The organism is Streptomyces sp. NPDC096176, from assembly GCF_044763255.1.
Taxonomy (GTDB): Bacteria; Actinomycetota; Actinomycetes; order Streptomycetales; family Streptomycetaceae; genus Streptomyces.
In genome coordinates this window covers 1-43,827 of record NZ_JBIWFV010000023.1, presented here as the reverse complement: position 1 = coordinate 43,827, position 43,827 = coordinate 1, and the positions used below count along the sequence as shown (strand labels likewise).

The window sequence follows — 43,827 nt, the reverse complement described above, 5'->3', positions numbered from 1 at the left end:
TAGGACGCCGCCGAACAATCATTGTGGGAAAGCCCCGCACCGTCATGGTGCGGGGCTTTTCTGCGTTTACCCGCCACCCCCTGTACGAGCCGGCGGCAGCTGCAGGTAGGGTCAGGGGGCATCGTTGGCACGTTCCACACAGGAGGCCCCCGGGTGGAGGTCCAGGAGACCCGCGTTCAGACGAACCGGGTACTCACCATCCCCAACATCCTCAGCATGGCGCGTCTCGTCGGCGTGCCGCTCTTCCTGTGGCTGATTCTCCGTCCCGAGTTCGGGGGTCCCAAGAGCGACGGCTGGGCTTTGCTGGTTCTGATGCTCAGCGGCGTCAGTGACTATCTCGACGGCAAGCTGGCCCGCCGGTGGAACCAGATCAGCAGTCTCGGCCGAATCCTCGACCCGGCGGCCGACCGTCTCTACATCCTCTCGACCCTGGTCGGACTCACCTGGCGCGAGATTCTGCCGCTCTGGTTGACGGCCGCGCTTTTGGCGCGTGAACTGATGCTGTTGGTGATGGTGGGGATCCTCCGTCGCCACGGCTATCCACCACCACAGGTGAACTTCCTGGGCAAGGCTGCCACGTTCAATCTCATGTACGCGTTCCCCTTGCTGCTCCTGAGTGACGGGACCGGATGGCTCGCGTCACTCGCGGCGATTTTCGGATGGGCGTTCGCGGGATGGGGTACAACTCTGTATTGGTGGGCAGGGATCCTGTATGTGGTCCAGGTCCGCCGTCTCGTCAAGGCGGACGCAATGGCCGATTGACCTCGTCGGTGTGGTACCGCGCAGTGTCGCCGGCCGCGCGCGTGTCACCAGTGGTCTCTTTCGACGAGTGAAGTCGGCAAGACCGTCGTCTCTTCAAGGAGGACGCTTCCGACATGAAGGCCGTCGTGATGGCTGGTGGCGAAGGAACTCGACTTCGCCCCATGACCTCGAGCATGCCCAAGCCACTTCTGCCGGTGGCCAACCGGCCGATCATGGAGCATGTCCTCAGGCTGCTCAAGCGGCACGGTCTCACCGAGACCGTCGTAACCGTGCAATTTCTCGCCTCACTGGTCAAGAACTACTTCGGTGACGGTGAAGAGCTCGGAATGGAGCTCACCTACGCCAACGAGGAGAAGCCGCTCGGCACTGCTGGCAGCGTCAAGAACGCAGAGGAAGCGCTCAAGGACGACACGTTCCTCGTGATTTCCGGTGACGCTCTCACCGACTTCGACCTCACCGACCTCATCTCCTTCCACAAGGAGAAGGGCGCAATGGTCACCGTTTGTCTGACACGGGTCCCGAATCCTCTGGAATTCGGCATCACGATCGTCGACGAAGAAGGAAAGGTCGAGCGGTTCCTCGAGAAGCCGACATGGGGGCAGGTGTTCTCCGACACCGTGAACACCGGCATCTATGTCATGGAACCCGAGGTATTCGACTACGTCGAGGCCGACGTTCCGGTGGACTGGTCCGGAGATGTCTTCCCCCAGCTCATGAAGGAAGGCAAGCCGATCTTCGGCTATGTCGCCGAGGGTTACTGGGAGGATGTCGGCACTCACGAGAGCTATGTGAAGGCCCAGGCCGACGTCCTGGAACGCAAGGTGGACGTCGAGCTCGACGGCTTCGAGATCTCGCCCGGTGTGTGGGTCGCTGAAGGCGCGGACGTGCATCCCGACGCCGTCCTGCGGGCCCCGGTGTACATCGGTGACTACGCGAAGATCGAAGCGGGTGCGGAGATCCGGGAGCATACCGTCGTCGGATCCAACGTCGTCGTCAAGAGCGGTGCCTTCCTGCACAAGGCCGTCGTTCACGACAACGTCTACATCGGACCGCAGAGCAATCTCCGCGGGTGTGTCATCGGCAAGAACACGGACATCATGAGGGCCGCCCGAATCGAGGACGGCGCCGTGATCGGCGACGAATGCCTGGTCGGTGAAGAATCGATCGTTCAGGGCAACGTCCGCGTCTACCCGTTCAAGACCGTCGAGGCCGGCGCGTTCGTCAACACCTCGGTGATCTGGGAGTCGCGGGGCCAGGCTCATCTCTTCGGCGCGCGGGGCGTGTCCGGGATCCTCAACGTGGAGATCACTCCGGAGGTCGCGGTGCGGCTGGCCGGTGCGTACGCCACCACGCTCAAGAAGGGCGCCACGGTCACCACGGCTCGTGACCACTCCCGAGGTGCACGAGCGCTGAAGCGGGCGGTGATCTCGGCGCTCCAGGCCAGTGCCATCGACGTACGGGACCTGGAGAACGTGCCCCTGCCCGTCGCCCGTCAGCAGACGGCGCGCGGAAGTGCCGGCGGCATCATGATCCGGACCTCGCCGGGTGTGCCCGACTCCGTCGACATCATGTTCTTCGACGAACGGGGAGCGGACCTGTCACAGGGCGGGCAGCGGAAGCTGGACCGGGTATTTGCGCGCCAGGAGTACCGGCGTGCCTTCCCGGGCGAGATCGGCGACCTGCACTTCCCCTCCAGCGTCTTCGATTCCTACACGGGCTCACTGCTGCGCAACGTGGACACCTCGGGGATCGCCGAATCGGGGCTGAAAGTCGTCATCGACGCGTCCAACGGCAGCGCCGGTCTGGTTCTGCCCAGCCTCCTCGGACGCCTCGGGGTCGACGCCCTGACGATCAACCCCGGTCTGGACGAGGCGCGGCCCACGGAGTCCGCCGACACCAGGCGGTCGGGTCTGGTCAGGCTCGGCGAGATCGTGGCGTCCGCACGGGCGGCCTTCGGCGTCCGGTTCGATCCTGTCGGTGAGCGGCTCTCCCTCGTGGACGAGCGCGGACGGATCGTCGAGGACGACCGGGCGCTACTGGTGCTGCTCGACCTCGTCGCTGCCGAGCGGCGCAGCGGCGGAGTGGCGCTGCCGGTGACGACGACGAGGATCGCCGAGCAGGTCGCGGCGTATCACGGCACCCAGGTGGAGTGGACGACCACGTCCCCCGACGACCTGACGCGGGTGGGCAGGGAGGAGACCACGATCTTCGGCGGTGACGGCCGTGGCGGCTTCATCGTGCCCGAGTTCAGCAGCGTCTTCGACGGTGCCGCCGCGTTCGTCCGGCTCGTCGGCCTCGTCGCGCGCACGCAGCTCACGCTGAGCCAGATCGACGCCCGGATTCCGCGTGCCCATGTGCTGAAGCGGGATCTCGCGACGCCGTGGGCGGTGAAGGGGCTCGTCATGAGGCGGGTCGTCGAGGCCGCGGGAGACCGGCACGTCGACACTACCGACGGTGTGCGGGTGGTGGAGGCCGACGGCCGGTGGGTGATGGTGCTGCCGGATCCCTCGGAGGCGGTCACCCACCTGTGGGCGGAAGGGCCGGACGACGCATCCGCCCAGGCGCTGCTCGACGAGTGGTCGGCGGTCGTGGACAGCGCAGGTCACTGAGGCCGGACCGGTGTGCCGGCTGTTGCCCGAGGGCGGCTGCCGGCACACCGGTGGGGCCATTCGGCGGTAGTGGCTGCGACATGCGACGATGTGCGGCATGCCGCAGCAGCCCCCCGTTCGGAGCACAGGTTCTCCGCCCGCGCGCCCCGATGCGTCCATGTCGCTGCTGACGAACGTCATGGAGCACAGCCTCGACGACGGGTACGCCGAGGCGACGGCCCGCAGGGCTGAGGCCGGCGGCATGCCGCGTACCCTGCGGGCCAAGCTCGGGCTGGCCGCGGGCCTGGTGCTGGCGGCCGTGGTCGTCACCCTCGGAGCCGCAGAGGCGCAGATTTCGGCGCCTGTGCTCGCGAAGGAACGCGAGGAGCTGATCGACCGCGTCGAGGCGCAGACCGGGACGGCCGACAAGCTGGAGCGAGAGGTCGAGGCCCTCCGTTCCGACGTGGAGGAGCGGCAGCGCAAGGCCCTCAAGACGCAGGGCGGGGAGCAGGGCGAGCTGGTCTCGCTGCTCGCCGGGGCCACCGAGGTGCAGGGGCGGGGCGTGAAACTCGTCGTGGACGACGCCAAGGACACCGACCAGGGCGGCGGAGGCCCGCGGGAGAGCAGCGGGTTCTCCGACACGGGCCGGGTACGCGACCGGGACATGCAGCGGGTCGTCAACGGGTTGTGGGAGTCCGGCGCGGAGGCGATCGCGATCAACGGGCAGCGGCTGACGGCCCTGTCCGCGATCCGGGCGGCGGGCGACGCCATACTGGTCGACAACAGGCCGCTGGTACCGCCGTACACGGTGCAGGCGGTGGGGGACGGGAACAAACTGCGCACCGCTTTCCAGGACAGTGCCGACGGCCAGTATCTGCAGATCCTGAAAGAGGACTTCGGTATCCGGTCCAGCATTTCCGACGAGGAGACGGTTCGTCTGCCCGCCGCCCCGAGCTTGATCGTACGTACAGCAGAGCCGAAGACCGCCGACACCGGGAACGGTGGCGGGCCGGAGGCGGCCGACACAGAGAAGGGCACATCGTGATCGCCGTACTGGGCCTCGTCGTGGGAGTCGTGGTCGGCCTGTTGGTCCGGCCCGAGGTGCCGGCGGTGGTCGAGCCCTACCTGCCGATCGCGGTCGTCGCCGCGCTCGACGCCGTCTTCGGCGGTCTGCGTGCCATGCTCGACGGGATCTTCGTCGACAAGGTCTTCGTCGTCTCCTTCCTGTCCAACGTCGTGGTGGCCGCGCTGATCGTCTTCCTGGGCGACAAGTTGGGCGTCGGCGCCCAGCTGTCCACCGGTGTGGTCGTCGTGTTCGGCATCCGGATCTTCTCCAACGCCGCGGCGATCCGCCGACATGTCTTCCGGGCGTGACGCATGAACAACGAAGAGAACCCGCAGGACGAGGTTCCGCAGCAGCAGCAGCCGCAGCCGCAGCCGCAGCCGCAGCCGCAGCCGCAGCAGCCGCAGCAGCCCCAGCGGTCGCAGCCGATGCCTCAGCCGCAGTCACAGCCTTCCGAGCCGCCCACCTCGCCGGAGCCCGCCGCGCCGGAGGCGGTGCCGCAGACCGGCCGTGAACGGCTGCGCGCGGCGGTGTGGCCTCCCAGGGTGACCCGGGCCCAACTGATCGTCGCCCTCCTGCTGTTCGTCCTCGGACTGGGCCTGGCCATCCAGGTCCGCTCCAACAGTGACGAAAGCGCGCTGCGCGGCGCACGCCAGGAGGACCTGGTCCGCATCCTCGACGAACTCGACAACCGCACCCAGCGGCTCGAGGACGAGAAGCAGCGTCTCGAGGACCAGCGCACCGAGTTGGAGAACAGCTCGGACCAGGCGGAAGAGGCGCGCAAGCAGACATTGCAGAAGGAACAGCAGCTCGGCGTCCTCGCCGGCACGGTCGCGGCTGAGGGGCCCGGTATCACGCTCACGATCCAGGACCCGTCCGGGACCGTGGAGTCGGACATGCTCCTCGACACGATCCAGGAGCTTCGAGCGGCCGGCGCGGAGGCGATTCAGGTCAACGGCACAAGAGTCGTGGCGGATACCTACTTCTCGGGGGGCGCCGGTGACATCGCGGTGGACGGGAAACGGATCACGGCGCCGTACACCTTCAAGGTCATCGGCAAGCCCCAGGACCTGGAGCCCGCCCTGAACATCCCGGGCGGTGTCGTGCGGACCCTGGAGAAGGAGCAGGCCACGGCCACCGTGGCGCGTTCGGAGAAGCTCACTGTGGATGCCTTGCGACTGGCGGAGCGGCCTGACTACGCTCGGTCGTCCTCGCCGTGAAACGGGGGCGACATGGGGTCTGCCGGACGCGGACAAAAGATTGCAGGGGTCGACGCATCACATATGTGCTGCGTGGTGGAAACTGTCTGGTGCATACGGACGTTGTGAGGGTGTCCGGGTCCGCAGGTGTGTTGGTTGAGGGTTCGTCCTGCCCCACGGGCGGGTCTATTTCGGTCAAGGGGAAACGCCCGTGAAGTTGTTTGCGAAGTTGTTCGGCAAGAGTGCACGCGAGGACGGCAACGCCCGGCATCGCGCGCCGCGTCATGGCCAGAGTGAGGATCAGGGGGCCGAGCGGCCGCTGTTCCGGGACGAGGTGTCTGGTGGTGACAATTCGGGCAGACAGGGCGCGTCGTCTGTTGACCCTGCCGGTGCCGGAGGCATAGGTTTCGGGGAACCATCAACCTCAAGTACGGGTGGAGGGTTTGCCTCCGACCCGTATGCGACCAATCCCCACGCGGGACAGCCGCGGCAGGAGGATCCGTCCATGGCGGGTTTGCCGGTTTGTACGAGGTGCGGCCACCGGAACACCGAGGCCGGTCGGTTCTGCTCCAACTGTGGCGCGCCGCTGCGGGGCGGCGCTCCCGCCGAGCGGGCGTCGGAGACGACGTCGACGATCTCCATCTCCGGTATCGAGGCCTACGACTCCGAGGTCACGGGCCAGACGGCCATCCCCTCGCTTTCTCCGGAGGCACAGGCCGCCGTGGAGGCGCTGCCGCTCGGTTCGGCGCTGCTGGTGGTCCGCCGCGGGCCCAACTCGGGCAGCCGCTTCCTGCTGGACGGTGAGCTGACCACGGCCGGCCGCCACCCGCAGAGCGACATCTTCCTCGACGACGTGACCGTGTCGAGGCGGCATGTCGAGTTCCGCCGGGGTGCGGACGGCGGCTTCACCGTCTCCGACGTCGGCAGCCTGAACGGCACCTATGTGAACCGTGAGCGGATCGACTCCGTGGTCCTGGCCAATGGTGACGAGGTGCAGATCGGCAAGTACCGGCTGGTCTTCTACGCGAGCCAGCGGGGCGTGTGACCCTCCCCCGGACTGTGTCCGGGGGGACTTCCAGGGAAGGTACATGCTGCGAACACCGACGGGCGGTGCCGGCAACGGCACCGCCGCCGCGCGCGAGCGGTCGATGAGCATCGGAGCGGTGCTCGGCCGGCTGCGCGACGAGTTCCCGGAAGTGACGATTTCCAAGATCCGTTTCCTGGAGGCGGAGGGGCTCGTCGAGCCGAGCCGTACGCCCTCGGGGTATCGCAAGTTCAGCGCCCAGGACGTGGAGCGGCTGGCCCTGGTGCTGCGGATGCAGCGTGACCACTACCTTCCGCTGAAGGTGATCCGTGAGCAGCTGGACGCGCTCGAGCGAGGGGAGCAGATCCAGCTGCCGGCGCAGGGGGCGCACCGGGAGATCGTCGACGGCACCTGGGAGCCGCAGTGCGAGCGGCCCACCGCGGCCCGTATCGGGCGAGCGGCTCTGCTGGCGGCCGCGGACGTGTCCGAGGAGGAGCTGGCGGAGTGGGAGTCCTTCGGCCTGCTCGCTCCGGACGAGGACGGGGCCTACGACTCCGAGGCGGCCACCGTCGCCCGGCTGGTCGCGGACCTGGGCAGATTCGGTCTCGAGCCACGGCACCTTCGCGCCATGAAAGCGTCCGCGGAACGGGACGCCGGGCTGGTGGAGCAGATCGTCGCGCCGTTGCGCCGGCACCGTAATCCCCAGACCAGGGCACATGCCGAGGCGACCGCCAGAGAGCTCGTGACCCTGTCCGTGAGGCTTCACGCGGCACTGGTGCAGACCGCCCTCGGAGTGCGGCTCCACTGATCTTGGACCAGCCCGACTACCCAAACCGGTCGCGCACGTCCTAGGGTTACTGTGTGAACGAGCTCGACGTTGTGGGTGTCCGGGTCGAAATGCCCTCGAACCAACCGATCGTGCTCCTGCGTGAAGTGGGAGGCGATAGGTACCTCCCCATCTGGATCGGTCCAGGGGAGGCGACCGCCATTGCCTTCGCGCAGCAGGGCATGGCTCCCGCCAGGCCGCTGACTCATGACCTCTTCAAGGACGTGTTGGAGGCGGTGGGCCAGGAGCTCACCGAGGTCCGCATCACCGACCTGCGCGAGGGCGTCTTCTATGCGGAGCTGGTCTTCGCCAGCGGGGTCGAGGTCAGTGCCAGGCCGTCCGACGCGATAGCGCTCGCCCTGCGCACCGGTACGCCGATCTATGGCAGCGACGGGGTGCTGGACGATGCGGGGATCGCCATCCCGGACGAGCAGGAGGACGAGGTGGAGAAGTTCCGCGAGTTCCTCGATCAGATCTCGCCCGAGGACTTCGGCTCCAGCAGCCAGTGACACCCGCCGTCCGCTTGGCGTCGGCGCATTCGAGTAGCCTTTCCCGGATCGGGGCACGAGAAACCACTCTCAGGGTGATTATCACTCGGCGTGCCGAGTGTGGCGATCGTTGACGCACCCCTGGTGACTCCCTACCTTCGAGGTGGCAGGTCAAGGACGGAGGTCGGCGTGAGAAGCAGCGGCGACAGTACGGCTGGGGGCGGCCTCGGACCCAGTCCGGTGGAAGACGGGCCGTACCCGCTTCGCGACAGCGCGGCCGGGCCCGCCACCGACACCATCGGCTACCGGGGGCCGACCGCGTGCGCGGCCGCCGGCATCACCTACCGGCAGCTCGACTACTGGGCGCGCACGGGCTTGGTGGAGCCCAGCGTGCGACCGGCGTACGGCTCCGGAACACAGCGGCTCTACAGCTTTCGCGACGTGGTCGTCCTCAAGATCGTCAAGCGCTTCCTGGACACCGGTGTCGCGCTGCAGAACATCCGCGCCACCGTGCAGCACCTGCGGGCCCGTGGATTCAAGGACCTCGAGCGGATGACGCTCATGAGCGACGGCGCGACGGTCTACGAATGCTCCTCGCCCGACGAGGTGGTCGGGCTGCTCCAGGGCGGGCAGGGCGTCTTCGGGATCGCGGTGGGCGTCGTGTGGCGAGACGTCGAGGCGGCGCTCTCGCAGCTCCACGGCGAGCGGATCGACACGGGGGAGACCCTGGTCGGTCACAACCCCGCGGACGAGCTGGCGAGACGCAGACGCGACCGGGCCGTCTGAGCGTGCCCGGCGCTCCCCGTTGTCAGTGGTGTGGGGGAGCATCGAAGGTGTGAGAACCGCCCCGACGATCCTGCATCTGGACATGGATGCTTTCTTCGCCGCCGCCGAGCAGGCGGCGAAGCCGTCGCTGCGCGGCAAGCCGGTGGTCGTCGGTGGGCTCGGTCCGCGCGGTGTGGTGGCCACCGCCTCCTATGAGGCCCGGCGTTTCGGGGTGCACTCGGCCATGCCGATGGCGCAGGCGCGACGCCTCGCGCCGAACGCGGCCTACCTCGTCCCGCGCTTCTCCCTCTACCGCTCCGTGAGCGAGCAGGTCATGGAGCTCCTGGGCCGCCTGTCGCCCCTCATCGAGCCGTTGAGCCTCGACGAGGCGTTCGTCGATCTCGAGGCCGGGGAGGCCGCGGACGACGCGTCGACCGCGCGTGCGGCGGGAGAGCGGCTGCGCGCCGACATACGAGCGGTCACGGGCCTGACGGGTTCCGTGGGGCTGGCCGGTTCGAAGATGATTGCCAAGATCGCCTCCGAGCAGGCCAAGCCGGACGGGCTGGTCCTCATCGAGCCGGGGACCGAGCGCGAGCTGCTGGGGCCGATGCCCGTGCGCATCCTGCCGGGTGTGGGGCCCGCCACCGGTGAGCATCTGCGGCGGGCCGGCATGACGACAGTCGCGGATCTCGCCGAGGCGGGCGAGGACGAGCTCGTACGGCTGCTGGGCAGGGCGCACGGTGCGTCGCTGTTCCGGATGGCGCTGGGGCACGACGACCGCCCGGTGGTCGCCGAGCGGGACGCGAAGTCGGTGTCGGTCGAGGACACCTTCGACGTGGACCTCCACGACCGGGTGCGGGTGCGCACCGAGGTGGACCGGCTCGCCGATCGGTGCGTGGAGCGGCTGAGGGCGAGCGGGCACTCGGGCCGGACCATCGTGCTCAAGGTCCGCCGGTACGACTTCTCGACGCTGACACGGTCGGAAACGCTGCGGGGGCCGACCGACGACGCGGCGGTCGTGCGGGAGGCTGCGGGGCGGCTGCTGGAGGCAGTGGACACCACGGGCGGGGTGCGGCTGCTCGGGGTGGGCGTGACGGGACTCGCGGACTACACCCAGGAGGACCTGTTCGCGCAGGCCGCGGCGGAGGAGTCCGCGGCCGTCCGGCCCGAGGCGGCGTCCGGAGCCGAGGCGGCATCGGCTCCGGACGGCACGGCGGCGGAGCTCTCGGGGCCCGGCCCGGATCGTGCCGAGCCGGTCGAGCGGCGCTGGGCCGCAGGCCAGGACGTACGCCATGCGCGGCACGGGCACGGCTGGGTGCAGGGCAGCGGGGTGGGGAGGGTCACCGTGCGCTTCGAGGAACCATGGTCGCCGCCCGGCCGGGTCCGCACGTTCCTTGTGGACGACGAGGAGCTGGAGCCCGCGGATCCGCTGCCGCTGATCGCGCCGGCGGACGAGGGCCGGGCGGGTCAGTCTTCCTGCCCGGCGACGCGGCCGAAGGAGCGGTCACCGGAGGCGGGAGCGGGAGTCGGGGGCGGGCCGGAGATGTCGAGCCCGTAGTGGTGGTAGAGCTGGAGCTCCTGTTCGGGGGAGAGATGGCGGCCCACGCCGAAGTCCGGGGCGTCCTTGATCAGCGAGCGTTCGTAAGGGACCCGCAGCGTGTTGTCGACGACCTCGCTCGGTTCGAGGGGGACGAAGGCGTCCCTGCTGAAGAGGCCTGTCCGCAGGGCCGCCCACTCAGGCATTCCGGTGGCGTCGTCCAGGTACACCTCGTCGACGGTCCCGATCTTGGTGCCGTTGCGGTCGAACGCCTTGCGGCCTATCAGGCTGCGCGGATCGATGTCGGTCTGCACGGTCCCTCCAACTGGTCGCGCCTGCTCTCTCATGACTACAGAAAGGCACATTTCGAGTGTCGGCCACTCGAGCGATCGTTCCCAAGCGGCGCTGGTACCCTGGCAAACGGCTGCTGACCCTGTGCGGGAGAGTTCTCCGGTGAAGACCGGAGGCGCCGAAGGAGCAAATCCTCCCCGGAATCTCTCAGGCACCTGTACCGCACGGACGAGGTCACTCTGGAAAGCAGGGCGGGCGTCGGACGGCATCCGCTCTCACCGACGGTGAAAGCCGGGAGGTCGTTTCGCGACGCCCGGTGAAGCTCTCAGGTTGAGATGACAGAGGGGGAGGCCGTCCGGGCATCCGCGCCGTGATGCCCCTCGCAGGTCGCGAAGACCAGGAGGCCTCCCACCATGACCGCCAACCGCATTCCGCTCTCCCAGCTGGAGCGTGGCACCCCCTTCGAGCGGCGTCACATCGGGCCTGACGCAGGTGCCCAGGCCAAGATGCTCGCCCACGTCGGGTACGGCTCGCTCGACGACCTCACCGCCGCCGCCGTGCCGGACGTGATCAAGAGCGCGGAGGCCCTCGACCTCCCGGACGCCCGCACCGAGGCCGACGTTCTCGCGGAGCTGCGCTCCCTGGCAGACGGCAACCAGGTGCTGGCCCCCATGATCGGCCTCGGCTACTACGGCACCTTCACCCCGCCGGTCATCCTGCGGAACGTCATGGAGAACCCGGCCTGGTACACGGCGTACACGCCCTACCAGCCCGAGATCTCGCAGGGTCGGCTCGAGGCGCTGCTGAACTTCCAGACCGTCGTCGCGGACCTGACCGGCCTGCCCACCTCGGGCGCCTCGCTCCTCGACGAAGGCACGGCCGCCGCGGAGGCCATGGCGCTGGCCCGCCGGGTCGGCAAGGTCAAGAACGGCGTCTTCCTGATCGACGCCGACACCATGCCGCAGACCATCGCCGTGATCGAGACCCGCGCCGAGCCGACCGGCGTCGAGGTCGTCACCGCCGACCTGAGCGACGGCATCCCCGCCGAGATCGCGGAGCGCGGCGTCTTCGGCATGCTGCTGCAGTACCCGGGCGCCTCCGGTGCCGTGCGCGACCTGAAGCCCGTGATCGAGCAGGCGCACGAGCTCGGCGCGATCGTCACCGTCGCCGCCGATCTGCTCGCCCTCACCCTGCTCACTTCGCCCGGCGAGCTCGGCGCGGACATCGCCGTGGGCACGACGCAGCGCTTCGGCGTTCCGATGGGCTTTGGCGGACCGCACGCCGGCTACATGGCGGTGCGCGACAAGTTCGCACGGAGCCTGCCCGGCCGACTGGTCGGCGTTTCCGTCGACGCCGACGGCAACAGGGCCTACCGCCTGGCGCTGCAGACCCGTGAGCAGCACATCCGCCGTGAGAAGGCCACCAGCAACATCTGCACCGCGCAGGTGCTGCTCGCCGTCATGGCGGGGATGTACGCCGTCTACCACGGTCCGGAGGGGCTGCGGGCGATCGCCCGGCGCACCCACCGTTACGCCGCGATCGTCGCCGAGGGCCTGCGCGCCGGCGGTGTCGACATCGTGCACGCCTCGTACTTCGACACCCTGACCGCCCACGTGCCCGGCAAGGCCGCCGATGTCGTGGCCGCCGCCCGCGAGGGCGGGGTCAACCTGCACCTCGTCGACGCCGACCACGTCTCCCTCGCCTGTGACGAGACCACCGGCCGGGAGCAGCTGACGGCCGTCTGGTCCGCCTTCGGGGTCGACGGCGACGTCGAAGCTCTGGACGCCGTCGGCGCGGACGCCTTGCCCGCCGCCCTGCTGCGCCAGGACGAGTACCTCACCCACCCGGTCTTCCACGAGCACCGCTCGGAGACCGCGATGCTGCGCTACCTGCGCAGGCTCGCCGACCGCGACTACGCGCTGGATCGCGGCATGATCCCGCTCGGCTCCTGCACCATGAAGCTGAACGCGACGACCGAGATGGAGCCGGTGACCTGGCCCGAGTTCGGCCAGATCCACCCCTTCGCGCCGGTCGAGCAGGCGCAGGGCTATCTGACCCTCATCCGTGAGCTGGAGGAGCGCCTCGCCGAGGTCACGGGCTACGACAACGTCTCCATCCAGCCCAACGCCGGATCGCAGGGGGAGTTCGCCGGTCTGCTGGCCGTCCGCGCCTACCACCGCGCCAACGGCGACGACCAGCGCACCATCTGCCTGATCCCGTCCTCCGCGCACGGCACGAACGCCGCCAGCGCCGTGATGGCCGGCATGAAGGTCGTCGTGGTCAAGACCGCCGACGACGGCGAGATCGACGTCGAGGACCTGCGCGCCAGGATCGAGCAGTACCGCGACGAGCTCGCCGTGCTGATGATCACCTACCCGTCGACGCACGGTGTCTTCGAGGAGCACGTCGCCGACATCTGCGCCCAGGTGCACGACGCCGGCGGTCAGGTGTACGTCGACGGCGCCAACCTCAACGCGCTGGTGGGTCTCGCGAAGCCGGGCCGGTTCGGGGGCGACGTCTCGCACCTGAACCTGCACAAGACCTTCTGCATTCCGCACGGCGGCGGTGGCCCGGGGGTCGGCCCGGTCGGTGTGCGCGCGCACCTGGCCCCGTACCTGCCCAACCACCCGCTGCAGCCGACGGCAGGCCCCGAGACCGGCGTCGGCCCGATCTCCGCGGCCCCGTGGGGTTCCGCGGGCATCCTGCCGATCTCCTGGGCGTATGTACGCCTGATGGGCGGCGAGGGTCTCAAGCGTGCCACTCAGGTCGCGGTCCTCGCGGCCAATTACATCGCCAAGCGCCTCGAGCCCCACTACCCGGTGCTCTACACCGGCCCGGCGGGTCTCGTCGCCCACGAGTGCATCGTCGACCTGCGCCCGCTGTCGAAGGCGACCGGTGTCAGCGTCGACGACATCGCCAAGCGGCTCATCGACTACGGCTTCCACGCGCCGACGATGTCCTTCCCGGTGGCCGGCACGCTGATGATCGAGCCCACCGAGAGCGAGGACCTGACCGAGCTCGACCGCTTCTGCGACACGATGATCGCGATCCGTTCCGAGATCGAGAAGGTCGCGTCGGGCGAGTGGCCTGCCGACGACAACCCGCTGTGCAACGCCCCGCACACTGCGGCCGCGCTCGGTGGCGAGTGGGACCACGCCTACAGCCGTGCGGAGGCGGTCTTCCCGGCCGGCGTGAGCGCCTCCGACAAGTACTGGCCGCCGGTGCGCCGTATCGACGGTGCGTTCGGCGACCGCAACCTCGTCTGCTCCTGCCCGCCTCTGGACGAGTACGACAACTGACGCGGGCCGAGGGGCGTATGCGTCGGGGCCGGTGCGGAGAGCTTCTCCGGGCCGGCCCCTCGTCGTACGTGTTCGGACGGTTCTGGCGTCTTTCGTTTGGAGCAGGCCGGATCGGCGAGCCCGGCAAGATCCAATCGAGAAGCCCTAGGCGGCCGTCATCACCTGGCCTGCCTCACGCGGTCGGCGCGGGGCGATGATCCGGCCGTCGGGCAGCAGTTCGCCGGTGTCCTCGAAGAGGAGCACGCCGTTGCACAGCAGGCTCCAGCCCTGTTCCGGATGGTGCGCCACGAGGCGTGCGGCCTCACGGTCGGCGGAGTCGGATGTGGGACAGGTCGGCTGGTGCTGGCACATGGATGGGTTCTTTCGCTGCGATGTGAGTGTCCTGCGGCTCGATGAGGTGTTCATGGCCGCCCCCCGTATCTCTCGGTCCGATCCCAGTGTTCCCCCACGGGCGTCGATCCGCAGGGATTTCGCGGCAGCTCTTCCTACTGATTGATGACGTATCACCCGGGCGGGCGGTTCAGTTGAACCGGCTGTCCTTTCGGGTGGTTCGCAGTGGCCCGGGCGGGCTAGTCACAACGGGCCATGCCGGGAGCAGCAGTACGCCCTGCGACCTCACAGTCGCAGGGCGTGCCTGGGTGTCCTCGTCAGGCGGCGGGCGAGTCGAGCAGTGGCGTCGGAGTCAGTCGCAGCGTCAGGACGGGCAGCAGATCGGCGACCTGGCGCGGGCGGTGCGCGGCGATGCCCGGCGGTGCCGGAGCCAGTGGGACCAGGACGTCGGACGGCTGAGGGGTGCCGGTCGCGGCGTCGGCCTGCGGATCGCCGTGCAGCCAGAGGGTGAGCATGTAGAGCTCGGGTACCGACAGCAGCCTCGGCTGGAAATGGGGCCCCATGGATTCGGCCTGCCGCAGGGCCTGTTGGGTGGAATCGAGATAGGGGCCTTCAAAGAAGTGCGAGAAGGTCCAGCCGTCCGGCGTGAGCACGCTGTCCGCCGCCGCCACGGCGCGTTCGCCGCTGCGGATCAGGAAGCGCCAGCCGGCGAGTCGGGTGTACGGGGCGCTGCCGCTCGGCACGATCTGGTCCATCACATGGACCGGTAGCGGCAGTTCGGCGCTCAGGGGTCCCTGGACGGACCTCAGAGCAGGGGTACGGGCCTCGCGGACGGCCATGGGTGAACCGAGTGCCGCGAGAACGCTGCGCAGGGCAGGCGCGGGAGCCGGGGGGACATGCAGCGGCATGGTGGGTCGCCTCTCACTGGGGAGACACGGTGATGCGTGAAGGTGCGGACGGCGCTGTCGGCGTGCGGGGCGGCGAGCGGCCGGAAGACACCGGATCCCAACTCTCTGCCCTCGCGGAGTTTATACGACACGTGTTCACGTAATGTTTCCGCTACCCGTCGCAGGTATTTCGAGCAAGGCCGAATTCAGCCCGTTTCCGAGGGTCTTTTCGCCTGATTTCCCGTCCCCGTAGCGGCTTCGGCCTGCGACGTCGACCTCGGCGCGGTAGGCCGAAACAGGCCTGTGTTTTCCGTCGCCATCCGGTGCAGGCAACTGCCCATTGCTGCATGCCCGAGGAATGTGCCTGCGGGGTTCTCCGTCCAGCCTATCGGGCGCGGACGCCCGGCGGGACGTTATGGATCAAAGAGTCTGGGCATTATCGTCCGTGACGTGGCGGTCGGCGCTGCGTGGTGCCCACGCGAGGAGGGACCCTTCGATGGGGGAGAAGGTCGAGGCAGGCGGGTTCGACCTGTCCGATCGGCAGCGGTACCGACGGAAGCTGCAACAGTGCCTGGCGGGACTGGGGCGGCTGCTGGGCGAGAAGAGGTTCGACCGCCCCAAGAATCTGATGGGGCTCGAGATAGAGCTGAATCTCGCCGGCGAAGACGGCATGCCGCGGATGATGAATGCCGAGGTGCTCTCCCGTATCGCGAGTCCGGATTTCCAGACCGAGCTCGGCATGTTCAATCTGGAAGTAAACATCGTCCCGCACCGGCTGGGCGGCCGTGTTCTCGATCAGCTGGCGGAGGAGTTGCAGACCGGTCTCGGATATGCGGACCGCAAGGCGCAGGAAATCGGTTCCGGCATCGTGATGATCGGAATTCTTCCGACGCTCACGCAGCAGGACCTGGTCTCGGCGAACCTCTCCCACGTCGACCGCTACATGCTGCTCAACGACCAGATCGTGGCCGCGCGGGGCGAGGAGTTCACCCTCGACATCGACGGCGTGGAGCAGTTGACGTGCACGTCCGCGTCGATCGCGCCCGAAGCGGCCTGCACGTCCGTGCAGTTGCATCTCCAGGTCACCCCGGGCCGCTTCGCCGACGTGTGGAACGCCGCGCAGGCGGTGGCGGCCGTGCAGGTCGCTGTCGGCGCCAACTCGCCGTTCCTGTTCGGCAAGGAGCTGTGGCGCGAGTCGCGCCCCCCGCTCTTCCAGCAGGCCACGGACACCCGACCGCCCGAGTTGCAGGCCCAGGGCGTGCGGCCACGGACATGGTTCGGTGAGCGGTGGGTCGACTCCGCGTACGACCTCTTCGAGGAGAACCTCCGCTACTACCCCGCGCTGCTGCCCATCTGCGGGGACGAGGATCCACTGCGGGTGCTGGACGAGGGCGGAGTGCCGCGGCTCCAGGAGCTCGTCCTGCACAACGGCACCATCTACCGGTGGAACCGGCCGGTGTACGACGTGGCCGACGGCGTCCCCCATCTGCGGGTGGAGAACCGGGTACTGCCGGCGGGCCCGACGGTGACCGACGTCATCGCCAACGCGGCCTTCTACTACGGCCTGGTCCGTGCCCTGGCCGAGGAGGCCCGCCCGGTGTGGACGCGACTGCCGTTCGCCGCGGCGGCCGAGAACTTCGAGACCGCGTGCCGCCACGGCATCGACGCCGAACTTCAGTGGCCGCGTCCGGGCCGCGGTGGGGTCACCGGCGTCCCCGTCGTCAAGCTCGTCCGTGACGAGTTGCTGCCGCTCGCCGCGGCGGGGCTCGACGCGTGGAACGTGGAGCCCGCCGACCGCGACCGATATCTGGGGGTCATCGAGGAGCGGTGCCGCCGCCGGATGAACGGAGCCTCCTGGCAGGCGGACACCTACCACCGGGCGCGCGAAGCGGGGTTGCAGCGGGAGTCGGCGCTGGCGGCCATGACGCGCCGCTACTGCGAGCTGATGCGCGAGGGGCAGCCGGTGCACACATGGCCGGTGGGGTTCCCGGGGACCCACTCCTGACCTGGCCCGAACTGGTCCGACAGGACCTGAGCTGACCTGGCCTGAGCCGGCCTGACCTGACCTGAGCCTCCGCGCCTGACGCGCCGGCCCTGCAGGGGACCTGGTTGCGTCCGCCGTACCGTCGTCGGGCAAGCTGTGACGTCCCATGCGGTGGTGCTGCTCCTCGAGCGTGATCGAGCATGATCGGCGTGATCGAGCGGGGACAAGGCGCGAGGAACAACTGGAGGCAGGAGTGCAGGCGGAGCCGGGAGGTGTGGCCGAATCCATTCCCCAGGCCGCGATGTCACCAAGGATCCTGCGGTCGGAGACGGTGCTTGTGCTCGCACTGTCCCTCGGCGCCAGTGCGGTGTCGTCGCTGATCAGCTTTGTCGGATCGCTGACGAAACCGGGGGGACTGAAGGATCAGGCGGCAACGCTCAACGGGTCGTTCGCTCCCGGACGGCCATGGCTGGATCTTGCCTGGCAGCTTTTCGGGATCGCCACGGCACTGGTGCCGGTGGCGCTCGTCGCGCATCTGCTGATCCGTGAACGCGCCGGGCTCTCCGCCATCGGTTTCGACCGGAGCAGGCCGTGGTCCGACCTCGGGCGCGGCGTACTCGTCGCCGCGGGCATCGGCAGCGCCGGGCTGGCCTTCTACCTCTTGGCGCGGGCATCGGGCTTCAACCTCACCGTGGTGCCTGAGTCGCTGCCCGAGGTGTGGTGGAAGTATCCGGTGCTGATCCTCTCGGCGGTCCAGAACTCGGTGCTGGAGGAAGTGATCGTCGTCGGCTATCTGCTGCGCCGACTCGATCAGTTGGGGTGGACGCCGTCGGCGGCCCTGGCCGCGAGCTCGGTGCTGCGCGGCTCGTACCACCTCTACCAGGGCATCGGCGGGTTCGTCGGAAACATGGTGATGGGCGTCGTCTTCGTGCTGCTGTACCGGCGATGGGGGCGGGTGGGTCCACTGGTGGCGGCGCACGCCCTGCTCGACATCGTCGCGTTCGTCGGATACGGGCTGCTGGCGGGGAAGGTGGACTGGCTGCCCACTGTCTGACCGACCGACGCGAACGCGCCGGGGACGAACGGGCCGTTGCCCGCACGTCCCCGGCGCGTTCCTGCGTCAGGGGGCGGTGAGCAGTTCGCCGTCGATCACGGTCACCGCGTGGCCGGTGAGCAGCGTTCGGTCGCCGCGCAGGGAGGTGCGGACCAGGCCGGAGCGGGCTGATGCCTGCAGGCCGGTCAGTTCGGTGCGGCCGAGGCGGGCCGACCAGAAGGGCGCGAGCGCTGTGTGGGCGCTGCCGGTGACGGGGTCCTCGTCGATCCCTACGCGGGGGAAGAAGCCTCGCGAGACGAAATCGTAGGGGGCGTTCGGGTCCTCGGCCGCGGCGGTGGCGATGACTCCGCGCTCCGAGACCGCCACCAGCGCGGCGAAGTCGGGCCGCAGGCCGCGTACGGACCGCTCGTCGGCCAGCTCGACGAGTATGTCTCCTATGTGCGGGCCGGTGTCATGGGCCGAGAGCACGTTCGCGCCGAGTGCTTTTGCCACTGCGGGCGGGACGTCGACAGGGGTCAGCGGGGAAGTGGGGAAGTCGAGGGTGAGCGTCCCCTCCTCGTCCGCGGTGGCGGTCAGCGTTCCGCAGCGCGCCGCGAAGCGCACCGTGCCGGTCGCCGCCCCCGTGGTGCGCAGTACGTGGGCCGTGGCGAGTGTGGCGTGGCCGCACATGCCGACCTCGGTGGCCGGGGTGAACCAGCGCAGAGCCCAGTCCGCGTCGCCGCCTGCGGGGAGGGGGTGGGCGAAGGCGGTCTCCGAGAGATTCACCTCCGTGGCCACCTGCTGGAGCCAGGCGTCGGCGGGGAAGCCGTCGGAGTCCAGCAGCAGGACTCCGGCGGGATTGCCGGCGAAGGGGCGGTCGGTGAAGGCGTCGACGATTCGAATTCGCATGGACCGACCGTAGGGCGTGGGCGAAGCCGCAGACCAAGGCCAATTCGGTGTCGGCGGCCCGAAAGGGTCTTGTCGTATGACAGCTCCCGATATATCGTTGACGCATCGCGACTGATCAACGACGGAAGGAGCGTGGCGATGCGTTCGCATGGAAACGGACCGGAACACGAGCACGGCCGCGGTCATGGGTACTGCGGTCCTCACCATCAGGGTCAAGGTGAGTCCGAGGGCCGGCGGGCGGCGTTCGGCCCCTGGGGCCCGCCGTTCGGCGGCGGCCCCTTCGGCGGACGCGGTCGTGGCGGCGGGCGCGGAAGGGCGCGGCGCGGCGACGTGCGTGCCTCGATCCTGGCCCTGCTCAAGGGCCGCCCGATGCACGGTTACGAGATGATCCAGGAGATCGGCGAGCGCAGCGGCGGGGCGTGGAAGCCCAGCCCGGGCTCCGTCTATCCGACGCTCCAGCTGCTGGAGGACGAGGGCCTGATCGTCAGTGAGAGCGAGGGCGGCAAGAAGCTGTTCACGCTGACCGACACCGGGCGCGCCGAGACCGAGTCTGGCCCTGAGGCCCCATGGGAGGAGGTCGGGCGCGGCGTCGACTGGGAAACGGTCAATGAGATCCGACAAGCCGGCTTCGGCCTCATGGAGGCGTTCGGCCAGGTCTGGAAGACGGGCAGCGTCGAGCAGCGGCAGAAGGCTGTCGCCGTCATCAACGAGGCCCGCAAGAAGCTCTACCTGATCCTTGCCGACGAGCACTGAGCCGTACGGCTGCGAAGGGCCCGGCGTGATCGCGGGGCTTTTCGGCGTGGGTCGAGCCGTGGCTCGAGTCGTGGGTCGTGCGGTGGGTCGTGCGGTGGGTCGTCAGTGCGGGCGGTAGGTGCAGCGGTGGGTGGGCCGCTCAGGCGACCAGGCCGCCGAGCTTGCGGAGCGACTCGTTGAGCGCGGCCGTTGCCGAGTCCGTCAGCTTGCCGGCCATCAGCGACACTGCCGCGCCTGTGAACTCGCCGTCTATGCGCACGTCTGTGGCGTCTCCGGCCGGGGTGAGCGAGTAGCGGGTGCCGACGACGACTGACATCGGGCCCTTGCCCTTGATGGCGAGCATGCGCTCCGGCTCCAGTTCCTCGACGGTCCAGGTCACCTCGGCGGGGAAGCCCATCAGCTTCATGTTCTCCGCGAAGGTGGCGCCGGTCTCCAGGGGCTCCGGGCCGCCCTTCGGGAAGCTGGTGTGGGTGGCGTTCCAGCGGCCGTAGGAGGTGAAGTCGGTCAACTGGGCCCAGACCTTCGCGGGCGGTGCCTCGATGCGTGCCTCCGCGCTGACTTCGGCCATGCGACCACCCCTTCGTGTCGGGTAACGGTGTCGCGGACCGTAGCTGTGTGTGCGACAACATTCAATACTGACGAACCATCAGCCTGTGTTGCGCGTCCGGTTCCATACGGAGCGAGTGCGGTGTCGAGCCAGTGCGGTGCGGCGGTCGGAGGACGAACTGCTGCGGTCTCATCCGTAGGGAGGAGGAACCGCCCGGGCCTGCCCACCTTCGGTGGGATGCCCAGATGCTCCCCTGCGAGGACGCCGCGGCGACGGACACCTGATGAGGTGGGAGATGTGCAAAGCCCTGCCTCATGGCTGCCCCGGCAGCCGCCCGCCGCTGTCCGCGCCGACATCGAAGCCGCACTCACCGTGGAGTTGACCTCGGTGGTCGCCGGTGCGCGCAGACGGGTGCTGCGAGACGGGGACCGGCAGATCGACACGGCCCATCTGCTGCACTCGCTGATGGAGTACGACCCCGAGGTCAGGGTCGCGGTGGGCCGCCCGTCGCAGGTGGCGCGGGTCCTCGGCTACCTCGTGCAGCGCAGCATCGGTTACGGACTCGCGTGGCAGGGGTCCGTCGAGGACTCGGGTGCGCTGCCGGTGGCACGCGACGCCGAGCCGCCGGGGCGCTCGCCGTCCGTGGCGGCCGGCCGCGGGATGCCCGACGTTCCCGGCTGGTCGCCCGCGGCCGTGGCTGCCATGGCGGGCGCGCTCGCCAGGGCGCGGAGGCGCGGTGACAAGCGGGCCACGGGCATGGACGTGCTGGCGTGCGTCGCCGCCGATCCCGAATCCCGGGCGGTCGAGGTCCTGCGGAGGGCGGGCGTCGACGCGTCGTTGCTCGCCGCGCGGATTTCGGAGCCGTCTCGACATGTGTCACAGGGGTGACGGTCCTGACCGGCGCTGACATGATGTGCCGATGCAAGCGTCTCAGGGAAGGAGCGCCGGCCTGGGACTCGCCCTGGGTTCGGCGTTCGCGTTCGGTGGATCGGGAGTCGCGGCCAAGCCGCTGATCGAGGCGGGGCTCGACCCGCTCCACGTCGTATGGCTACGCGTCGCCGGTGCCGCGCTCGTCATGCTGCCGGTGGCCTGGCGCCACCGGAGTCTGCTCCGGCGCAGGCCGGCGTTGCTGGCGGGATTCGGGCTGCTGGCGGTGGCCGGCGTCCAGGCCTGCTACTTCGCCTCCATCTCGCGCATCCCCGTCGGCGTCGCGTTGCTCATCGAGTATCTGGCCCCCGCTCTCGTGCTCGGCTGGGTCCGCTTCGTCCAGCGCCGCCCCGTGACAAGGGCGGCCGCGCTGGGCGTCGTCCTCGCGGTCGCCGGCCTCGCGTGCGTGGTCGAGGTCTGGGCGGGGCTGAGCTTCGACGCGCTCGGCCTGCTGCTGGCCCTCGGCGCCGCCTGCTGCCAGGTGGGCTACTTCGTCCTCTCCGACCACGGCGGCGACGGCGAGGACGCGCCCGACCCGCTCGGAGTGATCGCGTACGGGCTCCTGATCGGCGCGGCAGTGCTCACCGTCGTCGCCCGGCCCTGGGGAATGGACTGGTCGCTGCTGGCCGGTGGGGCGGACATGGGCGGCATGGAAGTGCCGGCGGCGCTTCTGCTGGGATGGGTCGTGCTGATCGCCACCGTGCTCGCGTACATGGCGGGTGTCGTCTCGGTACGCCGGTTGTCGCCGCAGGTGGCCGGAGTGGTGGCCTGCCTGGAGGCGGTCGTCGCGACCGTGCTGGCCTGGGTGCTGCTGCACGAGCATCTCTCGGCGCCGCAGATCGTCGGTGGCGCGGTCGTCCTCGTCGGCGCGTTCATCGCCCAGTCCCAGGCGCCCAAGCCGCCGACCGGACCGGTGGCGGCAGGCGGGCCGGAGGCCGTCCCCGCGATGGCCGCCGACGGTGGAGAACCGGGTGAGTTGTCCGCCGTTCGGCGAGGGCCGTAGGGTGGCGACCATGCATTCGACCGTACTTCCGCCGCCCGCCGCGTAACGCGGGCGGCCGTCTCCCTGACGAAGGCCGGGCTCGGGTTGGTCCCGAGCATCTTGGTGCTGCCCGCGTGACCGAGCCGAGCGACCAGCCGTCCTGATCATCACGCGGAGAAGTCACGTGTCGAGTTCCTCTTCCTGTTGCCCTGCAACGTCTGCCGCACCTTCTGCTGCCGTCCCCGTGTCTGCCGGCGCGTCCGCCGCGGGATCTGCCCCCGGCGCTTTCGCCGGGCTGACCGTCGGGTGAGGCCTCATTTACCTGATTCTTGCCGGGTTCGCGTGGGGGACCGCCGGCGCTGCCGCGTCCCTCGCCTTCGAGGTGAGCGACCTCGGCCCGCTCGCGCTGTCGTTCTGGCGGTGCGTGGGCGGGCTGGCATTGCTGCTTCCGGTGCTCTGGCTGCGGGCGCGGCGGCGCTCCGCGTCGGTCGGTGCCGGTGGGCTCGCTCCCGTTGCCGAACCGCGCCGCCGACGGCTGTTGCGCATCCTCGGCACGGGTGTCGGTCTCACGGTCTTCCAGAGTGCCTACTTCGCGGCCGTCGAAGCCACGGGCCTCGCCGTCGGCACGGTCGTGACCCTGGGGGCGGGTCCCGTCCTCATCGCGGTCGGCGCACGACTGACGATGGGGGAGCGGCTGGGCAGGGGCGGGACCCTGACCGTCCTGGGCGCACTGGCCGGCCTCGGCGTCCTTGTCCTCGGCGGCGAAGGCGCGGACGTGCGGCCGGGGGGCGTCCTGCTCGCCGTCCTGTCCGCCGCCGGCTACGCCGCGATCACTCTGCTGACGCGGTGGCTCGGCAGGGACGGAGGCGGCGGCGACTCGCTGTCGACGACGGCGTGGGCGTTCGCGATCGGGTCGGTGGGGCTGCTTCCGGTGGCGATCGGCGAGGGTCTGCTCCCGCACACGGAGGAACTGGCCCGGGTCGTCGGGCTGATGGCGTACGTCGCCGCCGTGCCGACCGCGCTGGCCTACGCCCTCTACTTCGCGGGTGCGGCGGTCGTCCGGGCGGCGACGGTGTCGGTGATCATGCTGCTGGAGCCGGTGAGCGCGGCTGTCATCGCGGTGACACTGCTCGACGAGCGCCTGACGGCCTCGACGGTGGCGGGCACGCTGCTGCTGCTCACGGCGGTGGCGGGGCTGGCGGCGGCGGAGGCGCGGGGTGCGGCGGGGCGGAGGCGGTCGGTGGCGCCCGCGTGACGTGCGGCGGGGCTGGCGGCCGCGGAGGCGTGGGGTGCGGCGGGGCGGAGGCGGTCGGTGGCGCCCGCGTGACGTGCCCTTGACACGGCGCTTTTCGAGCCGGGCCCGCCGCTTCTCAAGGCCGGGCCCGTTGCTTCGTGGAATCGGGGCTCCGTCCCGCGCATGTCGTGCGGGCGGAGCCCCGGTGTCGCGAAGCCCCGTTGCCGCCCCGCGTCAGAGGTACGTGGGCAGGGGCGTGGACGGGGCCAGGTCGGCGGAGGGGATCGGGGTGGCGGTCGACACGGAGACCGGGACGACGCCGGCCCAGTAGGGGAGCGTAAGATCCGCCGGCTCGTCGTTCGGGCCGCCCGCGCGCGACTTGGCCGAGACCTCGGTCAGGTCGAGGCGGAGCACGGCCGTTGCCGCGAGTTCTTTGGCGTTGGCCGGGCGGGAGTCGGCGGAGCGGCCGGGGATCGCGTGGTCGACCAGCGCGTCGAGCGCCGTGCGCTTCTCCGACGGGTCGGTGACCTGCCGGGCGCTGCCGTGGACGACGACGGACCGGTAGTTGAGCGAGTGGTGGAAGGCGGAGCGGGCCAGTACGAGGCCGTCGACGTTAGTCACCGTCACGCACACCGGCAGGCCCGGATCCGTCTCGCCCGCCATGCGCAGGGGGCGCGAGCCTGTCGACCCGTGGACGTACAGCCGCTCGCCGACGCGGGCGAAAAGCGTCGGCAGGACGACCGGGGCGCCGTCGCGGACGAAACCGAGGTGGCAGATGTAGGCGGTGTCGAGTATCGAGTGCACCAGTTCGCGGTCGTACGAAGCGCGCTCCCGGGCGCGGGTCGGGATCGTGCGCTCTGTCGGCTCGTAGGCCTCCGCGGTCTCGGGCATTGCGTTCTCCATTGCACTAGTGCATAGTGTAGTTTGTGCTAGGAGAGTATCGGATCGCTGGGCGGCGTGCATCGGAGATCGCCGCGAGTGTCGAGCGTGCGGTGGGCGCGGGAGACCTTGAACCGGGTCAGCTGCTGCCGCCCATGCGCGAGTTGGCGACGGAGCTCGGCGTCAATCCGAACACGGTCGCGGCCGCCTACCGCACCCTGCGTGAGCGCGGAGTGATCGAGACCGCCGGTCGCAGGGGCAGCCGGATCCGTCCCCGGCCGGCCAGCACGGCGCGCGGATCCATCCGTGTCGACGTGCCCCCCGGCGTACGGGACCTGGGCGCCGGCAACCCCGACGTCGCGCTGCTGCCGCCGTTGGACGCCGCGCTCGCCGCCGCCGCGCGGCGGCATTCGAAGCAGCCCGGCCTCTACGGACATGAGCCGCTGGACGCCGAGTTCGTGCGCCTCGCGCGCGCCGCCATGGACGCCGACGGCGTCCCCGCGGGGCCCCTCGCGGCCACCTCCGGATCGCTGGACGCCATCGAACGTGTCCTCGCCGCGCACCTCAGGGCGGGCGACGCGGTCGCCGTCGAGGACCCGGGCTGGGGGAGCCTGCTGGACCTCGTGCCGGCTCTGGGGCTCACGGTCGTGCCGGTCGCGCTCGACGACGACGGTCCGCTGCCGGAAGAGGTGGAGCGCGCGCTGAGCGCCGGAGCCCGGGCGCTCGTTGTCACGGACCGCGCGCAGAACCCGACCGGCGCGGCCCTCAGTCGCCGTCGCGCGGACGAGCTGCGCACCGTGCTCGCCCGGTTCCCCCGCACCCTGCTGATCGAGGACGACCACGGGTACGCCATCGTCGACCAGCCACTGCACCCGCTTGCCGGAGTCACGGACCACTGGGCGTACGTGCGGTCGACCGCCAAGGCCTACGGGCCGGACCTGCGTGTCGCCGTCCTCACCGGTGACGACGTCACCGTCGATCGGGTAAGGGGGCGGCTGGCCCTGGGCCCCGGTTGGGTCAGCCGACTGCTGCAGCACACCGTCGCCCACCTGTGGGCCTCGGACGCCGTCGACCCCGTTGCCGTCGCCCGCGCCTACGGCGAGCGCCGCGACGCCCTCATCGGCGCGCTGGCGCGCAGGGGCGTCCGGGCCCGGGGGCGCAGCGGCATGAACGTCTGGGTGACCGTCCCGGACGAGACCGGGACCGTGACGCGTCTGCTGCACGCGGGATGGGCGGTCGCGCCGGGAGCGCGCTTCCGGTTGTCCTCGCCGCCGGGGGTGCGGCTGACCGTGTCGGACCTGCGGCGGGCCGACATCGAGCCGCTCGCCGAAGCGGTCGCCTCGGCGGTCGGCCCGATGCCGGTCCGCAGTTACGGCTGAGTCCGCCCGGCGGCGAGGCACTCCTGCTCGGGCGGCGCCTGCACCGTTCGCTCCTGCTCGGGCTCGGGCGGCGCCTGCACCATCCGCTCCGTCCTGGGCGCGGGTGCCGTGGACTTCGCCCGGCCCTGGGTCAGGGCCGCGCCCGCCAGGACGATCAGTGCCCCGACCGGAGTGTTCCAGGCCAGGTGCTCGCCCAGGACCGCGACCCCCGCCGCGGTCGCGATGACCGGGATGAAGTATGTGACCATCTGCGCCGTCGTCGGGCCGACCTCGACGACCAGCCCGTACTGGATCAGCAGCGCCAGCCCTGTGCCGAGCGTCCCCAGTGCGACCACGGCGAGCAGTGGGACGAGCGGGAAGGCAGGGGGCAGGGTGGTGAACAGCGGGGTCACCGCGGCGAGTTGTACCGTCGCCAGGCCCAGCTGGGCGCTGGTCAGCGACAGGGTCGAGCTTCCGGTCCCCGCCAGGGTGCGGCGCACGTAGATCCAGCCGATCGGGTAGCTGAGCGAGGCGAGAAGCGCCATAGCCGTGCCGCCGAAGTCCAGTCCGGAGAAGCCCTGCCAGGCGCCGAGGACGGTGAGCACCCCCAGGAAGCCGAGGCCGAGTCCGGCGACCCGGCGCCGGGTCGGCCGATCCTCGGAGAGTGCCACGAGGGAGAGCGCCATGCCCCACAGGGGCGAAGTGGCATTGCAGATGCCGGCGAGCGTCGAGGGGATCGTGAGCTCGGCGTAGGCGAAGAGCGAGAACGGCAGTGCGTTGAGGAAGAACGCCGCGACGGTCAGATGACCCCAGGTGCGCAGGCCCCGGGGCAGTCGTTCACGGCGAACGGCCATGGCGACGGCGAGCACGGCCGTGCCGAAGAGGAGGCGGCCGAACGTGACCTGGAAGGGGGCGTACGCCTCGGTTCCCACCTTGATGAGAAGGAAGCTGAAGCCCCAGACCGTCGACAGCGCAGCGAACCGGATGCGCCAGTCGAGGAGCTTCCGGCGCGGGGGGACAGGCGTCGGGGACGCGGCTGGGGGCGTGGTCCGGGTACGGGAACGGGGGCTGTCCGCCCCGGCGGCTGCGGTGGTCATGGTGCCCACGATGGCCCGCCCCATCGCGTAGGACAAGCGAGAATTCATGGACCGCATCGCTTAGCATTGCTTACATGTTGAATTTGGAGCGCCTGCGAACGCTGGACGCCCTCGCCCGCCACGGATCGGTCGGCGCGGCGGCCGACGGGCTGCACGTCACCACCTCGGCCGTCTCCCAGCAGATGGCGAAGCTGGAGCGGGAGGTCGGCCAGCAGCTGCTGGCGAAGAACGGGCGGGGGGTGCGCCTCACCGACGCCGGCCGACTCCTCGCCGATCACGCCGCGCGCATCCTGTCCCAGGTCGAGCTCGCGCAGTCCGACATCGAGGCCCGGCGCGGCCAGGTGGTGGGAGAGGTCAGGATCGGGGCGTTCCCGACCGCCGCCCGCGGGCTGTTCCCGGCGGCGGTGTCTTCGCTGCGCCGGGACCATCCGGAACTGCGGGTACTGTCAAGGGAATTGGAGCCGGAGCAGAGCATCAGAGCGGTCATCCGCGGGGATCTCGACCTCGCCGTGGTGCTCGACTGGAGCAACAAGCGGCTGCCTGTGCCCGGCGGACTGGCGCAGGCGCAGCTGATCGACGACGCCCCCGACATCGCCATGCCGTCGGATCATCCCCTCGCCGACCGCGCGGAGGTCGACCTCGAGGAGTTCGCGGAGGACGAGTGGGTCTCCTGGCCGGAGGGCGAGTTCTGCCACGAGTGGCTGGTCTTCACCCTGCGTTCCAAGGGCATCGAGCCGCGGATCTCCCACCTCGCGGGCGAGCACCACACCCAGCTGGCCCTGATCGCCGCGGGTCTCGGTGTCTGCGTCGCGCCGCGCCTCGGTCGAGGGCCGGTTCCCGACGGCGTCGCGCTCGTTCCCGTACGGCAGAAGATGCTCCGCCACGTGTATGCGGTGTGGCGCATCGACGCCGACCGCAGGCCGTCGATCAGGGCGGCGGTCGACGCGCTGAACAGGGCCGCGGCGTCAGAGGGCTGACAGCTTGCGGAAGTCCCAGGACGCGATCGCGTCGGGGGTGAGCCGCAACCAGGCATGCCGGCCGTCGTGCGGCATGGTGTCCAGGCCGAAGTTCTTCGCGGCGAACAGCGCTTCCGGGACGGCCAGTTCGGGGCAGTCCTCACCGCTGCGGGGGGACTCGCCGACGAACACGGCGGTGCCCGACAGTTCGACGCCCCGCAGCTCCCCGTACTCCTCGCCGTCGTCGACCACCACCGCGATGCGGGGGTCACGGCGCAGGTCCGCCCAGCGGCGGCTGCGGGTGAGGGAGTAGAGCCACAGCGAGGTGCCGTCCCAGGCGAACCACAGGGCGCTCACATGCGGCCGCCCGTCGGGAGAGACGGTGGCGACGCGGCAGCTCCGCTGCTCGGTCAAGAACGCGTCGAGTTCGCCCGGAGTCATCATGATGCGACGCCCCCGGCGCTGTGTGGCGGTCATCTGCGGCCCTCCGGCTCGGCGAACTGACTGGGCGTCAGAAATGTCTGCCGGTAAGCATGGAGTGTCTTCCCCCGGCACGCAATGGCGGCTACCGTCGCGCTCCCGCGCCGCCCGGACGCGAGAACCTGTCGTCGCGCTTCCGTGCCCGCCCCGAGGCGAGAACCAGGAGGCCCCCATGCCGTCCTTCGAGCAGCTCAGGGAACAGCTCGAGGCGTCCACCACCGCGCTTCTCACCGTCGAATGCCAGGAGGGCGTCGTCGGGAAGGACAGCGCCCTCCCGGAACTCGCCGCGCAGGCGAGTTCGTCCGGCGCACTGCGCAACGTCGCCCGGCTGGTCGGCGCGGCCCACGACGCCGGGGCGCAGGTGCTGCACGCGGTGGCCGAGCGGCGCCCCGACGGCAGAGGGTCCAACCGCAACGCGCGGCTGTTCAGGGCCGCGGAACGGCTCCCGGTGCAACAGCACACCGGCACGGCGGCGGTACGCGTGGCCCCGCCGATCGAGGTGGCGCCCGAGGACATCGTCGTGCGCAGACTGCACGGGCTCTCGCCCCTCGCCGGCACGGACGTCGACCCGCTGCTGCGCAACCTCGGCTGCCGCACCCTCGTCGTCACCGGCGTCTCGGCGAACATCGCCGTGCCCTGCGCGGTTTTCGACGCGGTGAACCTCGGCTACACCGCGGTCGTTGTGGCGGACGCCATCGCGGGGGTGCCCGCCGAGTACACCCCCGCGATGATCCGCAACACCCTGTCGCTCGTGGCGACGATCGCCACCACCGAGGACGTGCTGTCATGCTGGAAGGACCACCGCCGCATCACGCGAGCTTGATCGAGTCGCCCTCCACCGTGATCGAGGTGGGCGGCAGCGGCGCGGTCGCGGGGCCCGCCTTGACGCTTCCGTCGGACGCGTCGAACTGACTGTTGTGGCAAGGACAGTTGATGGTGCCGTTCGCGATGTCCTTGACTGCGCAGCCCTGGTGTGTGCACTTCGACGAGAAGGCCTTGAACTCGCCCGCCACCGGCTGGGTGATCACCACGTCCCCGACGACCTTGCCGCCGCCCTCCGGGATGTCGGCGGTCTTGGCGATCACGGTGCCTCCCGCCACGCCCCCGGACCCGGCCGCGCCGCCGTCTCCCGCGGGCTTGTCGGACCCGGTCTGCACCGTGTCGTCCGAGCCGCCGCACGCGGTCAGCGCGACGGTGAGACCGGCCCCTCCCACCGCGGCGACGACGGTACGGCGCGCCACGGTCCGAGCGGTCCCCTGCGATCCGGTCATGATGGCTCCCTCTCCACTGTCCGGCCCTCGTACCGGCCGGTTCCTGCTGTTGTACGGGGCGCGGCGCCACGCCGTTCAGGCCTTCACGGATTTCTCATGAGCCCGACCGCCTTCTCCTCCGCCGGATCGGGCCGGGCCGTGATCACGCTCAAGTTACTGTGGGGGAATGCTTTCCGAAGTCACCGCGACCCGCTACGTCACGCCACTGCGTGAAGGCGGTTCGCTTCCCGGCATCGTCGAGGCCGACGATCTCGGCACGTACGTCATGAAGTTGTCTACCTGGTGGCGCGACCTGCGGATCTGTGATTCTACGGGCCCCTGACCTGCGTGGATGTGTCTTTCAGTGTCTCTGAGTTTCGTGCTGCGTTATGCAGCCGATTCTCCCCACGCACTCCCCAAGCCCTCGAATACTCCCCAGATTCTCCCCAGAGGTACCAGTGCCGCGAGCACTGTGACATGGCCGGGCGGGCATTCGTTTGGCTGTACAACCAGCACGCTGAGTGATCACGGCGCGCCGTGGCCGCCCTCGTCAGAGGCTGACGGAGTTGACTTTGCGAGGCAGACGCTGGCGGTTTCCGGTCCCACATGGCACAGGTTGTGATGGCGTCCTGCGCGGTCCAAGTGGTGCATGGGAGGCGCATGAGACCAGGTCAGCTCAGTGTGGTTCAGGTGCGTCAACGCTGATGGTGAGACGTGTGTGAGAGGTGACGAACCCCCGCCGGCGGGTCCGACAGACGAGCTGGAGATCTTCCGGCAGACCGATGCCCGCTTGACTTCACGGTTGAGCGCGGCCGGGCACACGCCGGCGCCAGAGCACCCCGAGGAATGAGCATCCCCGCCCCGACGATTCGGTCTGTCCAGGCGTTCACGCTGGGCGGACGAAGGCGTACGAGGATCTGGCCGCCGCACGCGAATTGGGCCTGTTACCACCGGACCGACTGTCCTGACGTGATCGAACATGAGCACTCAGTGCCGGAGCCAGGGACTGCAACTTCGTAGCGACCTGCGGCTGCCTCGGAGAGCACCAACAAGGCGCCGAACGAATCGCCGGGGGCCGCCCACAAGTTGGGACATTGGCCGCCTGGGAGGGTGGCCGCTGCCAATACGGCAGCCCCTGAACGGACTGATGCGCTTCCTGGTAGCCCTGCAAGGCGACGACCAACACGACGGGCAGCTCGTCGTACTGGCCGTCACCGGCCTTGCGACAGTCGGCCGCCTTGTCGCTGGCAAGCCTCAACGCCGGATTGCGGAGTGTTACTTCGGCAGGTGACGGGGTTCACGGTCTCACAGAGCCGCGGAAGCGTTCAGTCCAACTTTGCGAGCTTATTTCCGAGATGGAAGCTGGCTGGCGGGAGCTTTGTGCCTTCTGGTTCCGGCTGGCTGGTTACGCAGAGCTGTCTCCCAAGGGCGCATGTGGGAGCGGCAGCAAACCTTATAAATCTACGTGAACTCGCCTGCCTGAGGCTGTGTGTCGATACTCCTGGACACACGGTGCGCTTGACTCCGTCGAGTAAACGGTTTTAACTCTGCGCCACTTGTGAAACTTATGAAACTCTGGGGTAGGGGCTGTGTATTTTGGGGCGGGGGGCACAGTCATGCCCAAGCGTCGTCGCGGGAGTCGGACGTACCGCGGGGTGTCCGTGATCGGCGCAGCGGTTGCGGCGCTGTTGACCACGGCATTGGTGCAGCCGCCTGCGGCCCAAGCCATAGCGTCGACGGCAGACTCCGAAGAGCTGTCGGAGGGGCAGAGGGCACTCGTTGAGGCGCAGGAGTCCGGCAGCCGTGTTGAGGTGACGGGGCAGCGCTCCGAACGGACCACGGTTTACGCCAATCCGGACGGCTACACCTTCACCCTGCAGGAGTCGTCGATTCCCGTGCGCGTCTCCAAGCCGGGTGGCGGCTGGGAGAAGCCGGATGCGACGTTGGAGAAGCGTGAGGATGGTTCGATCGCTCCAAAGGCTGCGGCTCCGCAGATCGTGTTCTCCGCCGGTGGAAAGGAGCCGTTGGCTCGGATCGCCAGCCAGGGCCGCTCGATCGAGCTGAGCTGGCCGGGCAGCCTGCCCGAGCCCAAGCTCGACGGCGCGAGTGCCGTCTACGCGAACGTGCTGCCGGATGTGGACTTGAAGGTCACCGCGACGGTGGAGAGCTTCCAGCACGTCCTGGTTGTCAAAACCCCTGAGGCTGCAGCCGGCGAGAAGCTGAAGGAGCTCACCTTCGGGCTGAAGACGAGCGGGCTTGAGGTCCAGGAAGGCGCATCAGGGAGCCTGGCCGCGGTCGACCCAAATGGCCAGACGGTGTTCAAGGCCCCGCCGGCGCGGATGTGGAACTCGGCCGGCAAGGCGCTGTCGCAGCCGTCTGCGCCTCAGGCAGCACGCGCGGTGGCGGATGAGACGGGCCCGTCCGACCCGGCTGAGTCGGCCCCGTCCGGGTCCGGTGTGGAGCCGGGGCAGGGCGATCAGGTAGCGACCATGGATGTGGAGGTCGGCAAGGATTCCCTGTCGATCGTCCCCGACGCCGAGCTCCTTGCCGAGAAAGACACATCGGTGTTTCCCCTGTTCATCGACCCATCGGTGACCTGGGGTGAGTCGGAGCGGACGCTGTTGCGGTCGGACGGCTACGAGTCGTACGGCTGGGGCAACGGCGACGACGACATGGGTAAGGGTGCCGGTAAGTGTGGTACTTGGGCTGGCTATTACTGCGGTCCGGGGTATGTGCAGAAGCTGTACTTCGAGTTCTCGCCGGCGAGTTTGAAGGGCAAGCATGTCCTGGACGCGACGTTCCGGGTGACCGAGCCGTGGGCGTTCCAGTGCGATCCGCGTTGGGTGGACCTGGTGCGCACCAACAACATCTCCTCCTCCACGACCTGGTCCTCGCGGCCCAAGGAGCTGGATTGGATGGGTGACCGCCACGTCTCGGCGGGGCGTGGGGACTTGTGCAGTCCTGGGCTGCCGGACGCGGCGGTCGAGTTCAACGACAACCCGGAGGAGGCCAACGAGAACCTCACCCCGACGGTGAAGGACTTCGCGGCGGGCAAGTTCTCCCGGCTCACGCTGGAGATCCGGGCGCATGACGAGTCGGACACCTCGGCGTGGAAGCGGTTCAAGAACGATGCCGTCCTTGAGGTGTCCTTCGTGGGTATCCCGGACAAGCCGACCGGTAGTGGCCTGGTGACTGGTTCGGGCACGGTGTGCTCGACCACCGAGTCGAACCCGACGATCGCTTCCGACCCCACCCCGGCGCTGACGGCGACGACGCAGACCAAGGCGGGCGGTGAGGCGGACGCACAGCTGCGGATCTACTTCGACATCGACCACAAGAACTCCGACGGCACATGGTCGGACACCACCGCGGGAGCAGGCGATGTCCGGCCTTCCACCGGCTACGCAGGGGACGGCATGAAGCAGACCATCTCCTGGTCGACGCTGTCCGAGGGCAAGCTCTACCGGTACCGCTCCTGGGTACGCTCGTACTACAACGGCGGGAACAGTGTCCTAGGCGGACCGACGTCCAGCTGGTGTTACTTCAAGGTCGACCCGACCGCGCCCAAGGCGCCGAGGGTCACTATCGGTGCCCCGTACAAGGAGTGTCTGCCCAACGACTGTCAGGCGTTGGGCGGTCCGGGGCAGAAGGCCACGTTCGGTTTCGCGGCCGCCGCGGGTGACACGGGCATCGTGTCGTATCAGTACACGCTGTCAGGGATGACGATCTGGCCGACGGTCAGCGGTTCGACGGCGAGCGTGCCACTGTCCCCGCAGCAGGCGGGCACGTACACGCTGTGGGTCCGGGCGAAGGACAATGTGGGCCGCTACGGCGCCTGGAACGCGGTCGACTTCCTGGTCGCTGCCGGAGCAGGGCCGATTGCGCGCTATCACTTCGATGAGGCCGACGGCCTTGCGGTCGACGCTGCCACCGATGACGGCAGGGACGACGCGACTCTGGGCACTGGTGCGAGTCGGCCGAACTACGGGCGGCGCGGTCTGATCACTCATGACGCTCAGGGGCAGCCGTTGGCCACCCCGGTCGACGACAAGGGCCTGATGCTGGACGGCACCGCCGGCCATGCGTCGACCAGCGGCCCCACGGTGGAGACCCGCTCCTCGTACACCATTTCCGTGTGGGCGCGGGTGGCGCCGGGTACGACGCGCACCCAAACCGTGCTGAGTCAGGACGGCGGCAACATCAGCCCGTTCTACGTTTCCTATGGCGCAGACGGGATCAAGGACTGGAGCCTGCGGGTGCTGACCGTGAAGGACGGTGCCTACACCTGGAACAAGGCACGTGCCAAGCAGACCGGCCCCACGGGCGTGTGGACGCATCTGACGGCCAGCTTCGACGCCCCCAACAACAAGGTGCGCCTCTACGTCAACGGGGTGTTCCAGTCCGAGGTGGATGCCGGTGCGCCCTGGTCGGCCACGGGTGGCCTGCAGATCGGCAGGGCGAAGTGGAGCGGCAATTACGTCGACTACTTCGATGGCGTGGTGGACGAGGTCACGGTCTGGCAGCGCATGCTCACGTCAGAGGAGATCGCCAAGGACGCCAAGCTGCTGGTCTCGGAACAGTTCGCCGGAGTGGAGCTGGTTGCGGACTGGAACCCCACCCGCGGCGTCGAGGGCAGCACGATCAAGGACACCGTCTCCGCCTACGGCAAGAGCCTCGTTCTGGCCGGAGGCGCCGCAGTCACCGACGAGGAGATCGTCCTCGACGGCGTCGATGACACGGCCACGGCTGCAGGTCCTTTGGTCGACGGCAGCAGCTCGTTCACGGTGACCACCGGTGTGACCCTGGACGGAGCGAAGCTGCTGACCAAGGACGTGGGCTACATCGGTCAGGTCGCCGGCCAGCGCACACCGGACGGCTCCGCATGGGGTCTGTGGTTCGAACTCACGGGCAAGAAGACCGTGATGGACGAGGAAACCATGGAGGAGATCACCGTGCCGGAGGGCAAGTGGCACTTCGGGCGGCTCGAGTCCGACGGCAGGTTCTCCTCTGTGACCTCGGAAGAGACGGCGAGCGTGGACAGCGTCGCGCGGCTGACCGGTGTTCACGACTCGGTGGACGGCACGATCAGCCTCTACCTCGGCTACAGCCAAAACGGCGACGCCAAGGCGTACACCGCGCAGATCGGCAGCGGCGAGTTCGCCGTCGGCAAGGCATACGCGAGCGGAGGCTGGAAGCACTTCCTGCCCGCCCGAATCTCTGACGTGCGCTTGTGGGCCGGCGCGATGGCCAGCGCCGGGCAGGTTGAGGCCACGGTGGGCGACTGACCTGCAACTGGTGGTCGGGCAGCCCTGACGGCTGCCCGACCACCGCACGGCCGCATGCTCCCGGCCGCTGCTCAGAACTTGATTGATCTTCAAACTCTTGCGAACCGGGTGGGGACGAAGCTCATGGTGTTTGGCATAGGCACCTCAAGACGAGGTGCGGGGAACGCGCGACGGTGGGGGCGACGCCTCGTCGTGCCCACGGTGGCGCTGGCGCTGCTGGCCCCGGTCGGTCAGTTGCCGGCCGCGATGGCCGACGAACAGGGACTGGGGCGCCCTGATGTGCCCAAGCCGCGCGTGAGCAAGGTCGAAGAAGTCAAGGGCCTGGGCGCGAAGAAGGCCCGCCAGAAGGTCGCGGAGGGCAAGACGGCCGGCGAACAGCGGGCCCGCAAGGCTAAGGAAGAGCAGACAGCCGCTTGGCCCAAGCCCGACACGGCCACCGCGGAACTCTCCTCGAACAAACCGGCCAAAGCGGACCTCGCGGGTACATCGGTGGCCGCGGAGCCGGTGAAGAGCCGGAGCATGTCGGCGGCCGCGGGATCCGTGGATTTCACTCTCCTTGACCAGAAGGCCGCCCGCCAGGCGGGTATTACCGGAGTGCTCCTCACCGCCAGTGCCGATACTGCCGGTACGGCGGAAGTCGTCGTCGATTACAGCGAATTTGCTTCCATGATCGGCGGTGGCTGGGGTCAGCGGCTGCGCCTTGTGCAGCTCCCGGCCTGCGCCTTGACCGCCCCGCAAAAGGCAGAATGCCGCAAGCAGGCCCCACTTCTCTCGGCTAACGACCTCGCCATGCAGACGGTGTCGGCCCAGGTCCCGCTCGCCGAAACCAAACCAAGCGGTGCCTCTTCCCAACTGGTCTCGAAGGACGAGCCCACAAGCCTCACCGTTCTCGCGGTCACCGCCACGGCTGCAGGTGCGGGCCAGTCACCCAAGGGCATCGGCGACTACTCGGCCACCGAACTGTCCCCCTCGTCTTCCTGGGAAGCCGGTGGTAGTTCCGGGGCGTTCACCTGGAACTACGGCTTCACGATGCCACAGGCTGCTGTCGGGCCGGCACCGAGTCTGGCTCTCTCGTACGACTCTGGCAGCGTTGATGGCCGCACCGCTACTACCAACAACCAGGGCACCGCGGTTGGTGAAGGCTTCACCCTGGCCGAGTCCTACATCGAGCGCAGCTATGGCAGCTGCGACGACGACGGCCACACCGATATCTTCGACCGCTGTTGGAAGTACGACAACGCCCGCATCGTGTTGAACGGCAAGTCCAGCCGCATCATCAAGGACAACACCACCGGCGAATGGCGCCTGGAGAACGACGACGCTTCCACTGTGAAGCGTTCCGCCGGTGCCGACAACGGAGACAATGACGGTGAGTACTGGACCGTCACCACCGGGGACGGCACCAAGTACCTCTTCGGCCTGAACAAGCTCGACGGTGCAGCCGATCAGCGCACCAACTCCACCTGGACTGTGCCGGTCTTCGGTGATGATGCCGGTGAGCCCGGCTACGACAACGGCAGCGCGTTTGCCGACCGCTCCTTGGTGCAGGCGTGGCGGTGGAACCTCGACTATGTCGAGGATACCCGCGGCAATGCCGCCACCTATTGGTATGCCAAGGAATCGAATTACTACAAGAAGAACAAGGCGGAGTCGGCCAACTCGTACTACGTCCGCGGCGGTTACCTCAAGGAGATCAAGTACGGGCTGCGCAAGGGTGCGCTGTTCACCGATGACGCGGACGCGAAGGTGGCGTTCTCACATGCCGAGCGTTGCACCGCCACCGACTGTGCGGAGTTGACCGAGGACACGGCCAAGAACTGGCCGGATGTACCCTTCGATGCCATCTGCACCAATGGCGACACTGAATGCAACGCAGCCGGACCCTCCTTCTTCTCCCGCAAGCGCCTCACCGGTATCAGCACCCACTCGTGGGACGCCACGTCCAAGGCGTACGATCCGGTGGATTCCTGGGCGCTGATCCAGGAGTACCAGGACGCCGGGGATATCGGTGACACGACCGACCATGTACTGGTCCTGAAGTCGATCAAGCGGACCGGCGAGACCGGTGATACCGCGATCGACGTCGACCCCGTCACCTTCACCTACCAGCTGCGCCCGAACCGGGTGGACGGCACGGACGACATCCTGCCGCTCAAGCGGCACCGCATCGAGACGATCACCTCCGAGACGGGGGCGATCACCACGGTCACGCTGTCACAGCCGGAGTGCAAGCGCAGCGAGATCCTCAGCGCCGCTCAGGACACCAATACCCGCTCCTGCTATCCGCAGTTCTGGAACATCAACGGCGCCTCCGAGGCGTCGGTGGACTGGTTCCACAAATACCGGGTCCTCGCCGTCGGGGTGGCGGATCCGACCGGACAGAACGAGACGGTCGAGCACGCCTACGACTACGCGGGTGCCGCGTGGCACCACAGCGACGATCCGTTCACTCCGAAGGACGAGCGGACCTGGTCCGAGTGGCGCGGCTACCGGGACGTCACCGTCCTCGCTGGCGCGCTGAACACTACGCGCTCCAAGACCGTTTCTCGCTACCTGTTGGGCATGCACGGGGACAAGAAAAAGGACGGCGCCACCAAGTCCGTGTCGGTGGATCCTCTGTTGGACACCGACGTCGACTTCCCCGCGCTGACCGACAGCGACCAGTACTCCGGGCAGCTGCTGCAGAAGGTCACCTACAACGGCAGCCAGCCCATCTCCACCTCCTACGCGAACTACACGTACAAGAACACTGCCACCCAGTCGGTGCCTGACGCGACAGATCACACTGCCCGCTGGGTACGCCCCAACTCGGCCTACCAAAGCACATACCTGACGGCGCCCAAGACCTGGCGCACGCACGTCACGACCACCCGCTACGACGCACTGGGCCTGGTCACCTCGTATGACGACTACGGGCAAAAGGGCGTTGGCGGCGACGAGACCTGCACCCGCACCTGGTACGCCCGCAACACTGATGTCGGCATCAACAGCCTCGTCTCCCGCACCCGCACCGTGGGCAAGGAATGCGCGGTCGCTGACACCGCACTGGACCTGCCCACCGACTCCGCCCGCCGCGGAGACGTCCTGTCCGACACCGCGACCGCCTACGACGGTGCCACCACGTGGGCGGAATCGATGAAGCCGACCAAGGCCCTGCCCACCTGGACCGGCCGTGCCAAGAGCTACACCTCCGGTGGACCGAGCTGGCAGACGACCACGTCCGCTGTCACCAGTGACTTCGACACTCTCGGCCGTCCCCTCAAGGTGACCAACGCGGACGGGAAGTCAATCACCACCGCGTACACGCCAGCCGATTCAGGACCGCTCACCAAGACGATCGTCACCGATCCCAAGGGCTTCAAGACCACCACCTTCCTCGACCCGCGCCGCGGTCAGCCCCTGCGCACCTATGACGCGAACCTGAAGAAGACCGAAGTCACCTACGACTCACTGGGTCGGCTCACCCAGGTGTGGCTGCCCAATCGTTCAAGCGGCAGCCAAAGCCCCACCAGCAAGTTCGCGTACAACATCAGCAACGAGACACGGTCCTGGGTGTCGACCTCGACGCTGCAGAAGAACGGCGAAAGCTACAACACCAGCTACGCGATCTACGACGCGCTGCTGCGCCCGCTTCAGACCCAGAGCGAAACGCCCAACGGGGGACGGCTGCTGACCGACACCCGATACGACACCCGTGGCCTGGCCTACGAGACGTACGCGGACATCTTCGACACCACCAGCACTCCCAACGGCACCTACGCCCGCGCCGAATACGGCGAGGCACCCACGCAGACCGCCACGGTCTTCGACGGCGCCGGCCGGGCCACCAAGACCACCCTGCACATCTTCGGCGTCGAGAAGTGGTCGACCACCACCAGCTACACGGGCGACTCCACAGCCTCCACCGCCCTCAACGGCGGCACCGCAACACGTAGCATCACCGACATCCGCGGCCGAACGATCGAGAGCCGCGAGTACGGCGGCGAGTCCCCAGCCGATACCCAGTACGGCGACGGCCTTGGCACCTCCTACCTCTCGACGAAGTTCGCATACACCCGGGACGGGAAGAACACCCAGATCACGGGCCCGGACGACGCCAAGTGGTCCTACACCTACGACTTGTTCGGCCGGCAAATCATGGCCAAGGATCCAGACAAGGGCACCGCGACCACCGAGTACGACCTGCTCGACCGGGCGATCAAGTCCACCGACTCGCGCGGTAAGTCGATCCTGACCGGCTACGACGAACTCGGCCGCATGAGCGGTACCTGGGCAAGCTCCAAGACGGACGCCAACCAGCTCACCAGCTATTCCTACGACATCCTGCTCAAGGGGATGCCCGATAGCTCGACCCGCTTCGTCGGCGGCAAGAGTGGTCAGGCGTACACCGACACCGTCACCGCGTACGACAGCCTGTCCCGCCCGGTAGCCAACAAGCTCGAACTGCCCGCCGACGACCCGTTCGTCAAGGCAGGCGTGCCGGCCACGCTGGAGTTCGAAACCGCCTACAACCTCGACAACACCATTAAGACGGCCAAGGTACCGGCTTTGGGCGGTCTGCCTTCCGAGATCATCGAATACGGCTACAACAACGTCGGACAGCTCACCTCAGTCGGCGGCTCCACCGGCTACCTCCTCAACACTGCCTACTCACCTCTAGGCCAGCCCACACAGCTCACCCTGGGAACTGCGAACACCGCAGACCACAAGAAGTCCTACATCAACAACAGGTACGAGGAAGGCACCGATCGCCTCACCCGCAGCTTTGTCACCGATGACACCCACGGCTACCAGCTGCAGGACCTCAACTACACCTACGACCAGGCCGGCAACGTCACCTCCGTCGCCGACCCGACGACACTGGGCGGCGCAAGCAGCGCCGAAACCCAGTGCTTCACCCACGACGGCCACCGCCGCCTGATCGAAGCCTGGACCCCCAGCTCCCAGAAGTGCTCCGACGCGCGCAGCGCCAGCAGCCTGTCAGGACCGGCCCCGTACTGGACCAGCTACACGTACAACAAGGCCGGCCAACGCACCACCGAAACCATCCACAAGACCACGGGCGATACCAAGAGCACCTACTGCTACACCCAGACCAGCCAGCCGCATACCCTGACTGGCACCACCACCAAGATTGACTGCGCCGCACTCGAGAAGACCTACGGCTACGACACCGCTGGTAACACCACCAAACGCCCAGGAGCTTCAGCCACCCAGGACTTGACCTGGTCCGAGGAAGGCAAACTCGGCAAGCTCATTGAGAGCGGCAAAGCCACCGACTACCTCTACGACGCCGGCGGCGAGCTGCTGATCCGCAACACCCAGAGCGGCGAGCGGGTCCTGTACACAGGCGCCACCGAACTTCACCTGCGCGCGAACGGCACCACGTGGGCCCAGCGCTACTACAGCGCCGCAGACCAGACCGTTGCGCTCCGCTCCAATGAATCCGGCACGAACAAACTCACCTACCTCGCCGGTGACCACCACGGCAGCCAGTCCCTTGCTATCAGCGCTGACAACAGCCAGGGCGTCAGCAAGCGCTACACAACGACGTTCGGCGCCGAGCGAGGTAAGGCCACCGGCACTTGGCCCGACGACAAGGGCTTTCTCGGCAAGGTCAACGATAAGACTACGGGCCTTACGCACATCGGCGCCCGCGAATATGACGCCACCATTGGCCAATTCATCAGCGCCGACCCCATCCTGGAAGTCGCCAAACCGCAAACCCTCAACGGCTACAGCTACGCAGCCAACAACCCTCTGACCTTCTCGGACCCCACCGGACTCTGCATCGATCCCGGCAACGGCCGCTGCATGCCCGACGATGGTGGGAAACTCGGCCATCAGGAGCCGGACTACGGCTACCCCGACGCCAAGCCCGACTCAGGCAGCGACTGTTACTACTCGTGCGGCAGTGGCGGCACAGCAACTACAAGTAGTGATGGTCCACTCCCCAGCCCCAGCCCTAGCCCCGGGCCGAAGCCGACCCCCGGTCCGTACAAAGATGCAGGTATCGACAAAATAATACCCGCTCTTAAATGGTTCTGGAATGAAGTTCTAGGCATGGGGCCGCCTGAGATGCACCTCATGTGCAACGTGGACGGCACATGTGACTATGGCCCGTACAACGAGAACGTCATGCCTTGGGGGCCAGGAGGCCCCACCCGTCAAATAGCCAACGCGGGACGCGCCAGTGCAGCCATCAGCTTCGCGAACCTGCTGAAGGGCATGAAGGCGACAATCAAGGCATTGCCTTTCAAGAAGGGCGGCAAGACTCAGGGTCTAGGAGCTGCTCCCGACGGGCGGATCTACCTCGTAAACAGTGGAAACAAGGCAATCGACAATGAGTTGTGGGAGATCGCCAACAAAAGGCTCAAGGAAGTAGGGATCAGGAGGGGGGCAGCAACCTCGGGCACCGCTAGCGATGTCGAACAAAAATTCGTTGCGGTCATGATACGTGATGGCATCAAGAAGGCCGAGGTTGTAATCAACAACTCCGCTGGACCTTGTAGGCAGCCGATGGGGTGTGATGCTGTCCTCAACACCATGCTCGGCAAACGCCAGCTGACGGTACACTGGCCGAACGGGAAAGGTGGATTCGCTTCCCACACGTATGGGAACGGGCACGTAGGGATGGGTGGAAAATGACGAAGGTTCAAGTGCAGGCTTACTATAAGAAACAGCATGCAGAAGAGCCGGCGTTGATTTCCTCACCAGAGGACGTCGATGCGCTGATTGATTCCCTTGCCTTCGGGGCGGAGTTTGAGAGCATGGCCGTTCTTCAGAGTCTGCAGCGCGAAGACCTCCCTTCGGGATTTCCAGACCACGAATTCCTGGTTGGTGCCAACGGGGAGCGGCAGGTCGGGATCGTGAGTTTCGTTGACGACAAGAACTACATCTCGACGAGTGCTTCGAAGGTGCAGGGGGAGGTCGTTTATCACGTTGCGGAAAATCCAACGGAATTTCCCGCCGCGGCGGAAATTCCGCTCCCCCTCGTGCGTGAGGCGGTAAAAGAATTTCTTCTCTCTGGCGGGCGGCGCCCTACGTGTATCGAATGGCAGGAGGAGCCGGGAATCTGACGACTCCCTGAATTCCGGTCAGAGGGTGGATATCTTCGCGGATTCCTTTCCTGAGGTCGGCTAGATCGCAGAGGCCGTTCCCGCGCATGCGGGGACAGTCCCTGGGGGCTGGTGGCGAGGGCTGATGGTGTACGTGGTCATCCGCGCTGTGTATCCTCGGCGAGCGGTCGGCGTTCTCTTCTGTGACGCTCGCTTGACGCTCCGAGAGCCGGATCAGTCACCAAAGGGGCCGACAATCAGGACTTGTCCGGTCGATCATGTCCGGAGCCAGATGGTGAGGGCAGCGGCGGTTGCGGTGCCGAGGTAGACGTAGCCGCGCTTATCCGTAGCGGCTGGCCACGGCTCGGTGCTGCTTGAGCCGGTTGATGGCCCGTTCGACGGTGTTGCGTCTCTTGTCCCGCTCTTCGTCGAAGCCGGGTGGCCGGCCGCCGCGTGAGCCTTTGCGGAGCCGGGCGGCCTGGCTGTCGGTTTTCTCCGGGATGGTGTGTCCGATGCCCCGGTGCCGCAGGTACTCGCGGCAGGGTCGGTTGCTGTAGGCCTTGTCGGCGGCGACGCTGTGGGCTTCTTGCGGGGCCTGCCCGGCCCGATCTTCGGGACACGGATCTTCTCCAGAACCGGCTTGAACTGCGTGCAGTCCGCCCTCTGACCTGGCGTGACGATCAGGGACAGCGGGCGGCAGCGGGCATTTGCGCTCAGGTGGAGCTTGGTGGTGAAGCCGCCGCGCGAGCGGCCCAGGCCCTCACCTCCCGCACCACCTCCACCAGGCGGGCGTGCAGGCTCTGCCACGGCGTTTCGTCCTGATGTTCTGGCCCTTCGGCCCCCTTTGAGGCGGGCGGCGGTGGGTCCCCCGCAGCATGCTGATGCGCCCGCACGATGGTGGAGTCGACCGAGACATCCTGTCGATCTCGCCTGCGGCGTCAGCGGCGGCCTGGACCTGCTGGAGCAGACGCTCCCACGTCCCGTCGGCCGACCACAGCCGGTGCCGTTCGTAGACCGTCTTCCATGGCCCAAATCGGGCGGGCAGGTCACGCCACTGCACGCCGGTCCGCACCCGGTGCAGTATCCCGTCGATCACCTGCCGATGGTCCCGCCACCGGCCACAACGCCTGTTGCTGACCGGCAGGTACGGCCGCAAACGTTCCCACTCCGCATCACTCAGATCACCCCGCCCCATGCTCAGATCAACGAAGCGGAAATGGGGCGGTCACAGGGGTAGCACGACGCCCTCGTGTCGGGCGCTCTCTGGCCTGGAGAGGAACACCCGTCGGGTTGGCCGCTCGATTTCCGTGACGACGACGGCGAGCTCCTCCCCGACCTCGAAGTCTTCTGCCCGACTTGCCGCAGGCCGGCCGTCGACCTCTCTGAAGGGGACCAGTCCGATAACTCCGTCCCCGAGGTCGACGAAGATGCCGATGGGAAGCACCTTCTGGACCGTCCCGCGCAATTCCTGGCCCACCACGGTGCGGTCGGCGAAGGACTGGAGGGGGTCGGGCTGCAGTGCCTTCAAGGACAGTCTGGCCTCCGCGTTGAAGGTGTCGAACTGGAGAAACTCGCACGAGACACGCTGCCCGACCTGGACAACATCTGTGGGAGCATCGATGTGCCGCCAGGACAGTTCGGGGATGACGATGAACCCGACACCGGGCAGGGTGGGATGGCCAGGCCCCTCGTCCAGGGCCACGAAGACCCCGAACCGTTCGATCGCCGCCACGGTGCCGGACAGGATGTCGCCGCGGTGCAGGGACTCCAGGAACGCCCAAAGTTCCGGGCTCTCAGACTGCCAATCCATGCCCGCCACCCTGGCACACGACGTCGTGTACCAGCATGCCCTCAAGCTGAAGCCACCGTCCGCAGTCCGGTTCCTGACCTGCGGTTTTGCGCGTGCGCATTATGTGCGTTGTGGGCGTTACGGGCGATATCTTGAGCCTTTTCCAACCTCAGGCTGCCGCGTGATGTAGGACGAGGACGGCTTGGACGATCGCGGTGATGCGGTTGGTGCTGCAGCGGAGCTTCCG

At 68.3% G+C, this 43,827-nt stretch carries 34 protein-coding genes, 1 pseudogene and 1 riboswitch; of the genes and pseudogenes, 24 read left to right on the top strand and 11 right to left on the bottom strand.

All coding sequences use genetic code 11. The annotated features are described in order from the left end of the window. Positions 1-153: 153 nt before the first annotated feature. The 10 genes from ACIQ7Q_RS34220 (at position 154) to ACIQ7Q_RS34175 (ending at position 10,273) form a co-directional block, all read left to right on the top strand. Positions 154-762: a CDP-alcohol phosphatidyltransferase family protein gene (locus ACIQ7Q_RS34220; protein WP_403871131.1), complete on the top strand. Its 609-nt coding sequence runs from the start codon at positions 154-156 to the stop codon at positions 760-762. Between the two features lie 113 nt (positions 763-875). Further along, complete coding sequence (locus tag ACIQ7Q_RS34215; protein WP_403871128.1) at positions 876-3,371, top strand: sugar phosphate nucleotidyltransferase; 2,496 nt, start codon at positions 876-878, stop codon at positions 3,369-3,371. A 97-nt stretch (positions 3,372-3,468) separates the two neighbouring features. Continuing rightward, a complete protein-coding gene (locus tag ACIQ7Q_RS34210) occupies positions 3,469-4,395 on the top strand; it encodes a DUF881 domain-containing protein (protein WP_403871125.1) in 927 nt (308 codons plus the stop codon). Then, complete coding sequence (locus ACIQ7Q_RS34205) at positions 4,392-4,724, top strand: small basic family protein (RefSeq protein WP_023543062.1); 333 nt, start codon at positions 4,392-4,394, stop codon at positions 4,722-4,724. The genes ACIQ7Q_RS34210 and ACIQ7Q_RS34205 overlap by 4 nt, the downstream gene beginning before the upstream one ends. Before the next feature lie 3 nt (positions 4,725-4,727). Then, entirely contained in the window at positions 4,728-5,633 is a 906-nt protein-coding gene (locus ACIQ7Q_RS34200) for a DUF881 domain-containing protein (protein ID WP_403871123.1), read from the top strand. A gap of 148 nt (positions 5,634-5,781) precedes the next feature. Then, positions 5,782-6,657, top strand: coding sequence for an FHA domain-containing protein (locus ACIQ7Q_RS34195; RefSeq protein WP_403871142.1), 876 nt, complete (start codon positions 5,782-5,784; stop codon positions 6,655-6,657). Between the two features lie 43 nt (positions 6,658-6,700). Continuing rightward, positions 6,701-7,444 (top strand): MerR family transcriptional regulator, encoded by a 744-nt coding sequence (locus ACIQ7Q_RS34190; RefSeq protein ID WP_403871120.1) that lies wholly within the window; start codon positions 6,701-6,703, stop codon positions 7,442-7,444. A gap of 53 nt (positions 7,445-7,497) precedes the next feature. Further along, complete coding sequence (locus ACIQ7Q_RS34185; RefSeq protein WP_026281837.1) at positions 7,498-7,971, top strand: bifunctional nuclease family protein; 474 nt, start codon at positions 7,498-7,500, stop codon at positions 7,969-7,971. Positions 7,972-8,139: 168 nt separating this feature from the next. Next, entirely contained in the window at positions 8,140-8,736 is a 597-nt protein-coding gene (locus ACIQ7Q_RS34180; RefSeq protein WP_403871117.1) for a MerR family transcriptional regulator, read from the top strand. Positions 8,737-8,785: 49 nt separating this feature from the next. Then, a complete protein-coding gene (locus ACIQ7Q_RS34175) occupies positions 8,786-10,273 on the top strand; it encodes a DNA polymerase IV (protein WP_403871114.1) in 1,488 nt (495 codons plus the stop codon). On the opposite strand, the gene ACIQ7Q_RS34170 is transcribed toward ACIQ7Q_RS34175, so the two are convergent. Next, entirely contained in the window at positions 10,183-10,566 is a 384-nt protein-coding gene (locus ACIQ7Q_RS34170; RefSeq protein ID WP_403871111.1) for a PRC-barrel domain-containing protein, read from the bottom strand. The two genes, ACIQ7Q_RS34175 and ACIQ7Q_RS34170, sit on opposite strands and share 91 nt — an antisense overlap. 114 nt (positions 10,567-10,680) lie before the next feature. Continuing rightward, a riboswitch (glycine riboswitch) is annotated at positions 10,681-10,776 on the top strand. Positions 10,777-10,956: 180 nt separating this feature from the next. On the opposite strand from ACIQ7Q_RS34170, the gene gcvP reads away from it, so the two are divergent. Continuing rightward, complete coding sequence (gene gcvP, locus ACIQ7Q_RS34165; RefSeq protein ID WP_403871108.1) at positions 10,957-13,842, top strand: aminomethyl-transferring glycine dehydrogenase; 2,886 nt, start codon at positions 10,957-10,959, stop codon at positions 13,840-13,842. A 144-nt stretch (positions 13,843-13,986) separates the two neighbouring features. Here the strand turns inward: gcvP and ACIQ7Q_RS34160 are convergent, their stop codons facing one another. Next, on the bottom strand, positions 13,987-14,193 hold the full coding sequence (locus ACIQ7Q_RS34160; protein ID WP_356634338.1) for a DUF5999 family protein: 207 nt from the start codon (positions 14,191-14,193) through the stop codon (positions 13,987-13,989). A 296-nt stretch (positions 14,194-14,489) separates the two neighbouring features. Further along, positions 14,490-15,080: a hypothetical protein gene (locus tag ACIQ7Q_RS34155; protein WP_403871105.1), complete on the bottom strand. Its 591-nt coding sequence runs from the start codon at positions 15,078-15,080 to the stop codon at positions 14,490-14,492. A 475-nt stretch (positions 15,081-15,555) separates the two neighbouring features. Here ACIQ7Q_RS34155 and ACIQ7Q_RS34150 point away from each other — a divergent pair, with 475 nt between their 5' ends. Together ACIQ7Q_RS34150 and ACIQ7Q_RS34145 are read left to right on the top strand one after the other, a co-directional pair. Beyond that, positions 15,556-17,064: a glutamate-cysteine ligase family protein gene (locus tag ACIQ7Q_RS34150; protein ID WP_403871102.1), complete on the top strand. Its 1,509-nt coding sequence runs from the start codon at positions 15,556-15,558 to the stop codon at positions 17,062-17,064. A 280-nt stretch (positions 17,065-17,344) separates the two neighbouring features. Further along, the gene (locus ACIQ7Q_RS34145) at positions 17,345-18,097 is read left to right on the top strand and encodes a CPBP family intramembrane glutamic endopeptidase (protein ID WP_403871139.1); all 753 of its coding nucleotides are present in this window, start codon (positions 17,345-17,347) and stop codon (positions 18,095-18,097) included. Between the two features lie 66 nt (positions 18,098-18,163). Here ACIQ7Q_RS34145 and ACIQ7Q_RS34140 read toward each other — a convergent pair whose 3' ends face one another. Continuing rightward, positions 18,164-18,985: a PhzF family phenazine biosynthesis protein gene (locus ACIQ7Q_RS34140; protein ID WP_403871100.1), complete on the bottom strand. Its 822-nt coding sequence runs from the start codon at positions 18,983-18,985 to the stop codon at positions 18,164-18,166. A gap of 138 nt (positions 18,986-19,123) precedes the next feature. On the opposite strand from ACIQ7Q_RS34140, the gene ACIQ7Q_RS34135 reads away from it, so the two are divergent. Continuing rightward, positions 19,124-19,738 (top strand): PadR family transcriptional regulator, encoded by a 615-nt coding sequence (locus ACIQ7Q_RS34135; protein WP_403871097.1) that lies wholly within the window; start codon positions 19,124-19,126, stop codon positions 19,736-19,738. Positions 19,739-19,877: 139 nt separating this feature from the next. Here the strand turns inward: ACIQ7Q_RS34135 and ACIQ7Q_RS34130 are convergent, their stop codons facing one another. Then, positions 19,878-20,306, bottom strand: coding sequence for an SRPBCC family protein (locus tag ACIQ7Q_RS34130; RefSeq protein WP_403871095.1), 429 nt, complete (start codon positions 20,304-20,306; stop codon positions 19,878-19,880). A gap of 276 nt (positions 20,307-20,582) precedes the next feature. On the opposite strand from ACIQ7Q_RS34130, the gene ACIQ7Q_RS34125 reads away from it, so the two are divergent. The 3 genes from ACIQ7Q_RS34125 (at position 20,583) to ACIQ7Q_RS34115 (ending at position 23,449) form a co-directional block, all read left to right on the top strand. After that, positions 20,583-21,173 carry a Clp protease N-terminal domain-containing protein gene (locus ACIQ7Q_RS34125; protein ID WP_403871092.1) on the top strand — a complete coding sequence of 197 codons (591 nt, stop codon included), beginning with the start codon at positions 20,583-20,585 and terminating at the stop codon, positions 21,171-21,173. A 31-nt stretch (positions 21,174-21,204) separates the two neighbouring features. Further along, entirely contained in the window at positions 21,205-22,215 is a 1,011-nt protein-coding gene (locus ACIQ7Q_RS34120; RefSeq protein WP_403871089.1) for an EamA family transporter, read from the top strand. A gap of 295 nt (positions 22,216-22,510) precedes the next feature. Next, complete coding sequence (locus ACIQ7Q_RS34115; protein WP_403871137.1) at positions 22,511-23,449, top strand: DMT family transporter; 939 nt, start codon at positions 22,511-22,513, stop codon at positions 23,447-23,449. A gap of 213 nt (positions 23,450-23,662) precedes the next feature. Here the strand turns inward: ACIQ7Q_RS34115 and ACIQ7Q_RS34110 are convergent, their stop codons facing one another. Continuing rightward, entirely contained in the window at positions 23,663-24,331 is a 669-nt protein-coding gene (locus tag ACIQ7Q_RS34110) for a pyridoxamine 5'-phosphate oxidase family protein (RefSeq protein ID WP_403871087.1), read from the bottom strand. Between the two features lie 23 nt (positions 24,332-24,354). Here ACIQ7Q_RS34110 and ACIQ7Q_RS34105 point away from each other — a divergent pair, with 23 nt between their 5' ends. After that, the gene (locus ACIQ7Q_RS34105) at positions 24,355-25,686 is read left to right on the top strand and encodes an aminotransferase class I/II-fold pyridoxal phosphate-dependent enzyme (protein ID WP_403871084.1); all 1,332 of its coding nucleotides are present in this window, start codon (positions 24,355-24,357) and stop codon (positions 25,684-25,686) included. Here the strand turns inward: ACIQ7Q_RS34105 and ACIQ7Q_RS34100 are convergent. After that, on the bottom strand, positions 25,677-26,762 hold the full coding sequence (locus tag ACIQ7Q_RS34100) for a DMT family transporter (RefSeq protein ID WP_403871081.1): 1,086 nt from the start codon (positions 26,760-26,762) through the stop codon (positions 25,677-25,679). The genes ACIQ7Q_RS34105 and ACIQ7Q_RS34100 overlap by 10 nt on opposite strands. 74 nt (positions 26,763-26,836) lie before the next feature. On the opposite strand from ACIQ7Q_RS34100, the gene ACIQ7Q_RS34095 reads away from it, so the two are divergent. Next, positions 26,837-27,739, top strand: a complete 903-nt coding sequence (locus ACIQ7Q_RS34095) for a LysR substrate-binding domain-containing protein (protein ID WP_403871078.1) — start codon at positions 26,837-26,839, stop codon at positions 27,737-27,739. On the opposite strand, the gene ACIQ7Q_RS34090 is transcribed toward ACIQ7Q_RS34095, so the two are convergent. Continuing rightward, positions 27,728-28,195: a pyridoxamine 5'-phosphate oxidase family protein gene (locus ACIQ7Q_RS34090; protein WP_403871075.1), complete on the bottom strand. Its 468-nt coding sequence runs from the start codon at positions 28,193-28,195 to the stop codon at positions 27,728-27,730. The genes ACIQ7Q_RS34095 and ACIQ7Q_RS34090 overlap by 12 nt on opposite strands. A gap of 175 nt (positions 28,196-28,370) precedes the next feature. Here ACIQ7Q_RS34090 and ACIQ7Q_RS34085 point away from each other — a divergent pair, with 175 nt between their 5' ends. Then, on the top strand, positions 28,371-29,021 hold the full coding sequence (locus ACIQ7Q_RS34085; protein WP_403871072.1) for a cysteine hydrolase: 651 nt from the start codon (positions 28,371-28,373) through the stop codon (positions 29,019-29,021). On the opposite strand, the gene ACIQ7Q_RS34080 is transcribed toward ACIQ7Q_RS34085, so the two are convergent. Next, the gene (locus tag ACIQ7Q_RS34080; RefSeq protein WP_403871069.1) at positions 29,008-29,469 is read right to left on the bottom strand and encodes a Rieske (2Fe-2S) protein; all 462 of its coding nucleotides are present in this window, start codon (positions 29,467-29,469) and stop codon (positions 29,008-29,010) included. The two genes, ACIQ7Q_RS34085 and ACIQ7Q_RS34080, sit on opposite strands and share 14 nt — an antisense overlap. 166 nt (positions 29,470-29,635) lie before the next feature. Between ACIQ7Q_RS34080 and ACIQ7Q_RS34075 the strand changes: the two genes are divergently transcribed. The 4 genes from ACIQ7Q_RS34075 to ACIQ7Q_RS34060 all read left to right on the top strand — a co-directional run bounded on the left by ACIQ7Q_RS34075 (position 29,636) and on the right by ACIQ7Q_RS34060 (position 41,812). Continuing rightward, on the top strand, positions 29,636-29,791 hold the full coding sequence (locus tag ACIQ7Q_RS34075; protein WP_403871145.1) for a hypothetical protein: 156 nt from the start codon (positions 29,636-29,638) through the stop codon (positions 29,789-29,791). Positions 29,792-31,064: 1,273 nt separating this feature from the next. Next, positions 31,065-34,733, top strand: coding sequence for a LamG domain-containing protein (locus ACIQ7Q_RS34070; protein ID WP_403871066.1), 3,669 nt, complete (start codon positions 31,065-31,067; stop codon positions 34,731-34,733). Positions 34,734-34,979: 246 nt separating this feature from the next. Then, positions 34,980-41,381, top strand: a complete 6,402-nt coding sequence (locus ACIQ7Q_RS34065) for an RHS repeat-associated core domain-containing protein (protein WP_403871134.1) — start codon at positions 34,980-34,982, stop codon at positions 41,379-41,381. Further along, a complete protein-coding gene (locus ACIQ7Q_RS34060; RefSeq protein WP_403871064.1) occupies positions 41,378-41,812 on the top strand; it encodes an Imm1 family immunity protein in 435 nt (144 codons plus the stop codon). Before ACIQ7Q_RS34065 ends, ACIQ7Q_RS34060 begins: the two co-directional genes overlap by 4 nt. Before the next feature lie 255 nt (positions 41,813-42,067). Here ACIQ7Q_RS34060 and ACIQ7Q_RS34055 read toward each other — a convergent pair. Beyond that, positions 42,068-42,986 (bottom strand): annotated as a pseudogene (locus ACIQ7Q_RS34055) (IS5 family transposase). 30 nt (positions 42,987-43,016) lie between these two features. After that, on the bottom strand, positions 43,017-43,601 hold the full coding sequence (locus tag ACIQ7Q_RS34050; protein WP_403871062.1) for a S1 RNA-binding domain-containing protein: 585 nt from the start codon (positions 43,599-43,601) through the stop codon (positions 43,017-43,019). Positions 43,602-43,827: the final 226 nt, after the last annotated feature.

Bases quoted from the DNA above. Each gene is read 5' to 3' on its own strand.
- ACIQ7Q_RS34215 (WP_403871128.1), top strand. From the start codon at position 876: ATGAAGGCCGTCGTGATGGCTGGTGGCGAAGGAACTCGACTTCGCCCC.
- ACIQ7Q_RS34210 (WP_403871125.1), top strand. From the start codon at position 3,469: ATGCCGCAGCAGCCCCCCGTTCGGAGCACAGGTTCTCCGCCCGCGCGC.
- ACIQ7Q_RS34200 (WP_403871123.1), top strand. From the start codon at position 4,728: ATGAACAACGAAGAGAACCCGCAGGACGAGGTTCCGCAGCAGCAGCAG.
- ACIQ7Q_RS34190 (WP_403871120.1), top strand. From the start codon at position 6,701: ATGCTGCGAACACCGACGGGCGGTGCCGGCAACGGCACCGCCGCCGCG.
- gcvP (WP_403871108.1), top strand. From the start codon at position 10,957: ATGACCGCCAACCGCATTCCGCTCTCCCAGCTGGAGCGTGGCACCCCC.
- ACIQ7Q_RS34160 (WP_356634338.1), bottom strand. From the start codon at position 14,193: ATGTGCCAGCACCAGCCGACCTGTCCCACATCCGACTCCGCCGACCGT.
- ACIQ7Q_RS34155 (WP_403871105.1), bottom strand. From the start codon at position 15,080: ATGCCGCTGCATGTCCCCCCGGCTCCCGCGCCTGCCCTGCGCAGCGTT.
- ACIQ7Q_RS34150 (WP_403871102.1), top strand. From the start codon at position 15,556: ATGGGGGAGAAGGTCGAGGCAGGCGGGTTCGACCTGTCCGATCGGCAG.
- ACIQ7Q_RS34145 (WP_403871139.1), top strand. From the start codon at position 17,345: ATGTCACCAAGGATCCTGCGGTCGGAGACGGTGCTTGTGCTCGCACTG.
- ACIQ7Q_RS34140 (WP_403871100.1), bottom strand. From the start codon at position 18,985: ATGCGAATTCGAATCGTCGACGCCTTCACCGACCGCCCCTTCGCCGGC.
- ACIQ7Q_RS34135 (WP_403871097.1), top strand. From the start codon at position 19,124: ATGCGTTCGCATGGAAACGGACCGGAACACGAGCACGGCCGCGGTCAT.
- ACIQ7Q_RS34130 (WP_403871095.1), bottom strand. From the start codon at position 20,306: ATGGCCGAAGTCAGCGCGGAGGCACGCATCGAGGCACCGCCCGCGAAG.
- ACIQ7Q_RS34120 (WP_403871089.1), top strand. From the start codon at position 21,205: ATGCAAGCGTCTCAGGGAAGGAGCGCCGGCCTGGGACTCGCCCTGGGT.
- ACIQ7Q_RS34110 (WP_403871087.1), bottom strand. From the start codon at position 24,331: ATGGAGAACGCAATGCCCGAGACCGCGGAGGCCTACGAGCCGACAGAG.
- ACIQ7Q_RS34100 (WP_403871081.1), bottom strand. From the start codon at position 26,762: ATGACCACCGCAGCCGCCGGGGCGGACAGCCCCCGTTCCCGTACCCGG.
- ACIQ7Q_RS34095 (WP_403871078.1), top strand. From the start codon at position 26,837: ATGTTGAATTTGGAGCGCCTGCGAACGCTGGACGCCCTCGCCCGCCAC.
- ACIQ7Q_RS34090 (WP_403871075.1), bottom strand. From the start codon at position 28,195: ATGACCGCCACACAGCGCCGGGGGCGTCGCATCATGATGACTCCGGGC.
- ACIQ7Q_RS34085 (WP_403871072.1), top strand. From the start codon at position 28,371: ATGCCGTCCTTCGAGCAGCTCAGGGAACAGCTCGAGGCGTCCACCACC.
- ACIQ7Q_RS34080 (WP_403871069.1), bottom strand. From the start codon at position 29,469: ATGACCGGATCGCAGGGGACCGCTCGGACCGTGGCGCGCCGTACCGTC.
- ACIQ7Q_RS34075 (WP_403871145.1), top strand. From the start codon at position 29,636: ATGCTTTCCGAAGTCACCGCGACCCGCTACGTCACGCCACTGCGTGAA.
- ACIQ7Q_RS34070 (WP_403871066.1), top strand. From the start codon at position 31,065: ATGCCCAAGCGTCGTCGCGGGAGTCGGACGTACCGCGGGGTGTCCGTG.
- ACIQ7Q_RS34065 (WP_403871134.1), top strand. From the start codon at position 34,980: ATGGCCGACGAACAGGGACTGGGGCGCCCTGATGTGCCCAAGCCGCGC.
- ACIQ7Q_RS34060 (WP_403871064.1), top strand. From the start codon at position 41,378: ATGACGAAGGTTCAAGTGCAGGCTTACTATAAGAAACAGCATGCAGAA.
- ACIQ7Q_RS34050 (WP_403871062.1), bottom strand. From the start codon at position 43,601: ATGGATTGGCAGTCTGAGAGCCCGGAACTTTGGGCGTTCCTGGAGTCC.